This is a genomic window from Burkholderia territorii, from assembly GCF_902833055.1.
Lineage (GTDB): Bacteria > Pseudomonadota > Gammaproteobacteria > Burkholderiales > Burkholderiaceae > Burkholderia > Burkholderia territorii.
The window spans coordinates 57,672-113,560 of sequence record NZ_CADFEJ010000011.1; the positions used below are offsets into that span (position 1 = coordinate 57,672).

The 55,889-nt window shown below is 66.7% G+C and carries 56 protein-coding genes and 4 tRNA genes (2 of these 60 cut by a window edge); 18 read left to right on the top strand and 42 right to left on the bottom strand.

Annotated features, from left to right (window positions below):
- Nucleotides 1-1,860: the 3' portion of a phosphocholine-specific phospholipase C gene (locus HW466_RS19250; RefSeq protein WP_059771660.1), read on the top strand. Its footprint begins 285 nt before the window's first position; 1,860 of the gene's 2,145 nt are visible here — the last part of the coding sequence; its start codon lies beyond the left edge, outside the window; its stop codon occupies nt 1,858-1,860.
- A gap of 380 nt (nt 1,861-2,240) precedes the next feature.
- The gene (locus tag HW466_RS19255; RefSeq protein ID WP_059447659.1) at nt 2,241-3,389 is read left to right on the top strand and encodes a branched-chain amino acid ABC transporter substrate-binding protein; all 1,149 of its coding nucleotides are present in this window, start codon (nt 2,241-2,243) and stop codon (nt 3,387-3,389) included.
- 216 nt (nt 3,390-3,605) lie between these two features.
- Here HW466_RS19255 and HW466_RS19260 read toward each other — a convergent pair whose 3' ends face one another.
- A complete protein-coding gene (locus HW466_RS19260; protein ID WP_059502827.1) occupies nt 3,606-4,367 on the bottom strand; it encodes a FadR/GntR family transcriptional regulator in 762 nt (253 codons plus the stop codon).
- A 424-nt stretch (nt 4,368-4,791) separates the two neighbouring features.
- On the opposite strand from HW466_RS19260, the gene gudD reads away from it, so the two are divergent.
- The gene (gene gudD / locus HW466_RS19265; protein ID WP_151006241.1) at nt 4,792-6,144 is read left to right on the top strand and encodes a glucarate dehydratase; all 1,353 of its coding nucleotides are present in this window, start codon (nt 4,792-4,794) and stop codon (nt 6,142-6,144) included.
- Between the two features lie 55 nt (nt 6,145-6,199).
- Here the strand turns inward: gudD and HW466_RS19270 are convergent, their stop codons facing one another.
- From HW466_RS19270 to HW466_RS19280, 3 genes are all read right to left on the bottom strand, one after another.
- Nucleotides 6,200-6,664, bottom strand: coding sequence for a DUF2214 family protein (locus tag HW466_RS19270; protein WP_059447661.1), 465 nt, complete (start codon nt 6,662-6,664; stop codon nt 6,200-6,202).
- Nucleotides 6,665-6,702: 38 nt separating this feature from the next.
- Nucleotides 6,703-7,503, bottom strand: a complete 801-nt coding sequence (locus HW466_RS19275) for a hypothetical protein (RefSeq protein WP_174905852.1) — start codon at nt 7,501-7,503, stop codon at nt 6,703-6,705.
- Between the two features lie 236 nt (nt 7,504-7,739).
- Nucleotides 7,740-8,804: a glycosyltransferase family 4 protein gene (locus HW466_RS19280; RefSeq protein WP_044844742.1), complete on the bottom strand. Its 1,065-nt coding sequence runs from the start codon at nt 8,802-8,804 to the stop codon at nt 7,740-7,742.
- A 570-nt stretch (nt 8,805-9,374) separates the two neighbouring features.
- On the opposite strand from HW466_RS19280, the gene HW466_RS19285 reads away from it, so the two are divergent.
- Nucleotides 9,375-11,204, top strand: a complete 1,830-nt coding sequence (locus HW466_RS19285; RefSeq protein ID WP_059447663.1) for an ABC transporter ATP-binding protein — start codon at nt 9,375-9,377, stop codon at nt 11,202-11,204.
- A 96-nt stretch (nt 11,205-11,300) separates the two neighbouring features.
- Here HW466_RS19285 and otsA read toward each other — a convergent pair whose 3' ends face one another.
- Together otsA and otsB are read right to left on the bottom strand one after the other, a co-directional pair.
- Nucleotides 11,301-12,677 (bottom strand): alpha,alpha-trehalose-phosphate synthase (UDP-forming), encoded by a 1,377-nt coding sequence (gene otsA / locus HW466_RS19290; RefSeq protein WP_059447664.1) that lies wholly within the window; start codon nt 12,675-12,677, stop codon nt 11,301-11,303.
- Nucleotides 12,674-13,426 carry a trehalose-phosphatase gene (otsB, locus tag HW466_RS19295; RefSeq protein ID WP_059502836.1) on the bottom strand — a complete coding sequence of 251 codons (753 nt, stop codon included), beginning with the start codon at nt 13,424-13,426 and terminating at the stop codon, nt 12,674-12,676. Before otsB ends, otsA begins: the two co-directional genes overlap by 4 nt.
- 283 nt (nt 13,427-13,709) lie before the next feature.
- Between otsB and HW466_RS19300 the strand changes: the two genes are divergently transcribed.
- From HW466_RS19300 to HW466_RS19310, 3 genes are read left to right on the top strand one after another with little or no spacing between them, the layout of a single operon-like run.
- The gene (locus HW466_RS19300; protein WP_060329791.1) at nt 13,710-14,354 is read left to right on the top strand and encodes an SCO family protein; all 645 of its coding nucleotides are present in this window, start codon (nt 13,710-13,712) and stop codon (nt 14,352-14,354) included.
- 8 nt (nt 14,355-14,362) lie between these two features.
- Nucleotides 14,363-14,803 (top strand): copper chaperone PCu(A)C, encoded by a 441-nt coding sequence (locus HW466_RS19305; RefSeq protein WP_059447667.1) that lies wholly within the window; start codon nt 14,363-14,365, stop codon nt 14,801-14,803.
- A gap of 10 nt (nt 14,804-14,813) precedes the next feature.
- Nucleotides 14,814-15,686, top strand: coding sequence for a cytochrome c oxidase assembly protein (locus HW466_RS19310; RefSeq protein WP_060023052.1), 873 nt, complete (start codon nt 14,814-14,816; stop codon nt 15,684-15,686).
- 12 nt (nt 15,687-15,698) lie between these two features.
- Here the strand turns inward: HW466_RS19310 and HW466_RS19315 are convergent, their stop codons facing one another.
- On the bottom strand, nt 15,699-16,190 hold the full coding sequence (locus HW466_RS19315) for a GNAT family N-acetyltransferase (protein WP_059870757.1): 492 nt from the start codon (nt 16,188-16,190) through the stop codon (nt 15,699-15,701).
- A 126-nt stretch (nt 16,191-16,316) separates the two neighbouring features.
- Entirely contained in the window at nt 16,317-17,183 is an 867-nt protein-coding gene (locus tag HW466_RS19320; RefSeq protein WP_059771648.1) for a pirin family protein, read from the bottom strand.
- A 111-nt stretch (nt 17,184-17,294) separates the two neighbouring features.
- Here HW466_RS19320 and HW466_RS19325 point away from each other — a divergent pair, with 111 nt between their 5' ends.
- Nucleotides 17,295-18,212, top strand: coding sequence for a LysR family transcriptional regulator (locus HW466_RS19325; RefSeq protein WP_174905853.1), 918 nt, complete (start codon nt 17,295-17,297; stop codon nt 18,210-18,212).
- Nucleotides 18,213-18,324: 112 nt separating this feature from the next.
- The gene (locus tag HW466_RS19330; RefSeq protein WP_059502844.1) at nt 18,325-18,828 is read left to right on the top strand and encodes a GAF domain-containing protein; all 504 of its coding nucleotides are present in this window, start codon (nt 18,325-18,327) and stop codon (nt 18,826-18,828) included.
- Between the two features lie 123 nt (nt 18,829-18,951).
- On the opposite strand, the gene map is transcribed toward HW466_RS19330, so the two are convergent.
- On the bottom strand, nt 18,952-19,758 hold the full coding sequence (map, locus tag HW466_RS19335; protein ID WP_151005484.1) for a type I methionyl aminopeptidase: 807 nt from the start codon (nt 19,756-19,758) through the stop codon (nt 18,952-18,954).
- Entirely contained in the window at nt 19,758-19,994 is a 237-nt protein-coding gene (locus HW466_RS19340) for a ParD-like family protein (protein WP_059447674.1), read from the bottom strand. Before HW466_RS19340 ends, map begins: the two co-directional genes overlap by 1 nt.
- Nucleotides 19,995-20,152: 158 nt before the next feature.
- Here HW466_RS19340 and HW466_RS19345 point away from each other — a divergent pair, with 158 nt between their 5' ends.
- From HW466_RS19345 to HW466_RS19355, 3 genes are all read left to right on the top strand, one after another.
- Nucleotides 20,153-20,812, top strand: coding sequence for a helix-turn-helix domain-containing protein (locus tag HW466_RS19345; protein WP_151005482.1), 660 nt, complete (start codon nt 20,153-20,155; stop codon nt 20,810-20,812).
- A complete protein-coding gene (locus HW466_RS19350; protein WP_059502852.1) occupies nt 20,809-21,357 on the top strand; it encodes a GNAT family N-acetyltransferase in 549 nt (182 codons plus the stop codon). Before HW466_RS19345 ends, HW466_RS19350 begins: the two co-directional genes overlap by 4 nt.
- A gap of 271 nt (nt 21,358-21,628) precedes the next feature.
- Nucleotides 21,629-22,117, top strand: coding sequence for a hypothetical protein (locus HW466_RS19355; RefSeq protein ID WP_151005480.1), 489 nt, complete (start codon nt 21,629-21,631; stop codon nt 22,115-22,117).
- Between the two features lie 63 nt (nt 22,118-22,180).
- Here HW466_RS19355 and HW466_RS19360 read toward each other — a convergent pair.
- The 6 genes from HW466_RS19360 to uvrC all read right to left on the bottom strand — a co-directional run bounded on the left by HW466_RS19360 (nt 22,181) and on the right by uvrC (nt 25,552).
- Nucleotides 22,181-22,254 (bottom strand) — tRNA-Cys (locus HW466_RS19360).
- A gap of 102 nt (nt 22,255-22,356) precedes the next feature.
- Nucleotides 22,357-22,432, bottom strand: a tRNA-Gly gene (locus tag HW466_RS19365).
- Nucleotides 22,433-22,484: 52 nt separating this feature from the next.
- A tRNA-Gly gene (locus HW466_RS19370) sits at nt 22,485-22,560 on the bottom strand.
- Between the two features lie 53 nt (nt 22,561-22,613).
- Nucleotides 22,614-22,689, bottom strand: a tRNA-Gly gene (locus tag HW466_RS19375).
- A gap of 144 nt (nt 22,690-22,833) precedes the next feature.
- The gene (gene pgsA, locus HW466_RS19380) at nt 22,834-23,421 is read right to left on the bottom strand and encodes a CDP-diacylglycerol--glycerol-3-phosphate 3-phosphatidyltransferase (RefSeq protein ID WP_059447979.1); all 588 of its coding nucleotides are present in this window, start codon (nt 23,419-23,421) and stop codon (nt 22,834-22,836) included.
- Nucleotides 23,422-23,521: 100 nt separating this feature from the next.
- Complete coding sequence (uvrC, locus tag HW466_RS19385; RefSeq protein ID WP_060329785.1) at nt 23,522-25,552, bottom strand: excinuclease ABC subunit UvrC; 2,031 nt, start codon at nt 25,550-25,552, stop codon at nt 23,522-23,524.
- A gap of 76 nt (nt 25,553-25,628) precedes the next feature.
- Between uvrC and earP the strand changes: the two genes are divergently transcribed.
- From earP to HW466_RS19400, 3 genes are all read left to right on the top strand, one after another.
- Complete coding sequence (earP, locus tag HW466_RS19390; protein ID WP_174905762.1) at nt 25,629-26,816, top strand: elongation factor P maturation arginine rhamnosyltransferase EarP; 1,188 nt, start codon at nt 25,629-25,631, stop codon at nt 26,814-26,816.
- Between the two features lie 139 nt (nt 26,817-26,955).
- Nucleotides 26,956-27,513, top strand: a complete 558-nt coding sequence (gene efp / locus HW466_RS19395) for an elongation factor P (protein ID WP_034206788.1) — start codon at nt 26,956-26,958, stop codon at nt 27,511-27,513.
- A 277-nt stretch (nt 27,514-27,790) separates the two neighbouring features.
- Complete coding sequence (locus HW466_RS19400; protein ID WP_059447976.1) at nt 27,791-29,176, top strand: sigma-54-dependent transcriptional regulator; 1,386 nt, start codon at nt 27,791-27,793, stop codon at nt 29,174-29,176.
- 161 nt (nt 29,177-29,337) lie between these two features.
- Here the strand turns inward: HW466_RS19400 and nagZ are convergent, their stop codons facing one another.
- The 22 genes from nagZ to HW466_RS19510 form a co-directional block, all read right to left on the bottom strand.
- The gene (nagZ, locus tag HW466_RS19405; RefSeq protein ID WP_151005877.1) at nt 29,338-30,366 is read right to left on the bottom strand and encodes a beta-N-acetylhexosaminidase; all 1,029 of its coding nucleotides are present in this window, start codon (nt 30,364-30,366) and stop codon (nt 29,338-29,340) included.
- A gap of 16 nt (nt 30,367-30,382) precedes the next feature.
- Complete coding sequence (acpS, locus tag HW466_RS19410) at nt 30,383-30,823, bottom strand: holo-ACP synthase (protein WP_060347930.1); 441 nt, start codon at nt 30,821-30,823, stop codon at nt 30,383-30,385.
- A 69-nt stretch (nt 30,824-30,892) separates the two neighbouring features.
- Entirely contained in the window at nt 30,893-31,669 is a 777-nt protein-coding gene (gene pdxJ / locus HW466_RS19415; protein ID WP_151005875.1) for a pyridoxine 5'-phosphate synthase, read from the bottom strand.
- Nucleotides 31,666-32,505 (bottom strand): DNA repair protein RecO, encoded by an 840-nt coding sequence (gene recO, locus HW466_RS19420; protein WP_059447972.1) that lies wholly within the window; start codon nt 32,503-32,505, stop codon nt 31,666-31,668. The genes pdxJ and recO overlap by 4 nt, the downstream gene beginning before the upstream one ends.
- Entirely contained in the window at nt 32,492-33,391 is a 900-nt protein-coding gene (gene era, locus HW466_RS19425) for a GTPase Era (RefSeq protein ID WP_041490532.1), read from the bottom strand. Before era ends, recO begins: the two co-directional genes overlap by 14 nt.
- Before the next feature lie 60 nt (nt 33,392-33,451).
- On the bottom strand, nt 33,452-34,696 hold the full coding sequence (gene rnc / locus HW466_RS19430; protein WP_174905763.1) for a ribonuclease III: 1,245 nt from the start codon (nt 34,694-34,696) through the stop codon (nt 33,452-33,454).
- A 153-nt stretch (nt 34,697-34,849) separates the two neighbouring features.
- Entirely contained in the window at nt 34,850-35,743 is an 894-nt protein-coding gene (gene lepB / locus HW466_RS19435; RefSeq protein ID WP_151005831.1) for a signal peptidase I, read from the bottom strand.
- A 16-nt stretch (nt 35,744-35,759) separates the two neighbouring features.
- Nucleotides 35,760-37,553 (bottom strand): translation elongation factor 4, encoded by a 1,794-nt coding sequence (gene lepA, locus HW466_RS19440; protein ID WP_059447969.1) that lies wholly within the window; start codon nt 37,551-37,553, stop codon nt 35,760-35,762.
- 222 nt (nt 37,554-37,775) lie between these two features.
- Complete coding sequence (locus HW466_RS19445; protein WP_059447968.1) at nt 37,776-38,012, bottom strand: glutaredoxin family protein; 237 nt, start codon at nt 38,010-38,012, stop codon at nt 37,776-37,778.
- A gap of 7 nt (nt 38,013-38,019) precedes the next feature.
- Nucleotides 38,020-39,519 (bottom strand): DegQ family serine endoprotease, encoded by a 1,500-nt coding sequence (locus tag HW466_RS19450; RefSeq protein ID WP_059447967.1) that lies wholly within the window; start codon nt 39,517-39,519, stop codon nt 38,020-38,022.
- 16 nt (nt 39,520-39,535) lie between these two features.
- Complete coding sequence (locus tag HW466_RS19455; protein WP_151005833.1) at nt 39,536-40,588, bottom strand: MucB/RseB C-terminal domain-containing protein; 1,053 nt, start codon at nt 40,586-40,588, stop codon at nt 39,536-39,538.
- A gap of 5 nt (nt 40,589-40,593) precedes the next feature.
- Nucleotides 40,594-41,211, bottom strand: a complete 618-nt coding sequence (locus tag HW466_RS19460) for a sigma-E factor negative regulatory protein (RefSeq protein ID WP_059502868.1) — start codon at nt 41,209-41,211, stop codon at nt 40,594-40,596.
- Nucleotides 41,212-41,299: 88 nt separating this feature from the next.
- Entirely contained in the window at nt 41,300-41,899 is a 600-nt protein-coding gene (gene rpoE / locus HW466_RS19465) for an RNA polymerase sigma factor RpoE (protein ID WP_006752490.1), read from the bottom strand.
- 91 nt (nt 41,900-41,990) lie between these two features.
- Nucleotides 41,991-42,455, bottom strand: a complete 465-nt coding sequence (locus HW466_RS19470; RefSeq protein ID WP_059545204.1) for a protein YgfX — start codon at nt 42,453-42,455, stop codon at nt 41,991-41,993.
- 12 nt (nt 42,456-42,467) lie between these two features.
- Nucleotides 42,468-43,700 (bottom strand): beta-ketoacyl-ACP synthase II, encoded by a 1,233-nt coding sequence (fabF, locus tag HW466_RS19475; RefSeq protein WP_059447964.1) that lies wholly within the window; start codon nt 43,698-43,700, stop codon nt 42,468-42,470.
- 162 nt (nt 43,701-43,862) lie between these two features.
- On the bottom strand, nt 43,863-44,102 hold the full coding sequence (acpP, locus tag HW466_RS19480) for an acyl carrier protein (RefSeq protein WP_004197638.1): 240 nt from the start codon (nt 44,100-44,102) through the stop codon (nt 43,863-43,865).
- Between the two features lie 144 nt (nt 44,103-44,246).
- A complete protein-coding gene (fabG, locus tag HW466_RS19485; RefSeq protein ID WP_059447963.1) occupies nt 44,247-44,996 on the bottom strand; it encodes a 3-oxoacyl-ACP reductase FabG in 750 nt (249 codons plus the stop codon).
- Between the two features lie 36 nt (nt 44,997-45,032).
- Nucleotides 45,033-45,965, bottom strand: a complete 933-nt coding sequence (gene fabD, locus HW466_RS19490; RefSeq protein WP_059545202.1) for an ACP S-malonyltransferase — start codon at nt 45,963-45,965, stop codon at nt 45,033-45,035.
- 85 nt (nt 45,966-46,050) lie between these two features.
- Entirely contained in the window at nt 46,051-47,040 is a 990-nt protein-coding gene (locus HW466_RS19495) for a beta-ketoacyl-ACP synthase III (RefSeq protein ID WP_059447961.1), read from the bottom strand.
- On the bottom strand, nt 47,041-48,147 hold the full coding sequence (plsX, locus tag HW466_RS19500; protein ID WP_059447960.1) for a phosphate acyltransferase PlsX: 1,107 nt from the start codon (nt 48,145-48,147) through the stop codon (nt 47,041-47,043). It lies immediately after the preceding gene.
- A gap of 129 nt (nt 48,148-48,276) precedes the next feature.
- Nucleotides 48,277-48,456: a 50S ribosomal protein L32 gene (rpmF, locus tag HW466_RS19505; protein WP_006051932.1), complete on the bottom strand. Its 180-nt coding sequence runs from the start codon at nt 48,454-48,456 to the stop codon at nt 48,277-48,279.
- A gap of 98 nt (nt 48,457-48,554) precedes the next feature.
- On the bottom strand, nt 48,555-49,190 hold the full coding sequence (locus tag HW466_RS19510) for a YceD family protein (protein ID WP_059447959.1): 636 nt from the start codon (nt 49,188-49,190) through the stop codon (nt 48,555-48,557).
- Between the two features lie 253 nt (nt 49,191-49,443).
- On the opposite strand from HW466_RS19510, the gene HW466_RS19515 reads away from it, so the two are divergent.
- Both HW466_RS19515 and HW466_RS19520 read left to right on the top strand, forming a co-directional pair.
- On the top strand, nt 49,444-50,073 hold the full coding sequence (locus HW466_RS19515; RefSeq protein ID WP_059502876.1) for a Maf-like protein: 630 nt from the start codon (nt 49,444-49,446) through the stop codon (nt 50,071-50,073).
- Nucleotides 50,070-50,792, top strand: coding sequence for an SAM-dependent methyltransferase (locus HW466_RS19520; RefSeq protein ID WP_059447957.1), 723 nt, complete (start codon nt 50,070-50,072; stop codon nt 50,790-50,792). Before HW466_RS19515 ends, HW466_RS19520 begins: the two co-directional genes overlap by 4 nt.
- Nucleotides 50,793-50,865: 73 nt before the next feature.
- Here HW466_RS19520 and HW466_RS19525 read toward each other — a convergent pair whose 3' ends face one another.
- The 4 genes from HW466_RS19525 to HW466_RS19540 are packed head-to-tail and all read right to left on the bottom strand — an operon-like array spanning nt 50,866 to nt 53,947.
- Nucleotides 50,866-51,858, bottom strand: a complete 993-nt coding sequence (locus HW466_RS19525; protein WP_059545196.1) for a S49 family peptidase — start codon at nt 51,856-51,858, stop codon at nt 50,866-50,868.
- 12 nt (nt 51,859-51,870) lie between these two features.
- Nucleotides 51,871-52,281 carry a Rieske (2Fe-2S) protein gene (locus HW466_RS19530; RefSeq protein ID WP_059502881.1) on the bottom strand — a complete coding sequence of 137 codons (411 nt, stop codon included), beginning with the start codon at nt 52,279-52,281 and terminating at the stop codon, nt 51,871-51,873.
- Entirely contained in the window at nt 52,278-52,937 is a 660-nt protein-coding gene (locus HW466_RS19535) for an HAD-IA family hydrolase (protein WP_059502883.1), read from the bottom strand. The genes HW466_RS19530 and HW466_RS19535 overlap by 4 nt, the downstream gene beginning before the upstream one ends.
- Before the next feature lie 5 nt (nt 52,938-52,942).
- A complete protein-coding gene (locus HW466_RS19540) occupies nt 52,943-53,947 on the bottom strand; it encodes an RluA family pseudouridine synthase (protein ID WP_059447953.1) in 1,005 nt (334 codons plus the stop codon).
- 724 nt (nt 53,948-54,671) lie between these two features.
- Here HW466_RS19540 and HW466_RS19545 point away from each other — a divergent pair.
- Nucleotides 54,672-55,889: the beginning of an Rne/Rng family ribonuclease gene (locus tag HW466_RS19545; RefSeq protein WP_174905764.1), read on the top strand. It continues 1,920 nt past the right edge of the window; 1,218 of the gene's 3,138 nt are visible here — the first part of the coding sequence; it begins with the start codon at nt 54,672-54,674; the stop codon falls past the right edge of the window.

The window sequence follows — 55,889 nt, forward strand, 5'->3', positions numbered from 1 at the left end:
GAGCTGCTGCCATTCCACCCGGGCGCCGACAAGCTCGGCCTGCAGTTCCTGCAGGACCTCCCGCACGGCTGGCAGGACATGCACGCCGCATGGAACAAGGGCCGCTACGATCAGTGGGTGCCGAACAAGGGCACCACGACGATGGCGTACCTGAAGCGCGACGACATCCCGTTCCACTACCAGCTCGCCGACGCATTCACGATCTGCGACGCGTACCACTGCGCAATCCCGAGCTCGACCGACCCGAACCGCTACTACATGTGGACCGGCTACGTCGGCAACGACGGCACGGGCGGCGGCCCCGTGCTCGGCAACGAGGAAAAGGGCTACGGCTGGACGACCTATCCGGAAGTGCTCGAGCAGGCCGGCGTGTCGTGGAAGATCTACCAGGACGTCGGCACGGGGCTCGACGCGAACGGCTCCTGGGGCTGGACGCAGAACCCGTACATCGGCAACTACGGCGACAACGCGCTGCTCTACTTCAACCAGTACCGCACCGCGCTGCCCGGCACGCCGCTGTACGACAAGGCGCGCACCGGCACCAACATCAGCGCCGGCGGCACGCTGTTCGACATCCTGCAGCAGGACGTGAAGAACGGCACGCTGCCGCAGGTGTCGTGGATCTGCGCGCCGGAAGCGTACTCGGAACACCCGAACTGGCCGGCGAACTACGGCGCGTGGTACATCGAGCAGGTGCTGAAGGCGCTCGTGTCGAATCCCGACGTGTGGAGCAAGACCGCGCTGTTCATCACCTACGACGAGAACGACGGCTTCTTCGACCACGTGCAGCCGCCGTTCGCGCCGCAGTCGCGCGACAACGGGCTGTCGACGGTCGCGACGACCAACGAGGTATTCGCCGGCGACGCGTCTCACATGGCCGGCCCGTACGGGCTCGGGCCGCGTGTGCCGATGCTGGTGGTGTCGCCGTGGACCAAGGGCGGCTGGGTTTGCTCGCAGACCTTCGATCACACGTCACTGCTGCAATTCATCGAAGCGCGCTTCGGCGGGCAATACGCGGTCACCGCGGCGAACGTGTCGCCGTGGCGCCGCGCGGTGTGCGGCAACCTGACGTCCGCGTTCGACTTCGCGAGCCCCGACGCAAGCTGGCCGCAGCTCCCGGACACGAGCGGCTACGCGCCGCCCGACCGCAACCGTCACCCCGACTACATCCCGGTACCGCCGGTCGTCCAGCACCTGCCGAAGCAGGAGGCCGGCCTGCGTCCGGCGCGCGCGCTGCCGTACGAACTGTTCGTGCATGGCCGGATCGACAACGCGAGCGGCCAGTTCCGGCTGACCTTCGCGAACACCGGCACCGCGGGTGCGGCGTTCCAGGTTCAGGCGCGCAATCGCGTCGACGGCCCGTGGACCTACACGGTCGAGGCCGGCAAGCGGCTCTCGGACACGTGGAGCCCGGCGCCGTCGCTCGGCCTGTACGACCTCGACGTGTACGGCCCGAACGGCTTCTATTGCCACTTCCGCAGCCCCGCTGCGTCGGCGGTCGGCCCCGCGAGCGTCAATCCCGAGGTGATCTACGGCTACGACGTCGCGAACGGCAACATCACGCTGCGCCTGATGAACCGCGGCCACAAGACCGTGCGGCTCAAGGTGACGAACGCATACGGCCACGGTCATGCGCGTGAGTTCGAGCTCAAGCCGGGAACGCACGTCGACGACTACTGGGACCTGCGCGGCAGCAACGGCTGGTACGACCTGACCGTCACCGACGGCAAGCCGCTCGGCTTCCAGCGCCGCTTCGCGGGCCACGTCGAAACCGGCCGCCCCAGCACCAGCGACCCGCTGATCCGCACGACCGCGGCACACGACGACGCCGAAGCCGCATCGGACGCGCTGTCCGACTGACGGCCCTCATGACGCGGCGCGGCCCCGGCGGGCCGCGCCGTGCCCGTACCCCGCACCGCCGCCGTTGTCCCGCCTGCCTGCCCGCCGCGCCCGCGACGGGAAACTCCCGATACCGGCCGCCCGCGCTCGCGTGGAAGCTATGCGCAAATCCGCATCGAATGCGCGGCAAATCGCCAAGACCCGCACATATCGGCGACCTATATATCGAGGCGATCGGGGCTCCTCGCAGAGCCTGACGGGAGATTCTTCCGGGAAGCACCAACATGCCGACCTCCCCGCCCGATTCCGAGAAGCGGTCGAACCGCCCGCCCGTCGCACGCATCCGGCCCGCCGGCTGCGTGCGGTACCCACCCGCTGGTGTAAGAACAAGAGGAACGAAGATGAAATTCCGTCATTCCCTGTTGTCGGTATCGGTCGTATCCGCGGTAGCTCTCCTCTCGCAACAGGTCGCCCAGGCGGCCGACTCGACCGACGTCAAGATCGGCTTCGCCGCGCCGCTCACCGGCGTGAACGCGGGTTACGGCAAGGATCTCCAGAACGGCGTGCAGCTCGCGCTCGACGACGCGGCCGCGCAGAAGATCCAGATCGCCGGCAAGCCCGCGCACTTCAACCTCGTCGTGCAGGACGACCAGGCCGACCCGCGTATCGGCGTGCAGGCCGCGCAGGCGCTCGTCGACCAGAACGTGTCGGTGGTGGTCGGCCACTTCAACTCGGGCACGACGATCCCGGCGTCGGTGGTCTACGACAAGGCCGGCATTCCGGTGATCGATCCGGCCGCCACCAACCCGACGCTCACGTCGCGCGGGCTCGCGAACATGTTCATGGTGATCGCGACCGACGGCCAGAACGCCGGCAACGCCGGCAAATACGCCGTGGACGTCACCAAGGCGAAGCGCATCGCGATCATCGACGATCGCACCGCGTTCGGGCAGGGCGAGGCCGACGAGTTCGAGAAGGCGGTGAAGGCAGCCGGCGGCAACATCATCGGCCGCGAGTTCACCAGCAACCAGGCGGTCGACTTCCGCGCGCAGATCACGAGCCTGAAGGGCAAGAACCCCGACCTGATCTTCTTCGGCGGGCTCGACTCGCTCGCCGCGAACTTCATCAAGCAGATGCGCCAGCTCGGATTGAATGCGCAGTTCGTCGGCGGCGGCGGCGTGAAGGACAACGAGTTCATCAAGATCGCGGGCCCGGCCGCGGAAGGCGCGATGGCATGGGAATACGGACGGCCGCTCGACGAGCTGCCGCAGGGCAAGGATTTCGAGCAGCGGTTCAAGAAGCGCTTCGGTGTCGACGTGCTGTCGTATGCGCAGTTCGGCTACGACGCGGCGTGGGCGGCGATCAAGGCGATGCAGGCGGCCAACTCGACCGATCCGAAGGTCTATCGCCCGGCGTTGAAGAAAATCGACTTCGAAGGTGTCACCGGCCGCATCTCGTTCGCGAATGATGGCTCGCTGAAGAGCGGGATGTCGACGCTGTATCAGGTGAAGAACGGTGCGTGGAAGACCATCGTGACGAAGGGGGGCTGATCGGGCGGAGTGGCGGCCTGGATAGCCGGGCCGCCCCGCGCGCGCGACGGCGCGGATACGGCCTCGCCCTCTCTGGCGAGATGCGCGTACCTGGGGATGCGCAGCCGGTAATAAAACGATCGGCGCAGTCAGCGCCGATCTCATACGACGACTGATGTTTTAACGATATTCACGGCAACCCGCGGCGATGCGCGGGCCGCGCGGGGGAGCGTCTCGTCAGCCCGCCTGCGTGTCGCGCTCCGCCTCGGCCGCCTCGTGCGCACGGCGCAGCCGTTCGCGGCTGTTGGTCAGGTGCGTGCGCATCGCGGCGCGCGCGGCTTCCGGGTCGTGACGCGCGATCGCTTCGTAAATGTCTTCGTGCTCGTGATTGAGCCGGCCGACATAGCGCTCGAGGTCGTCGCCGGCAAAACGCGCGGAATTCACGCGCGTGCGCGGAATGATCGACGCGCCCAGCTGCGTCATGATGTCGACGAAGTAGCGGTTGCCGGTGGACTGCGCGATCTGCAGATGGAACTGGAAATCGAGCTGCGCGGTGTCGCGGCCGCCGCCCGCCCCCGACGCGATCGCATCGAGCGCACGCCGCAGCGCGGCCAGGTCGGTATCGTTCGCGCGCTGCGCGGCGAGGCTCGCGCATTCGCTTTCGAGGCTGATACGCAGTTCGAGCACGGCAAGCACGTCGCGCAGCGTCGTGATGGTCGCCGGATCGATGCCAAGCGTCTGACGGCGCGTCGGTTCGAGCACGAAGCTGCCGATGCCATGGCGCGTCTCGATGAGGCCGCTCGCCTGCATCCGCGAGATCGCTTCGCGCACGACCGTGCGGCTGACGCCCTGCGCCGCCATGACTTCGGTTTCGGTCGGCAGCTTGTCGCCGGGACGCAGCGTGCCGTTTTCGATCTGCGCGGTCAGCGCGTCGACGACATCTTGTGCGAGGCTGCGTGCGCGACGGCGCGGCGCTGCGGGAAGCGTGGGCACGGACATGAGGCCGGTTCCTTTTTGAATGATCGTGATGTGAGCCGAGGGTTTACGCGGGGTTTGAGCGAACGCCGATGATTCATTATACTGCGTCACAAGTCATCCGACGACTGATGATCGAGACACGGATCTCCTGTCGACCGAGGCCGGCGCACGAGCGCCTGCCGGGTCCCGTGGTTCGCGATCGGCCGGCATTCGCGCTTGCGCGCGGCTGCCGGCGCCCGGTTTCACGGTCGGCCGAAGCATGCATCCGCGCTTGCTCCAGTCTGCCGCGACGCCGGCATCGAGCGGGTCGCCCTCACCCTGTCGGGTTGCTGTCGACATGCGGGCTTGCGCGCCGCGCACGTCGGTTGTCGAATGATCGCACCTCCCGCCGCGCGCGGCAAAGCTTTTGCCGCACGGCATCGCCCACTCTTTCGCCATCGCCGCCATGAACGCCGTCACTGCCTCGCCTACCCACGACACGCCACGCATCGTCGAGCTGCAAGCCATACCGGTCGCCGGCCACGACAGCATGCTGCTCAACCTGAGCGGCGCGCATGGCCCGTTCTTCACCCGCAACCTCGTGATCCTGAAGGATAGCGCGGGCCGCACCGGCGTCGGCGAGGTGCCGGGCGGCGAAAGCATCCGCCGCACGCTCGACGATGCACGCGCGCTCGTCGTCGGCCAGCCGGTCGGCAACTACCATGCGGTGCTCAACGACGTGCGGCGTACCTTTGCCGACCGCGACGCGAGCGGCCGCGGGCTGCAGACCTTCGACCTGCGCACCACGATCCACGCGGTCACCGCGCTCGAAGCCGCGCTGCTCGACCTGCTCGGCCAGCATCTCGGCGTGCCCGTGGCCGCCCTGCTCGGCGAGGGACAGCAGCGCGAGCGCGTCGAAATGCTCGGTTACCTGTTCTACGTCGGCGACCGCAAGCAAACCGCGCTGCCCTATCGCGACGGGCGCGACGCGACCGACGACTGGACACGCGTACGCGACGAGGCCGCGCTCACGCCCGAGGCGGTCGTGCGCCTCGCCGAAGCCGCGCATGCGCGCTACGGGTTCAACGATTTCAAGCTGAAGGGCGGCGTGTTCGAAGGCGCACGCGAGGTCGAAGCCGTGACGGCGCTCGCCGAGCGCTTCCCCGACGCGCGCGTGACGCTCGATCCGAACGGCGCATGGTCGCTCGACGAGGCCGTGCGGCTGTGCCGCGACCTGCATCACGTGCTCGCGTATGCGGAAGATCCGTGCGGTGCGGAAAACGGCTACTCGGGCCGCGAGGTGATGGCCGAATTCCGCCGCGCGACCGGGCTGCCGACGGCGACCAACATGATCGCGACCGACTGGCGGCAGATGGGCCACGCGGTGCAGTTGCAGGCGGTCGACATCCCGCTGGCCGATCCGCACTTCTGGACGATGCAGGGCTCGGTGCGCGTCGCGCAGATGTGCCGCGACTGGGGCCTCACGTGGGGTTCGCATTCGAACAATCACTTCGACGTGTCGCTCGCGATGTTCACGCACGTCGCGGCCGCCGCGCCCGGCCAGGTCACCGCGATCGACACGCACTGGATCTGGCAGGACGGCGAACGGCTGGCGCGCGAGCCGCTGAAGATCGAGAACGGGCTCGTGGAAGTGCCGAAGCGTCCGGGCCTCGGCGTCGACATCGACATGGATGCGGTCGCGCGCGCACACGAGCTGTACAAGCAACATGCGCTCGGCGCGCGCGACGATGCAGCCGCGATGCAGTATCTGATTCCGGGATGGACGTTCAACAACAAGCGCCCGTGCCTCGTGCGCTGAGCGCGGGACGCGCCGGGCGGCGGCCCGCCCGGTCGAAAGTCCTGGCCGGCTGAGCCTATCCGGCCAGCCCGATCCCCCGCGCCATTCCCGACGCGGCGAACACGATGACCATCACGAGCATGGCCTGCCAGTGGCCGATCCGCACGTAGGTTCGTGCGCGGCCCAGATCGGGCATTTGCCGTTGCCGCGCGGCGATGCGCCAGCGGATCAGCCCGAGCATCGGCACGATCTCGAGCAGCAGGATCAACACGAGCGCGGTCATCTTGACGTGAAAGAGCGGCTCGTGAAGGTAATATGCGGCGCCCTTCTCGAAGCCGCCGAACGCGCGTGTGAGCCCGGTGGCGATCAGCACCAGCGCGGACAATCCCCAGGCCGCGTCGGCCTTGAACACGCCGGGCAGGTCGGCGGCCTGCGCCGATGCGATGACCCGGCGCAGCGCGCGGTTGCGCCCCGCTATCGCGGCGAACGCGACGCCGAACGCCATCAGGTGAACGGCTGCCAGCAACCAGCGAACGATCATTCGTGCCTCCGTGTCGCCCGCGCGCCGCGCAGGCCTTGTCAGACGATCTGTTTGAGGGCAGCGTCGAGCGCGAGCACCGCGACGCGGTCGCCTTCGGTCGCGAGCGGTGCGCGCATCACGATCTGCCGGTTATGGCCGACGGCCGCCGGCGAATCCCACAGCAGTTCCACCTGCGGCCGCCGAAACAGGCTGCCGCGAGGCGGCGGCACGGCAGCCGCCGGCGCCGCCTGCTCGACCGCGCCGGCCGCGCCGCGGCCCGGCCAGCGTACCGACAGTTCGCGCGCGTCGTACTGGCCGACCTTGCGGCTCTCCATCCACACGATCGCGGTGCGCGTGAGCGTATCGAGCGAGATGGCGTAGCGGCCGACCGCGAAGCGGCGCGCGGCAACATTGGTGCGCCACAGCGGCCGCGGGCGGCACATCCACACGATCGCCGCATACAGCGCCGGCGCCGCGAGGAGCCAGCCGTTGGTCGCCGTCACCGCGTGCAGCGCACGGCGCCAGCCGGCCGCCCATGCGAACGCGCCGATCGACCACACGGCAAACAGGAAACCGATCAGCGCGAAAACGCGCAGCGCCTGACGCAGCCATTGCGGCAGCGGATGGAACGGCCGCTCGGCGCGCGCAGCAGCGCCCGGCAGCGCGAGCAGCAGGAAGATCAGCACGAGATAGACGAACGCCCAGGGCGACGACACCATCGCCGACAGCGACGCGCGATAGCCCATCTGGGACATCGAGAACAGCCAGCGCGCGAGCAGCACGAGACCGATCGCGCGCAACGCGAAGATCACGCCGGCGCCGGGGGCCGGCGCTGCGCGCGTGGTTTTCGATCTCGCCAAGACTGCTCTCCTCTCGATGTTCGTGCGGGGCCGGATTTCACGGCACGGCCATTATAGGGACATTACCGTCTGGACAGACGCCCGGATGGCGTGCCGTCCCGCTTCCGGGGCCGTTCGCGGCGCCGGGCGCGGCGAGAATACAACAGATCCGCGCCGCAGATGTGACAACGCCCCGCCGGGGACCCGGACGGGGCGTCGATGACGGCTTCAGCCGCTGCGCGGCCGGCGCGCCGGCATCAGCCTGCGTTGACTTCGCGCAGCACCGTGCGGCGCTTCTGGCGCAGCAGTTCCTCGTAGCCCTTCACGTAGTTCTGCGCCATCACCTTCGACGAGAAGCGTGCCTCGAACGCGGCGCGCACCTTCTCGCGCGGCAGCGTATCGAGACGCTTGAGCGCCGCGACGGCCGACAGTTCGTCTTCGACGACGAAGCCCGACACGCCGTTCTCGATCACTTCCGGCACCGAACCGCGCTTGAACGCGATCACCGGCGTGCCGCACGCCATCGCCTCGATCATCACGAGGCCGAACGGCTCCGGCCAGTCGATCGGGAACAGCAGCGCGTGCGCGTTGCCCAGGAATTCGGTCTTTTCCGACTCGCTGATTTCGCCGATGTACTCGACGTGCGGCAGCGCGAACAGCGGCTTGATCTTCTCTTCGTAGTACGCGCGGTCGGCCTTGTCGAGCTTCGCGGCGATCTTGATCGGCAGGCCGGCCTGCTCGGCGATGCGAATCGCGGTGTCGACGCGCTTCTCCGGCGAGATGCGGCCGAGGAATGCGAGGTAGCTCGGCTTCACGTTCGGGATCGGCGTCAGCAGGTTTTCCGGCAGGCCGTGGTACACGGTCGACAGCCAGTTCGCCTGCGGCAGCGGAATACGCTGGTTGTCGGAGATCGACACGACCGGCACGTCGCTGAACGCGTTGAAGATCGGCTGGAGTTCCGGCAGGTCGAGACGGCCGTGCATCGTCGTCAGATGCGGGACCGGCTGGCGCGAGAACAGCGAGAACGGGTAGTAGTCGATATGGCAGTGCAGGACGTCGAACTCTTCCGCACGGCGGCGCACCTGCTCGAGCAGCAGCATGTGCGGGGCCATCACGTCGCGGATCGTCGGATCGAGGCGCAGCGCCTGCGGCCAGCACGCTTCGAGCTTCGCCGACGTTTGCGAATCGCCGCTCGCGAAGAGCGTGACGTCATGGCCCATCTCGACGAGCGCTTCGGTGAGATAGGACACCACTCGCTCGGTACCACCGTACAGTTTCGGGGGCACCGCTTCGTGCAACGGAGCGATTTGGGCGATTCGCATGCGTAACTCCTAAAAAATCGGCTAAAAACCAGGTATGGGTCGGCAACCTGCCGGCGGTCCGGGCTGGATGCATTTCGTCCGAAGATCGGACGAATCAGCCTGCCGGGGGCGTCGAACCCGCGCTGCACAAGGAGCGTCGGCGACGCGACAGGCATAGAACGTTTGAAACGAAGACCCGTTGACAGGGGTTCGTAAAAACCTGGACTCGAACCCGGAGCCGATTATCTAGGGTTAATCCCGATACGGCGGACAACATTTCAAACACTTTACTTTGTTACAAAGGCGCAACACTTTGCAACCCGCGGACTTGGGCGTCCGTTCTAGAGTGGAAGGCCCTTTTGGCGTTCCGGGTCCTCCCGTCGCTGCCGGCGTCGCAATTCCGGCGCCTGCGGCAGGCAGGATGAGGATGCCGGATTTTATCTCAAAATTGGCCGCGCGCCCCTGGCCAGCGCAAGAATTCGCGCAGCGCAATGCACGGCCTTGTTTACAATGCCGGATTATTCAGTCCGAGCGCCCCGTGGGCTGCGATCCAGCCGAACCGCTCAATCACCGAATCACCGCACGCATATTTTGGAATCTCTCACCCCTGCCCAGCGCAACGCCCACAACGCGAAGCTGTCGAGCTACGCGCATCGGCCGATCGCGTTCCTGTTCCGCTACATCCGCCTGCATCCCGTCGCGCACCTGATCGTGCTCTGCAGTGTGCTGGCCGCCGTCGGCTGCGCGCTCGGCTCGCAATATGCGATCAAGCACCTGATCGACGTGCTCGCGACCGGGCGCCATCATCCGGGCCCGCTGTGGAGCGCATTCGCGCTGCTCGTCGGGCTGATCGCGGCCGACAACCTGCTGTGGCGCGTCGGCGGCTGGGTCGCCGCGCACACGTTCGTCGCGGTCACCGGCGACCTGCGGCGCGACCTGTTCCAGTACCTGATCGGCCATTCGCCGACGTATTACTCGGAAAAGCAGCCGGGCACGCTCGCGAGCCGCATCACGGCCACGTCGAACGCCGTCTACACGTCCGAGAACACGATGGCCTGGAACGTGCTGCCGCCGTGCATCGCAGTGATGGGCGCGATCCTGATGATCATCGTCGTGAACCCGCTGATGGCTGCCGGCCTGCTCGGCTGTTCGGCCGTGCTCTCGGTCGTGCTGTTCAAGCTCGCCGGGCGCGGCTCCGCGCGCCATCACGCGTTCGCGGCGAAAGCCGCCGCGGTCGACGGCGAGCTCGTCGACGTGATCGGCAACATGGGCCTCGTGCGTGCGTTCGGGATGACGCTGCGCGAACAGAAGCGCTTCAGCGCGACGGTGAAGGCCGAGATGGACGCGCGCCAGCAAAGCCTGCTGTATCTCGAGAAACTGCGGCTGCTGCACGCGGTGATCACCGCGATGCTGTCCGCCGGCCTGCTGGGCTGGGCGCTGTGGCTGTGGGACCAGGGCCGCGCGACCTCCGGCGACATCGTGCTCGTCAGCTCGCTCGGCTTCACGATCCTGCACGGCACGCGCGATCTGGCGGTCGCGCTCGTCGACGTCACGCAGCACGTCGCACGCCTGTCAGAAGCCGTGAAGACGCTGCTCGAGCCGCACGGAATGCCCGATCGCTCCGACGCGCAGCCGCTGTCGGCCAAGGGCGGGCGCGTCGATTTCGAGCGCGTGACGTTCGCTTATCCGCACCGCCGCGCGATTCTCGATCACTTCGATCTCCATATCGAGCCGGGCCAGCGCGTCGGCCTGATCGGCAAGTCGGGCGCCGGCAAGTCGACCGTGCTCGCGCTGCTGCAGCGCTTCTACGATACGCAGGACGGCGCCGTGAAGGTCGACGGTCAGGACGTGAAGACCATCACGCAGGACAGCCTGCGCCACGCGATCGCGCTCGTGCCGCAGGACATCTCGCTGCTGCACCGGACCATCTACGACAACATCGCGTACGGCCGCCCCGATGCGACCCGCGAGGAAGTGCTCGCGGCCGCGCGCGATGCCCGCTGCGCGGAGTTCATCGAAGCGATGCCGGAAGGCTATGACACCATCGTCGGCGACCGTGGCGTGAAGCTGTCGGGCGGCCAGCGCCAGCGCATCGCGATCGCGCGCGCAATCCTGAAGGACGCGCCGATCCTGCTGCTCGACGAGGCGACCTCCGCACTCGACAGCGCATCCGAGGAAGCGATCCAGAGCGCACTCGACCGCCTGATGGTCGGCCGCACGGTGATCGCGATCGCGCACCGCCTGTCGACGCTGCGCAACTTCGACCGGATCATCGTGATGAGCAACGGCAAGGTGATCGACGACGGCAGCCCCGACGTGCTGCGCAACCGCCCGGGCCTGTACCGCGACCTGCTTGCGAAGCAGCACGGCCGCCATCACGTGCCCGACGGCACCACACCGACCGGCGCACGCGTGGCCTGACGCCGCGCCGCGCAGCCGACAAAAAAAGCCGCCGTGCACCAGGCACGGCGGCTTTTTTTCATGGCGTCACGCGAGCGCCGCCGCGCGGCGCGCGCGTTACACGCGCTGCAGGTCGCGCAGGAAGTTGTCGCGCCACACCGACACGTTGTTCTCGCGCAGCTGCGCGATCATGTCCGCATAACGCGCGCGCCGCTCGGCAAGCGGCATCGTCAGCGCCTGCGACAGCGCATCGGCCATCCCGTCGATGTCGATCGGATTGACGATCAGCGCGCCCGTGAGTTCGCGCGCGGCACCCGCGAAACGCGACAGCACGAGCACGCCCGGGTCCTCCGGATTCTGCGCGGACACGTACTCCTTCGCGACGAGGTTCATCCCGTCGCGCAGCGGCGTCACGAAGCCCACGCGCGCGAGGCGATACAGCGCGGCCAGCACCTGCCGGTCGTACTGGCGGTGAATGTAGAGGATCGGCGCCCAGTCGAGCTCCGCGTAGCGGCCATTGATGCGCCCCGACTCCGCCTCGAGCTGCAGGCGGATGTCCTGGTACGCGCGCAGGTCGGCCCGCGTCGACGGCGCGATCTGCAGGAACGACACGCGGTTGCGGATCGACGCCTGATGCTCCAGCAGCTTCTCGAATGCGCGGAACCGCTCGACGAGCCCTTTCGAATAGTCGAGCCGGTCGACGCTCATGATCAACTGGCGCCCGCGCAGCGACGTGGCCATGCGCGCGGCCTTGCCGTGCTCGCCGGCCTGCGCGAGCGACGCGATCTCGTCCGGATACACGCCGATCGGATACGCGGCCGCACGCAGCGTGTTGCCGAACGCGCTGACGCGCATCGTGCGCCCTTCGCGCGCCACTTCGCCGCCGGCCTCGAATTCGATGTAGTCGCAGAACGCGCGCAGGTCCGGCTCGGTCTGGAAGCCGAGCAGGTCGAACGCGCACAGCGACTCGACGAGCTCGCGATGCGGCGGCACGTTGACGAGCACCTGCGCGGCCGGAAACGGGATGTGCAGGAAAAAGCCGATGCGGTTCTTCACGCCGGCCGCGCGCAGCGCACGTGCGAACGGGATCAGGTGATAGTCGTGCACCCAGATCACGTCGTCGTCCTGCAGCAGCGGCACGAGCTGCTGCGCGAGCCATACGTTCACGCGGCCGTAGCCTTCGAACTCGTGGCGATCGTACTGGATCAGGTCCGCCCGGTAATGAAACGCGGGCCACAGCGTCGCGTTCGAGAAACCGCGGTAGTACTGGTCGTAATCGCGGCGCGACAGCCCGACGGTCGCGAACGTCACGGGGCCGCGCTCCTCGATGTGGATCTGCGGCGCACCGGACGCGACCACCTCGCCGCTCCAGCCGAACCACATGCCGCCCGTCTCCTTCAGCGCGTCGTACACACCGATCGCGAGACCACCCGCCGCCGGCTCGCCTTCCGAAATCGGGGCGACGCGGTTCGAAACGATGATGAGTCGACTCATGCGCCTTGCTGCTCCGCGTGAAGCCAGCGGGCGATCTGCTCGTGCAATGCGTCGACCGAGTCGAGCCGCGTGCGGGCCGACGTCTCGCCCGCGCCGACCTTGATCGACAGGCCGCCGCGCGCATTGACCACCGCGAAGCCCTTCTCGTCGGTCAGGTCGTCGCCCGCGAACAGCGGCATGCGGCCCGCGAACGGCGGCTCGTCGAGAAACGCGGCCAGCGCGCGCCCCTTGTCGACGCCCTTCGGCTTGATCTCGAATACCATCTTGCCGGGTTGCAGCACGTACGCATCCGCGTATTCGGCGACGAGGCGCTCGGCCGCTTCGCGCGCGACCGGCTCGCGCTCGGGCGCGTTGCGGTAGTGCAGCGCGACGGCCGCGCCCTTGATCTCGAGCAGCATGCCCGGATGACGGTCGACGATGGCCGCGAGTTCGCGCTCGATGCGCAGCAGCCGTTCGTCGTTGAAGCCGATACGCTGCGTGTCGCCGTTCGCATCGCGACGTTCGGCGCCGTGCAGGCCCGCGATCGGCAGATCGGGCATTTTCAGGAACGTGTCGAGATTGTCGATGCCGCGACCCGACACGACAGCGACCGCACCGTGCGTGCGGCGCCGCAGTTCGTCGAGCAGCGTCAGCAGCGACGGCGGCACGTGAATGCTGTCCGGCGTCGGCGCCAGCTCGACGAGCGTGCCGTCGAAGTCGAAAAAGAACGCGGTATCGGTCAGGGACAGGGAAGCCGGAACGGATTGCATCGATTCGATGGTCTGAGGAGCGGCCGGCAAACGCGCGGCCGCCGCTTCGAGAATGGAATTGTGCGCATCTTACCGCGCCTGCGTATCGAGATGGGCGAAACCGGCGGAGGGCGGGCCGCGCGCGGCCACGCGCGTCGACTGCGACATATTGCCCCGTTCGCCCGTGCCGTACGGGTTTCGAAAGGACGCAGGCGCGGGAATTGCGCTACAGTCGGCAACCGCCGGCCGCGCGACGCATGGCGCCGCGCCGGCCGACGACCGTTCCGTCCGATCGAGCCCCAGGATGTCGTCTGCCCGTCCCGCGCCGCACCGGCGCCTCTTCAGCCTGACCCGCTTCGTCCGCACCGCCGCGGCGCTGAGCGCCGCCGTCGCGCTCGCCGCATGCACGCACGACGAGCCGAGCTGGCACCTGACCAACGTCACCGGCCACCTGCCCGACCTGTCGTTCACACTCACCGGCGGCGACGGCCATCCGGTCGACGCGAACGCGTTTCGCGGCCACGTCGCGCTCGTCTACTTCGGCTATACGCACTGCCCGGACGTCTGCCCCGAAACGATGGCCCGGCTGATGGAGGTGCTCGCGAAGCTCGGCCCGCAGGCGAACGACGCGCGCATCCTGTTCGTGTCGGTCGATCCGGCGCGCGACACGCCGCAGGCGATGCAGTCGTACGTCGCCGCGTTCGATGCCGTGCATGCGCGCGGCCTGACCGGCACCGACGGGCAGATCGAATCGCTCGCGAAGCGCTATCGCGTCGCGTACCAGATGGAAAAACGCGATCCGTCCGGCGGCTACGAGGTGACGCACAGCTCGGCCGTCTACATCTTCGATGCGAACGGTCGCGCGCGCCTGCTCGCCACCGACCGCGATTCACCCGACGCCATCGCCGCCGACGTGCGCCGCATCATCGACACTGCCTCCCCCACCTGAACTCCGACATGAAGACGACCCTCAAGACATTCGCCCTCCTCGCCGCGCTGTGCACCGGCGCGCACGCGTATGCCGCCGGCGCGATCACCGCGCAGAATGCATGGGTGCGCTGGCTGCCGAACAAGCTGCCCGCGGGCGGCTACGTGACGCTCGTCAACACGAGCGACAAGCCGGTCGATCTCGTCGACGTCGACAGCCCCGACTACGGAATGGCGATGCTGCACCAGACCGTGTCGAACGGCTCGACGCAGAAGATGGAGATGGTCGACAAGCTGACGATTCCCGCGCGCGGCAAGGTCGATATCGCGCCGGGCGGCTATCACTTCATGCTCGAGGAGCCGAAGCACGCGATCAAGCCCGGCGACACCGTGCGCCTGCGCCTGAAGTTCTCCGACGGCGAGACGGTCGACACGCCGTTCGCCGTGAAGTCGCCGGCCCAGGCGAAGTGATGCGCGCGCGATGAACGTCCTGTACTGGCTCGATCCGTGGGAACCGTCGCCGACCGTCGTCATCGCGGTGCTGGCGGCCGCCGTGCTGTTCGCGCGCGGCGTGAAGAAGGCGAAGGTGTCGCCGCTGCGACAGTTCTCGTTCTGGCTCGGGCTGACGGCGCTCTACATCGCGCTGCATACGCGGCTCGACTACTTCTTCGAACACGAGTTCTTCATGCACCGCGCGCAGCACCTCGTGCTGCATCACCTCGGGCCGTTCTTCATCGCGCTGGCCTATCCGGGTGCGGCAATCCGCGCGGGCATACCGTTTCGCTGGCGGCAGCGCTTCGTGCGCCCCGCGCTCGCGTGGGCGCCCGTGCGCGCGACGCTGGACGTGGTGTTCCATCCGGTCGTCGCGGTCGTGCTGTTCGTCGGGCTGATCTATTTCTGGCTGCTGTCGCCGATCCACTTCATCGCGATGCTCGACTGGCGCCTGTATCGCGTGATGAACTGGAGCATGGTGATCGACGGGTTGCTGTTCTGGTGGCTCGTCGTCGATCCGCGCCCCGCGCCGCCGGCGCGGCTCTCACCGGGGCGCCGGATCCTGATCGTCGTCGCGGCGATCCCGCCGCAGATCGCGCTCGGCGCGCTGATCTTCTTCACGCCGCACGAGCTGTATCCGATCTACTCGATCTGCGGGCGCGCATTCACGTGGCTCAGCCCGCTGCGCGACCAGCAGATCGGCGGCCTGCTGCTGTGGATTCCCGGTTCGATGATGAGCGTGATCGGCGCGCTGATCGCGCTGCGGCATTGGCTGCGGCTGTCGGCGCGCGGCCGTCTGATCGACGAACGGGCGGCCGCCCGGCGTGCGCAAAACCCGCCGGCGACGCGCGCCGCCCACTGACCGCGCGGCGCGTCAGCCGCGCGTGCCGGTCATCCACACGTGCGGGATCCCGTCCTCGTCGTGCACGTCCGAGCTCGGCGTGAAACCGAACGCCCCGTAGAAGCGCTGCAGATGGGCCTGCGCATGCAGGCTCACCTGCGCGTCCGGCCACTGCGCGCGGATATGCTCGAGCGCGCGCGACAGCAGCGCGTTGCCGAGGCCCGCGCCGCGAAACGGCGCGGTCGTCAGCACGCGGCCGATGCGCACGTCCGTGTGCTGCGCATCCGGCAGCAGCACGCGCAGATAGCCGGCGAGGCGGCCCTCCGGATCGTACGCGGCCAGGTGCCACGCGTCGTGATCCGCGCCATCGATGTCGCGATACACGCAGTTCTGCTCGACGACGAACACGGCGCTGCGCGCGTCGAGGATCGAATAGAGTTCACGCGCGGTCAGCGCGTCGAAGAATTTCCAGCGCCAGTCGAGATCGTCGGCGCGCACGGAGGCGGCAGGTACGGAAGCGTTCATGGTCGGTCCTGATTCGAGCGCGCCGGCCGGCGCGCGGCAACCGCCGATTATGCCTCGAAGCGCACGCGGCACGCGTGCCGTCGCTCCGTACACGAAAAAAAGCCCCGCATTGCGCGGGGCCTTCCGTTACGCCGGCATCCGGCCGAAGCGGCCGCCGTTGAAATCGTCGATCGCGGTGCGGATCTCCTCTTGCGAGTTCATCACGAACGGCCCGTAACCGACCACCGGCTCATCGATCGGCTCGCCGCTCAAAATCAGCAGCTTCGCGTCGCCGTTCGCTTCGATCTCGACGTCGCGGCCGTCGCGGCTCAGTTGCACGAACTGCGCTTCGCGGGCCACCGTCTCGCCGTTCACGAGCAACGTCCCGCTCAGCACGACCACCGCGAGCGTCCGGCCTTCGGCGATCGGGAACCGCGCACGGCCGCCTGCCGCAAGCCGCACGTCCCACACGTCGATCGGCGTGTGCGTGCGGGCCGGCCCGCGCCGCCCGTCGAACTCGCCCGCGATGATCCGCGCGCGGCCTGCGCCGTCCGGCAGTTCGACCACCGGGATGTCCGCGTCCAGCAGCGTCTGGTAACCGGGCGCGCCCATCTTGTCGGCGGCGGGCAGGTTCACCCACAGCTGCACCATCTCGAGCGGACCGCCGCGCTTCGTGAACGCTTCCGAGTGGAATTCCTCGTGCAGGATCCCGCTGGCGGCCGTCATCCATTGCACGTCGCCCGGGCCGATCACGCCGCCCGCGCCGGTCGAGTCGCGGTGTGCGACCTCGCCTTCATAGACGATCGTCACCGTTTCGAAGCCGCGGTGCGGGTGCTGCCCCACCCCGCGCGGCGTCGAAGCCGGCTCGAAGTTCACGGGACCGGCGTAGTCGAGCAGCAGGAACGGGCTCAGGTGCGTGCCATGAGACTGATAGCTGAACATCGAACGCACCGGGAAACCGTCGCCGACCCAATGGCCGCGCGGCGCACTGTACACACCCTGGATCTTCTTCATTTTGCCTTCTCCGAATTGCGGCGAAACACGTGTTTCGCATCCTGAGGAGGAATATAGAGGTGGAACGATCAATCCGGTAGACTGCCAAAATCGCACTCAGCGTTCTATTTCATGAACGATAACGACCGGGATCTGAACGATCTCTACTACTTCGTGCAGGTGGTCGAGCACGGAGGCTTCGCGCCGGCCGGCCGCGCGCTCAACATGCCGAAATCGAAGCTGAGCCGCCGCATCGCGCTGCTCGAAGCGCGGCTCGGCATGCGGCTGATCCAGCGCTCGACACGCCGCTTCACGGTCACGGACGTCGGCCAGACCTATTACGCGCATTGCCGCGCGATGCTCGTCGAAGCGGACGCCGCCGACGAGGCGATCGCGCTGCTGCACGAGGAGCCGCGCGGCATCGTGCGGGTCAGTTGCCCGGTCGTGCTGCTCGATTCATTGGTCGGCGCGATGATCGCCGCGTTCATGGTCGCGTGCCCGCGTGTCGAGATTCATCTGGAAGCGACCAACCGGCGCGTCGACGTGGTGGGCGAAGGCATCGACGTCGCGATCCGCGTACGGCCGCCACCGCTCGAGGACAGCGATCTCGCGCTGCGCGTGCTGGCTGAGCGCGGGCAGTGTCTCGTCGCCAGCCCCGCGTTGCTGCGCGAGCATGGTGTGCCGGCCGTGCCCGCCGACCTCATACGCTTGCCGAGCCTCGATCACGGCGTGCCGCAAGCCGCGCACGTGTGGCGGCTGCGCGGCCCCGACGGCGCGCAGGCGGAAATCCACCACCAGCCCCGGCTCGTGACGGGCGGCATGCTCGCGCTGCGCGCGGCGGCTGTCGCGGGCGTGGGCATCGTGCAGTTGCCGACGATGATGGTGCGCGATGAAGTCGCGCGCGGCGAACTGGCGACCGTGCTGCCGGACTGGGCGCCGCGCCGCGAAATCGTGCATGCGGTGTTCGCATCGCGGCGCGGGTTGCTGCCCGCGGTACGCGCGCTGCTCGATTTCCTGGCCGAGCGGTTCGCCGAACTGGAGCCCGATTGAGCGACGGCGCGCGCGCCACGCGCTGCAAACGCGCCGCGCGTGCCGTAGACTGCGGGACGCGCATCGCGCTTTTCACAACCTCGCCCTTCACAACCCTTTTCGCATTTCAGCCATGTTCACGCTGTCCACCGACCCTCACGCCTCCAAGGCCGAACTCTATGCGACGCTCGTCGAGCAAGCACGCGCGCTCGTCGAATCGGAACGCGACCTGATCGCGAACGCCGCGAACTTCTCGGCGCTCGTCTATCATTCGCTCGACCGCCTGAACTGGGCCGGCTTCTATTTCTTCGACGGGACGGAACTCGTGGTCGGGCCATTCCAGGGCAAGCCCGCGTGCGTGCGGATCGCGCTCGGCAAGGGCGTGTGCGGCACGGCGGCGCAGACTCGCGAGACGCAGGTCGTGCGCGACGTGCACGCATTCCCCGGCCATATCGCCTGCGATGCCGCGTCGGAATCGGAAATCGTCGTACCGCTGGTAGCCGCCGACGGCACGCTGATCGGCGTGTGGGACGTCGACAGCCCCGTGGCCGCCCGCTTCGATGACGAAGACCGCAACGGGATGGAAGCGCTGTGCCGCGTATTCGTCGAACATGCGTGGCAGAAGGCGCGCGGTTGAGCCGCGATTGAACCGTGATCGGGCCGCGTGACGTCGCGGGTCGGCCGCGCGACTCCGGATGAAAAAGGCGCCATGACGGCGCCTTTTCATTTCATTGCGCCGCCTTGGGCGGCACGCCGCCTGTCAGGCCGCGTGCGTGCCGGACAGCGGCGCGCACGCCGGCGGCTTCACGTCGTCCGACAGGATCTCGACGCCCTGCTCCGTCACGACGACCATGTGCTCCCATTGCGCCGACAACGAATGATCCTTCGTGACGACCGTCCAGCCGTCGGCCAGCACGCGCGTATCGCGCTTGCCCGCATTCAGCATCGGCTCGATCGTGAAGATCATCCCCGGTCGCAGCGGCACGCCGGTGCCCGGGCGGCCGTAGTGCAGCACCTGCGGCTCGTCGTGATAGACGTCGCCGATCCCGTGCCCGCAGTACTCGCGGACCACGCTGAACCCCTCGCGGTGCGCGACCTGCTGGATCGCATAGCCGACGTCGCCGAGCGTCGCGCCCGGACGAACCGCGCGGATGCCCGCGTGCATCGCCTCGTAGGTCGTCGCGACGAGGCGCCGCGCCAGTTCGCCCGGCTCGCCGACGAAGTACATGCGGCTCGTGTCGCCGAACCAGCCGTCCTTGATCACCGCGATGTCGAGATTCACGATATCGCCGTCGCGCATCGGGCGCGACGACGGAATGCCGTGACAGACCACGTGGTTGACCGACGTGCACAGCGTTTTCGGATAACCGTGGTAGCCGATGTTCGCCGGAATGGCGCCGAGTTCGTCGACGATGTATTCGCGGCAGCGCGCGTCCAGCTCGTCCGTCGTGACGCCCGGCTTCACGTGCTCGGCGATCATCGTCAGGACCTGGGACGCGAGCTTCGCGGCTTCGCGCGACCGGGCGATTTCCGCGGCACCGCGGATCGGGATTTCGCGTCTTGCCATCACGCCACCTGCTCGATGCCGTGGGCGACCGACTCCGTCGGACCGGCATCGCTGCCCCGCGCTTCAGTCTCGATCAGCATCCGGCAGATATCGCCGTAGGACAGCGACGGATTGAGCTCCGCCAGCATCCCGACGCGCAGCCAGTGCTCCGCCTGCGCGTTGATCGAACGGCTCAGCGCGGTACTGGTAGAGCGCAGCCGTTCGTGCATGTGCTCGGATATCTTGATGATTCCCATATGTCTCTAATTAAACGAAATGTAGTCGTTTCGTATATTACGCTCGCACGGAGCGCTGGGCAAGCATCTGACCGTGCTCGGAATCATCGAGCCGGGACCGCGACAGGACGGTTTCCCCGTTGACATCGAATTCCAGCTTGCTGGACAATGAATCCATCATGCAAGAATCAGGTCGCGCGCCCGCCGACGATACCGGCATCAATGAACGCATCGCCCGGCGCGTGCGCGATCTGCGCATGCTGCGAGGCTACACGCTCGATGCGCTCGCCGCGCGTTCCGGCGTCAGCCGTTCGATGATCTCGCTCATCGAGCGTGCGTCGGCAAGCCCGACCGCCGTCGTGCTCGACAAGCTCGCGGCCGGTCTCGGTGTATCGCTGGCCGCGCTGTTCGCCGGCGATCGCGACGACGCGCCCGCCCAGCCGCTGGTGCGGCGTGCGCAGCAGGCGGAATGGCGCGATCCGGCGTCCGGGTACGTGCGGCGCAATCTGTCGCCGCCCGGCTGGCCGTCGCCGATCCAGCTCGTCGAGGTCGATTTCCCGGCCGGCGCGCGCGTCGCATACGACTCCGGCGGGCGCGAAAGCGCGCTGCATCAACAGGTTTGGGTCGTCAGCGGGCGCGTCGACATCACGTTCGGCGAGCAACGTCACGAACTGCACGAAGGCGACTGTCTGGCCATGCGCGTCGATCAGCCGCTTGTTTTCAGCAACCCTTCGTCGCACGCCGCGCGCTATGTCGTCGCGATCTGCGACGCCCCCGCCGCCGTCGGCGCGCGAGGTGTGTCATCCGTTCAAGGCCGACAGGCGCAGGAGCCCGTATGAATCCCCCGACACCGCGCGACGACGTGCGCCTGATCGATTGCAGCGAGGCCGAACATGCGGCGGCCATCCTCGAGATCCTGAACGACGCGATCGTGAATTCGACCGCGCTGTACGACTACCGGCCGCGGCCGCCGGAAGCGATGGTCACGTGGTTCGCGACGAAGCGCGCCAACGGGTTTCCGGTCGTCGGCGCGGTCGACGAATCGGGCACGCTGGTCGGCTTCGCGAGCTGGGGCACGTTCCGCGCGTTCCCGGCGTTCAAGTACACGGTCGAACACAGCGTCTACGTCCATCGCGACCATCGCGGCCGCGGCCTCGGCGAGTTGCTGCTGCGCGAGTTGATCCGGCGTGCGCGCGAAGCTGGCGTGCACGTGCTGGTCGGCTGCATCGACGCGACCAACGGCGGCAGTGTCGCGCTGCATACGCGGCTCGGCTTCGTGCACTCGGGCACAATCACCGAGGCGGGCTTCAAGTTCGGCCGCTGGCTCGATGCGGCGTTCTATCAGTTGACGCTCGACACGCCGTCGCAGCCGGTCGACGGCTGACCGGCGTTGCCGGATGTTCGGCACGCTCATCCTGACGCGGATCGCATGGAACGGCCCGCAGCACGTCCATCGCCTCCCCGTGACGACGCGTGCCGCCCACCACACCGCGTCGGCACCTTCTCCGCATGCTCCCGGGCCACGCCCCGTTCCTTTTGCCCCGTGACCGCGCGTGTGACGTTCGCCGCATTCTTGCGCGAGAACGGTAGCGATACGGTATTCCCCAGCGGCCGCAGCACGGCCGCGCACCGATTCATCACCCGGAGAATGCCGTATGAAAACGTCCCATGTCCTGCCGCACCACCCCGGATCGCGACGCGATACCGGCCTCGCGCGCCGCGCGGCCCGACGCGTTGCATGGTCGCTTGCCGCTCTCCCGCTTTTCTGCGGGCAAGCGTTTGCAGTCGACGCGTGCCCGACGCCGTTTGCGTTGAGCGGCAACACCGATCTGCCATGGAAGGAAGTGACCACCAACCAGTGGCGCAACATGCTGCCGCGCGGCTGGACCGACAACGGTTTTCATTTCTACAGCCGGGTGCGCAGCCGCGGCCCGGAGAACGGCATCAATACGCCGTCGGATCTCGAATCGGAAATCCGCAAACAGGTGTCGGACGAACCCGCCGGTGGCGGCAACCCAAATCGGCGGATGATCACGCTGCCGATCGTGAACGGCAAGGGCCAGCATCTGCTCGCGATTTACGACTACGACGGCAGGAGCACGGCGAAGTGCGAGTTGGTGACGCTGACGTATCCGGCGCAATAGATGCGTGAATGTGGCGCGCAAAAAAGAAAAGCCCCGCCGAAGCGGGGCTTTTCTTTTCCTACCTGGAGGCGCGAGCCGGAGTCGAACCGGCCTAAACGGCTTTGCAGGCCGCTGCATAACCGCTTTGCTATCGCGCCAAAAGCGGACTGTCCGGATGCCACGGAGGCAAGTGACAGATTCGTTTATTCGAGGACCGTCGGCCCATCAAATAAAAAGGGAAGCGCGGCTTCCCCATGACTTGGAGCGGGAGACGAGTCTCGAACTCGCGACCTCAACCTTGGCAAGGTTGCGCTCTACCAACTGAGCTACTCCCGCATCGTCCTGCATCTGCAGCGCTTTTGCCATACAACACGCTGCCAGAAAAATCTGGAGCGGGAGACGAGTCTCGAACTCGCGACCTCAACCTTGGCAAGGTTGCGCTCTACCAACTGAGCTACTCCCGCATATGTCCTGCATCTGCAGCGCTTTGCCGTACAACACGCTGCCAGAAAAAATCTGGAGCGGGAGACGAGTCTCGAACTCGCGACCTCAACCTTGGCAAGGTTGCGCTCTACCAACTGAGCTACTCCCGCGTATTGCTACGCTACTGCTTCCCCGTCACACACTTACTTCGTCGTGCAGCGGAGAAGCGAGATTATGTCGAAGGCACATTCGTATGTCAAGGGCTTTTCCAGCCCTTTTTCCAAAAACCTGCGCTGCCCACCGTGCCGGGGCGGTCACGCGCCGCCACGCTCGCGAATCTGCGGCCACGCGAGCTTCATGTAGTACAGCATCGACCAGATCGTCAGCACCGCCGCGAGATACATCAGCCACTCGCCCCACACGCGCGTGTCGATCGTCGCGATGCCGAGCGGCAGCGGGCCGTAGTACAGCAGCATCGGGATCGCGACCATCTGGCACGCGGTCTTGAACTTGCCGAGCTGGTTCACCGCGACACTCTTCGACGCACCGATCTGCGCCATCCATTCGCGCAGCGCCGAGATCGCGATCTCGCGGCCGACGATCACAAGCGCGATCGCCGCATCGACCCGCGCGATCTGCACGAGGATCAGCAACGCGGCGGTCACCATCAGCTTGTCCGCGACCGGATCGAGGAACGCGCCGAACGACGACGTCTGGTTCCACTTGCGGGCGAGAAACCCGTCGAACCAGTCGGTGAGCGCCGCGAGAATGAAGATCGCCGCCGCCGCGAGGTTGCGGTGCGCGCCGCCCATCACCGTGTCCGGCAGATAGAACACGCCGACGACGAGCGGAATCAGCACGATCCGTACCCACGTCAGGAAAATCGGGAAATTGAACGGCATGGCATGCGGGTCAGTAAAGGATTCGCAATTGTGCCGTGTCGACCGGCCTGCCACAAGAACGCGAGAACCGCGCGCATGAGCCACCGGCCGCACGGCCGCTTCAGTGCAGCTGCTTGTAGATCTGCTCGGCGAGTGCGTGCGAGATGCCCTCGACGCTCGCCAGTTCCTCCACGCTCGCGGCAACCACGCCGCGCAGCCCGCCGAACCGCGCGAGCAATCGCTGCCGACGTTTCGCACCGACCCCTTCGAGTTCCTCGAGCCGCGAGGTCTGGCGCGCCTTCGCCCGCTTCGCGCGCATTCCGGTGATCGCGAAACGGTGCGCCTCGTCGCGGATCTGCGCGACGAGCATCAGCGCGGCACTCTCCTTGCCGAGTTCGAGCGGCGCGCGGCCGTCCGCGAACACGAGCGTCTCGAGGCCGACCTTGCGCCCCTCGCCCTTCGCGACGCCGACCAGCATCGACGTGTCGAGCCCGAGTTCGGTGAACACCTGCCGCGCGATCTCGACCTGCCCCTTGCCGCCGTCGATCAGCACGATGTTCGGCAGCAGGTTCGATGCTTCGGCCTTGCGCGTGGATTCGCCGTCGATGCCGGCCGCGTCGTCGGCGGCCGCCGCCTGCGCGGCCTGCTCGACCATCTTCTCATAGCGACGCGTCAGCACCTGCCGCATGGCCGCGTAATCGTCGCCCGGCGTGATGCCCGTGATGTTGTAGCGACGATATTCGCCCGACTGCATCTTGTGATGGTGATAGACGACGCACGACGCTTGCGTCGCTTCGCCCATCGTGTGGCTGATGTCGAAACATTCGATCCGCAGCGTTGCAAGGTCGTCGCCTTCGAAGCCGAGCGTCTCCGCGAGCGCGCGCGTGCGCGCCTGCTGCGAGCCCTGCTCGGACAGCAGCCGCGCAAGCGCGATCCGTGCATTCTGCTCGGCCATCGACAGCCACGCGCGCCGCTGCCCCTGCGGCTGCCGTACCAGCGACACCTTGTGACCGGCCTGCTCGGACAGCAATTCGAGCAGGTCGCGGCTCGCGGGCGCATGGCTCACGACCAGCACGGGCGGCACGCGATTGCCGAGATAGTGCTGCGCGATGAACGCATCGAGCACCTCGGCCTCCACCGACGCCCCCGCATCGCGCGCGGCGGCAGCGTCCTCCGCCGGCCGATCGGGCAAGGCCGCGGCGGCTTCGTCGGCAACGTCCTGCACATCGGCTTCGTCGCCGAGCCCGCCTTCCGCAAGCGTCAGCGCACTTTCGACGTGCGTCGGGAAATAGGCCTTGTCGCCGAGATGGCGGCCGCCGCGCACCATCGCCAGGTTCACGCACACGCGTCCGCCCTGCGCGACGACCGCCAGGATGTCGACGTCGCTGTCGCTGCCGACCTCGATCGCCTGCTGATGCAGCACCGTCGCGAGCGAGCTCATCTGGTTGCGCACGGCGGCCGCCTGCTCGAACTTCAGCTCGGCCGCGAACGCGTGCATCTTCTGCTCGAGCTCCTTCATCACCTCCGACTGCCGGCCGAGCAGAAACCGCGCCGCATTCGACACGTCGATCGCGTAGTCGTCCTCGGAAATCGCGCCGACGCACGGCGCCGTGCAGCGCCCGATCTGATGCAACAGGCAGGGCCGCGTGCGGTTGTTGAACACCGAATCCTCGCAGGTGCGCAGCTGGAACACGCGCTGCAGGATCTGGATGCTCTCGCGCACGGCCCATGCGCTCGGGAATGGCCCGAAGTACTGGTTCTGCTTGTCGACCGAGCCGCGGTAATACGCCATGCGCGGAAAACGGTGCGCGGTAAGTTTCAGGTACGGATACGACTTGTCGTCGCGAAACAGGATGTTGTAGCGCGGCGCGAGCGCCTTGATCAGATTGTTCTCGAGCAGCAGCGCCTCGGCCTCCGAGCGCGTGACGGTGGTCTCGATGCGTGCGATGCGCGTGACCATCATCGCGATGCGCGGCGACAACTGCGTCTTCGTGAAATAGCTCGATACGCGCTTCTTGAGGTCGCGCGCCTTGCCGACGTAAAGCACGGCGCCCGCCGCGTCGTAGTAGCGGTAGACGCCCGGCATGTGCGGCAATTGCGCGAGGATCTTCTTGGGTTCGAACGGGATGTCGGCGGCTTCTGGGGATGTCATGCGTGATCCGGGTGCCTTGTGGCGCGGAACGGGTCCATTAGAATCGTCAGTTTAGAGCATTCACCGGCCCGCTTCGATGCCCCGCACTGCCCCCGCCTCCCCTGCACCGCTCGCCCCCGACGAACCGATCGCGTGCGACCTCTTCTGCACCGTGATCGACAACTTCGGCGACATCGGCGTGTGCTGGCGCCTCGCGCGCCAGCTTTCGCACGAGCACGGCTGGCAGGTACGCCTTTTCATCGACGACCTGCGCACGTTCGCGCGACTGTTGCCGGCGGTCGATCCCGGTGCCGCGCGGCAGACGCTCGACGGCATCGTGATCGAACACTGGCACGCGGAAGTCGGCGATGCGCTGGAGATTGCCGACGTCGTGATCGAGGCGTTCGCGTGCGAGCTGCCGGGCGCGTATCTCGCGGCGATGGCGCGCCGCGCGCGCCGCCCCGTGTGGATCAATCTCGAATATCTGAGCGCCGAGGACTGGGTCGCCGATTTCCATTTGCGACCGTCGCCGCATCCGCGCTACCCGCTGCTGAAGACGTTCTTCTTCCCCGGGCTGTCGGCCGGCACCGGCGGCGTGCTGAAGGAACGCGACCTCGACGCGCGCCGCACGGCCTTCGAAACCGACGCGACCGCGCGCGCCGCCTGGTGGCGGCAGGCGACGGCCGATGCGCCGCCGGCGCCGGGCACGACCGTCGTCAGTCTCTTCGCTTATGAAAATCCGGCCGTCGAAGCGCTGCTCGCGCAGTGGCGCGACGGCCCGTCGCCTGTCGTCGCGCTCGTACCTGCCGGCCGCGTATCGCCGGCCGTCGCCCGTTTCTTCGGGGTCGAAGCGTTCGGCGCCGGCGCGCGCGCGCGCGCCGGCAACCTGACCGCTTACGGGCTCGCGTTCGTCCCGCAGGCCGAATATGACCCGCTGCTGTGGGTGGCCGACGTCAACTTCGTGCGCGGCGAGGATTCGTTCGTCCGCGCGCAATGGGCGCGCAAGCCATTCGTGTGGCACATCTATCCGCAGGCCGACGATGCCCACCTGCCGAAGCTCGACGCCGCGCTCGCGCACCTGTCGGCCGGCCTCGCCGACGCGCCGCGGGCGGCGCTCGCGCGCTTCTGGCACGCATGGAACGGCCGCGGCACGCCCGACTGGGCAGATTTGCTGCAACACCGTGCCGCGCTGGACGCCAACGCGGCATGCTGGGCCGACGCGCTGGCGGGCGTCGGCGATCTCGCCGGAAAGCTGGCGGAATACGCAAAATCTCAGTTAAAATAAGCGGTTATCCGACGGCTGACCACGCAAGCGCTCGCGTTCAGGGCACCTGGCACCCACCGGAACGCCCCCGCGCTTGCGCCGTCAGCCGTTGTGCAACGCTCAGGCACCTATTTATTTGATTGGATCAGGACAGTTTTTTATGAAGACCGCACAGGAACTCCGCGTAGGCAACGTCGTGCAGATCGGCAGCGACGCATGGGTCATCGCAAAGACGGAATACAACAAGTCGGGCCGTAACGCCGCCGTCGTCAAGATGAAGATGAAGAACCTGCTGACGAACGCAGGCCAGGAATCGGTCTACAAGGCTGACGACAAGTTCGACGTCGTCGTGCTCGACCGCAAGGAAGTGACGTACTCGTACTTCGCAGATCCGATGTACGTGTTCATGGATGCCGACTACAACCAGTACGAAGTCGAAGCGGAAATGATGGGCGAAGCGCTGAACTACCTCGAAGACGGCATGGCTTGCGAAGTCGTGTTCTACAACGAGAAGGCGATCTCGGTCGAACTGCCGACGATCCTGGTTCGCGAGATCACCTACACGGAACCGGCCGTCAAGGGCGACACGTCGTCGGGCAAGGTCCTGAAGAACGCCAAGCTCGCAACGGGCTTCGAACTGCAAGTGCCGCTGTTCTGCAATACCGGCGACAAGATCGAAATCGATACGCGTACGAACGAATATCGCAGCCGCGCGTAATCGCCTGCGATTTGCGGATCGAACAAAGCGCCCTTCGGGGCGCTTTTTGTTTGCCTGCGGCCAACAGCGCCGGTGTGCCGCCACCATGAACAACACAAAATCCAGCACTAAAGGTATTCAATTTGTATCATCGGTAACTGTTTTATATCGGCAGAGAAATAATGCACGTCAGGCGTTCGGCGGGGCATAAAATCAGTTTTTAATCTGACACTGACATGCGGCTGCGGCGGGCTCGATGGCCGACAGCCCGCCTCTCCTGACTCGACTCGCGTCCACCATGCCACACGCCCTGATTGTCGAAGACGATCCCAACAGTCTGTCCGGCCTGACCGCCCTGCTCGCCGCGGACGGCTTCTCGGTCGACACGGCCACGTCGCTCGCCGAAGCGCGCACGGCGCTCGGCCGCTCGATTCCCGATGTCGTCCTGGTCGACCTGAACCTGCCGGACGGCAGTGGATTCGACCTGCTCCAGCATCTGCCGCAGCAGCAGCCGAACGGCTCGCTGCCGGTGATCGTGTTGACGGGCAACGCGACGGTCGAAAGCGCGATCGAAGGCCTGCGTCACGGCATCTGGGACTACCTGCTGAAGCCGATCAACATCCCGCGCCTGCGCAGCCTGCTGGCCCGGATTCCACGTCCTTACGAACTGATCGATCAAGTGCGGACGCTGCGCGCGTCGCTGCGCCAACTGGGCCGTTTCGGCGCACTGGTGGGCCGCAGCGAGGCGATGCAGCACGTGTACGACATGATCGAGCACAATGCCGGCACCGAGACGGCCGTCCTGTTCACCGGCGAAGCCGGCACCGGCAAGAAACTCGCCGCGCGCACGCTGCACGACCTGAGCCGGCGCCGCAAGGGGCCGTTCGTGTCGTTCGACTGCCGCACGATCGCGCATGCCGGGCGCCACGGCGCGTCGCTCGACAGCGTGCTGTTCGGCCATGAACGCGGCGCGTTCGACGGCGCCGAGCGGCGCGAATCGGGCCTGTTCGAACAGGCCGGCGGCGGCACGCTGTTCCTCGACGAGATCACCGCGCTGCCGCTCGTGCTGCAGGAGGCACTGCTGCATGCGCTCGATTCGCAGAACTTCATGCGCATCGGCGGTACGAGCTCGATTGCGAGCGACTTCCGGCTGATCGCGACCACGCGCCGCCCGGCCCGCGAGGCCGTCGCGAACGGCACGCTGCGCGAGGATCTGTGGCTGCGCCTCGATGCGGCATCGATCACGATGCCGCCGCTGCGCGAGCGCGACGGCGACGCGCTCGCCATCGCGGACGCGCTCATTGACGAACTCAACCGCGAAGCGCGCGCCACCGGCCGCAGCACGACCGACAAGCGGGCGGCACCGGGCTTCGTGCGCGAATGCCTGTCCTACGAATGGCCCGGCAACGTGCGCGAATTGCAGGAGCGCGTGCGTTTCGCCTACGACGCGTCAGGCGATTTCGTCGAAACGCTGCGCGCGGGCGAAGCGAGCTTCGCGGCCGGCGCCGCGTTGAACGGCAGCAGCGTGCAGATCAAGGTCGGCACGCCGCTGTCCGACGTCGAGGACCTCCTGATCCGCGCGACGCTCGACGCAGTCGGCGGCACGCGCCATCGAGCCGCGACGCTGCTCGGCATCAGCCCCAAGACGCTGTACAACAAACTGCAGCGGATGAAGGTGAACTGACCGCCGCAGTTGTTCGGGGCATCGGCGAGATTTGACGGTTAGTTGCGTAAAGTCACGTCGCGTCGCTCCGCACTGCACCGATGAAAAAACAAAAAGCCGCGCAGAAGCGCGGCTTCTTGTTTAAGGCCCCGGGAACGGCGACATCGAGCCGCCCTTCTCCCTCAAGCCAGTGCGCTGCGCAGCAGTGCCTGCGCCTGCAGATACTCGGGTTGCACGATCAGCTTGTCCCACTTGAGCGGCTTGCCGCGCGCCCGCATCCGCTTGATGCGCCGCACCGAATCGGCCGACGCCTGTGCCTTCAACCCGTTCAGCACGACCTCGGCGGCGTCCGGCTGGTTGCACACCAGGACCATGTCGCAGCCGGCGGCGAGTGCTGCGTCGGCCGCTTGCGTGAGCGTGCCGCCTTCGCGCGCCGCCTCCATCGACAGATCGTCGCTGAAGATCGCGCCGGTGAAGCCGAGCCGTCCGCGCAGGATGTCCTGCAGCCACACGCGCGAGAAGCCCGCGGGCCGCTTGTCGACCTGCGTGTAGATCACGTGCGCGGGGATCACCGCGGACAGCGACAGGCCAAGCCAGTCATACGGCGCGACGTCCTGTTCGAGGATCGCGTCGAGCGGCCGGTCGTCGGTCGGCAGTGCGACGTGCGAATCGGCTTCCGCGAAGCCATGCCCGGGAAAATGCTTGCCGCAGTTCGCCATGCCTGCGAGCGACAGCCCGTGGTTCAGGCTTTTCGCGAGCAGCGTGACGACGCGCGGGTCGCGGTGAAACGCGCGATCGCCGATCACCTTCGAGTGCCCGTAGTCGAGATCGAGCACCGGCGTGAAGCTCATGTCGATCCCGCATGCGCGCAACTCGGCGGCCAGGATGTAGCCGACAGCAGTCGCGACTTTCGTCGCGAGCAGCACGTCGCGGTCCCACAGCTCGCCGAGACGGCGCATCGCCGGCAGCACGGTGAAGCCGTCGGTGCGGAAGCGCTGCACGCGGCCGCCTTCATGATCGACGGCGATCAGGATGTCGTCGCGCACCGCGCGGATCGAATCGGTCAGCGCGGTCAGTTGCGCGCGGTTCTGGAAATGCCGCGCGAACAGGATCACGCCGCCGGTATTCGGATGCGCGAGGCGGCGCGCGTCATCGCGCGACAGGGCCGTGCCGACGACGTCGAGCATGACCGGGCCGGGAGTCGTTTTCATCGAATCGGGAAGTCCGTCAGGGAGTGGTTCGGGAAACAGCTGCGGGTGCAGGCGGCGGCGCGGCATCGGTCTCGGCGACCACGAACGACACCGCGTAGTCGCGTTCGTCGCTGACCGTCACGCGCGCCGTGATGCCGCGCGCGGAAAGCCAGTCGGCCAGCTCGCCCGACGCGACGACGTACGGTTCGCCGCTGCGCTGGTTGAGCGTCTGCAGCGCGCGCCATGTCATCGGCCAGTGCATGCCGAGCCCGATCGCCTTCGAGAACGCTTCCTTCGCGGAAAAGCGCGTCGCGAGAAACGCGATGCCGCGCGCCTCCGAGCGCGCACGGCGCGCATGGAACACGCGCAGTTCGTCGGGGCCGAGCACCTTTTCGGCGAACCGGCCGCCCGTGCGTTCGAGCACGGCCGCGATGCGGCTCACCTGCACGATGTCGGTGCCGATGCCGTAGATCGCCATTTCACCGCCCGCCGTGATGCGCGAACGGTGCCGGGCAGCAAGCGACGCACGCGCGCATGCCACGCATCGTCAACGCGCGCCGCCGTGCAGCGCGGCGACGCGTGCGGCGACCATGATCGCCTTCATCTCGCGCACCGCGTTGTCCCAGCCGGCGAAGATCGCGTGCGCGACGATCGCATGGCCGATGTTCAGCTCGACGATGCCGTCGATCGCGGCGATCTGCTGCACGTTCGTGTAATGCAGGCCGTGGCCGGCGTTGACCTTCAGGCCCAGTTGCGCACCCGCCTGCACGCCCGCGACGATGCGCTCGTATTCGCGCTGCTGCTCGGCCCCGTCGTGCGCATCGGCATAGCGTCCGGTGTGCAGTTCGACCACCGGCGCGCCGGCTTCGTGCGCGGCGCGGATCTGCGTCTCGTCCGGATCGATGAACAGCGACACGCGCACGCCGGCGTCGGCGAGTTGCCTGCATGCCGCGCGCACGGCCTCGAAGCGGCCGGCCACGTCGAGACCGCCTTCGGTCGTCAGCTCCTCGCGCTTCTCGGGCACGAGGCACGCGTCGTGCGGGCGCACTTCGCATGCGATGTCGAGCATCTCGGCCGTCACCGCGCATTCGAGGTTCATCCGCGTCTTCAGCAGCGGACGCAGCTTGCGCACGTCGGCGTCGACGATGTGGCGGCGGTCTTCGCGCAGATGCAGCGTGATCGCATCCGCGCCGGCCTCTTCTGCGGCGAGCGCCGCGCGGATCGGATCGGGATAGGTCGTGCCGCGCGCATTGCGCAGCGTCGCGACGTGGTCGATGTTCACGCCAAGATCGATGGCGGTGGGCGTTGTCAGGAAGAAACTCATAGGTTTTGCAGGTCGATCAGGATCTGACGCGTGGCAAGCGGCGTACCGCCGAGATAGGTGTTCAGCAGGAAGCGCATCAGCGTCTTGCTTTGCGCGACCGTCTGGGCTCGATGGTAATCGTCCTGCTCCATGTCGAGCAACGTTTGTCCGGTAATCACCGGCCAGTGCGACGGTACGTCGTCGTCCGCATTGCGCACGCCGCGCTCGGGATCGAACACGTAATGGCGATCCGGCTCGACCGCACGGCGCGCGACCGTGCGGTTCAGCGCCATCGCATAGCCGGTCTCGCGCAGCAGCACACGCTCGAACGAACGCAGCACCTGCACCGCGGGTTCGCCGTGCGCAAGGCGCGTGAGCGTCAGCACGTAATGATTGAAGAGCGGCGGCTGCGGATCCTCGCGCGCGCAGAATTTCACGAGCAGCTCGTTCGCGTAGAAGCCGCATAGAAGCCCATCGCCGCCGAGCGGGAGCATCCCGCCGACCCATTCGGCACCCGTCAGCGTGCGTACTTCGGATTTGCCCGACCAGGACAGCAGCAGCGGCTGGAACGTCTGCAGCACGCCGCGCAGCGCGGAGTGCGGGCGTTTCGCCCCCTTCGCGACGAGCGCAAGGCGGCCGTGATCGCGCGTGAGCACGTCGATGATCAGGCTCGTTTCCCGATACGGATAGCTGTGCAGCACGAACGCCGGCTGCTCGGAGACGCGGAAATCGGACGTGCGAGACGTTGCGCGCCGCGCCTTGCGACGCGGCGGTTCGGGCGGTGCCGGCAACGGCGCGTCGTTCGCGCCGGCGGTCACCGCGTCTTCGGTCGACGTCAGTGCGTCATTCGTACCCATAGGCGCGCAGCCCTGCCTCGTTGTCGGCCCAGCCGCTCTTCACCTTCACGAAGGTTTCGAGGTACACGGGGCCGTCGAACAGCTTCTCCATGTCCATCCGCGCCTCGGTGCTGATCTGCTTGAGCTTCTCGCCCTTCTTGCCGATCACCATCGCCTTGTGCGAATCGCGCTCGACGAGGATCGTCGCGAAGATACGCTTCAGACGCCCTTCCTCCTCGAACTTGTCGATCAGCACGGTGCTCGTGTACGGCAGCTCGTCGCCGGTCCAGCGGAACACTTTCTCGCGCAGGATTTCGGCCGCGAGGAAACGCGAGCTGCGATCGGTCAGTTCGTCTTCGCCGTAGATCGGCTCGCCTTCCGGCAGGTACGGCTTGATCGTGTCCAGCAGGCGCTTGATGTCTTCCGGCCGCTGTGCCGACAACGGCACGAGCTCGGTGAATTCGCGCAACCCGCTCATCTGCTGCATGAACGGGAACAGCGTCGCCTTGTCGGCGACGCGATCGATCTTGTTCGCGATCAGCAGCGTCGGCATGCCGGGCGGGATCAGGTCGAGCACCTTCTGGTCGTCGGGCCCGAAGCGGCCGGCCTCGATCACGAACAGGATCACGTCGACCGACGTGAGCGTCGACGTGACCGCGCGGTTCAGCGAGCGGTTCAGCGCGGTGCTGTGACGAGTCTGGAACCCGGGCGTGTCGACGAACACGAATTGCGCGTCGTCGAACGTGTTGATGCCGGTGATGCGATGGCGGGTCGTTTGCGCCTTGCGCGACGTGATGCTGATCTTCTGGCCGACGAGTGCGTTCATCAACGTCGACTTGCCGACGTTCGGACGGCCCACGATCGCGATCATGCCGCAACGGAAACCGGTAGGAGCGGGAGTGTTCATATCGTTTGGGAGACAGGTTCGGAAACGGCCGCGCAGCGCGCGGCACGATCGATGGGCAATTCAGTGATCGGCATCGGCCACGCGCGCCTGCGCGGCAGTGAGGCTCGCGCCGCCCTGCGGCGCGTCGGCGCCGGGCGCCGCTGTGTCGCGCGCGCGCGATGTCGCGCGTGAAGCGGCGTCGGAACCGGCGGCAGGCTTGTCGGCGGACGCGGCAGGATCGACCGCCTGGCCCGCCTGCTTGTCGGCTGCACGGGGCGTGGCTTCCGCGGGCTTGTCGGCGCGGTCGCCCGGCTTGTCCGCCGCGCGCGAGCCGGCTTCGTTGCGATCCGATGGCTTCTCTGGCGCCTTCTCGGCCGTCGGCTTCGCGGGCCGGTCGGCCTTGTCCGCGCCCGTTTCCACATGCGCCGCGCGAATCGCGGCCATCGGCGCCTGCGTCACCCGCTCGCCCGCGTTCGCACCGGCGTCGGCCGCGGCCGTCGCCTTCGCGTCACGCGCCGCGGCGCGCTCCTTCCGTTCCGGCGAACGCAGATCGAGCGCTTCCTGCACGCCCTTCACGCCCGGCACGATTTCGGGCTCGGCGTGCTTCGACCCGCGTGCGTTCTTCGAACGCTTCGGCTTCGCGGCCAGCATCGGGGCGGCCGCCAGCACCTCGTCGAGCGCCTTCTTCGCGGCAGCCTGCTCGGCCGCGCGCCGGCTCGCGCCGGAGCCCGACACCTTCACGTCGAGCTTCGGCACCGTGCATTCGACTTCGAACTGCTGATTGTGCGCCGCACCATGCGTCGCGACGACCGTGTAGGTCGGCAGCGCGATCTTGTGCCCCTGCAGGTACTCCTGCAGCAGCGTCTTCGCATCCTTGCCGAGCGTGCGCGGGTCGATGTGGTCGAGAATCGGGATATAGAGGCGCTTGATGACCCCTTGGGCGGCTTCGAAGCCGCCATCGAGGAATACCGCCCCGATGATGGCTTCGAACGCGTCCGCGAGGATCGACGGGCGACGGAAGCCGCCGCTGCGCAATTCGCCCTCGCCCAGCCGCAATCCTTCCGAAATATTGAGGGCCTGAGCGATTTCGTAGAGCGACTGCTGCTTGACGAGATTGGCGCGCACGCGCGACAGGTCGCCTTCGTCCAGCTTGCTGAAACGCTGGAACAAAAGGGCAGCCACCGCGCAATTCAGAACGGAATCGCCGAGAAACTCGAGCCGTTCATTATGCGTGGCACTGTGACTGCGATGGGTCAAAGCCTGGCGCAACAATTCCGCATTGCGAAATTCGTAGCGCAGCCGGCTTTCCAACTGGGATAGGGGCATGTGCAGGAGTATAACGCGGGCGCCGGTCGGGCCGAAACGGCACGGCCGGACGCGAAAAGGCGTGACGAGGCGGTGTTACCGCCGGTTCTTAAAGTAGTTCTGCAATACGCGACGCGGCCCGTGCGTCGCGTATTGCGTGCGAGTCGAACGCGATCAGTTGAAGGAACCGATGCGCTTCAGGTCGCCGAAGTTCATCCAGATGAAGAACGCGCGGCCGACGATGTTGTTGTCCGGCACGAAACCCCAGTAGCGGCTGTCCGCGCTGTTGTCGCGGTTGTCGCCCATCATGAAGTAGTGGCCCGGCGGCACCTTGCAGATCACGCCGCGGCTGTTGTACGTGCAGTTGTCGCGATACGGATAATCGTAGGCGCCCATCACGAACGGCGGCACGGCCGGATTGTTGAGGATCGCGTTCTTCTTCGTGCCGATCGTCTCCTCGAACTGCTTCGCGTAGTTCTGGCGCTCGTCGTCGAAGAAATCCGGCAGCGGCGTTTCGGGCACCGGTTGGCCGTTGATCGTCAGTTGCTTGTCCTGGTAGGCGACCGTGTCGCCCGGCAGGCCGATCACGCGCTTGATGTAGTCGACCGACTCGTCCTTCGGATAGCGGAACACGACGACGTCGCCGCGCGACAGCGGGCTGCCCTGCGTGATCTTCGTGTTCGTGACCGGCATGCGCAGGCCGTACTCGAACTTGTTGACGAGGATGAAGTCGCCGACCAGCAGCGTCGGCACCATCGAGCCCGACGGGATCTTGAACGGCTCGACGACGAACGAACGCACGACGAACACGGCCAGGATCACCGGGAAGAAGCTCGCGGTGTACTCGAGCCACCACGGCTGGCGCAGCTTCTCGTCGCGCAGCTTCGAACGCGTCTGCCCTGCGTTTTCGTCCGCGAAACGCTTGTCGATACGCGACTGCTGGCGGTCGAACTCCTCGATCGCCGCGTCGGCCGCCTTGCGTCGCCGCGGCAGGAACACCAGTTTGTCCAACACCCACGCTACGCCCGTCACGACGACGAGCACAAAAAGAATCAGCGCAAAATTCATAAAAGGATCAGTCCTGTTATTTGTCTTCGACGCGCAAGATCGCGAGGAACGCTTCCTGCGGGATCTCGACCGAACCCACCTGCTTCATGCGTTTCTTACCTTCTTTCTGCTTCTCGAGCAGTTTCTTCTTTCGCGTGATGTCGCCGCCGTAGCACTTCGCGAGCACGTTCTTGCGCAGTGCCTTGATGTTCTCGCGCGCGACGATGTGCGCGCCGATCGCGGCCTGGATCGCCACGTCGTACATCTGGCGCGGAATGATCTCGCGCATCTTCGCGGCGACTTCGCGGCCGCGATACTGCGACTGCGAGCGGTGCACGATGATCGACAGCGCATCGACCTTGTCGCCGTTGATCAGCATGTCGACCTTCACCACGTCCGACGTGCGGTATTCCTTGAACTCGTAATCCATCGACGCATAACCGCGCGACACCGACTTCAGGCGATCGAAGAAGTCGAGCACGATTTCGGCCATCGGGATTTCGTACGTGAGCTGCACTTGCCGACCGTGATACTGCATGTTGATCTGCGAGCCGCGCTTCTGCTCGCACAGCGTGATCACGGAGCCGACGTAGTCCTGCGGCATGTACAGGTTCACGGTGACGATCGGCTCGCGGATCTCGGCGATGCGCGCGGGCTCCGGCATCTTCGCCGGGTTCTCGACCATGATCGTCGAACCGTCGCTCTGCACCACCTCATAGACGACCGTGGGTGCGGTCGTGATGAGATCCATGTCGAACTCGCGCTCGAGCCGCTCCTGCACGATTTCCATGTGCAGCAGCCCGAGGAAGCCGCAGCGGAAACCGAAGCCGAGCGCCTGCGACACTTCCGGCTCGTACTGCAGCGATGCGTCGTTCAGCTTGAGCTTCTCGAGCGACTCGCGCAGCGCGTCGTACTGGTTCGCCTCGACCGGATAGAGGCCCGCGAACACCTGCGGCTTCACTTCCTTGAAGCCAGGCAGCGGCTCGGTGGCGGCCTTGGTCGCGTGCGTGACGGTATCGCCGACCTTCGCGGCCGTCAGTTCCTTGATGCCGGCGATGATGAAGCCCACCTGCCCGGCCGACAGCGATTCGAGATTGCGCGACTTCGGCGTAAACACGCCGATATGCTCGACCGGGTATTGCGCGCCCGTCGCCATCAGCTTGATCTTGTCCTTCGGGCGCAGCGTGCCGTTGACGATTCGCACGAGCATCACGACGCCGACGTAGTTGTCGAACCACGAGTCGATGATCAACGCCTGCAGCGGCGCGGCCGGATCGCCCTTCGGCGGCGGCACCTTCGCGATCAACGCTTCGAGCACGTCCTCGACGCCGAGACCCGTCTTCGCGCTGCAGCGCGTCGCGTCGGTCGCGTCGATGCCGATCACGTCCTCGATCTCCTCGATCGCGTTCTCGGGGTTCGCGGCCGGCAGGTCGATCTTGTTCAGCACCGGCACGACCTCGACGCCGAGCTCGATCGCCGTGTAGCAGTTCGCGACCGTCTGCGCCTCGACGCCCTGGCTCGCGTCGACCACGAGCAGCGCGCCTTCGCACGCGGACAGCGAGCGGCTGACTTCGTACGAGAAGTCGACGTGCCCCGGCGTATCGATCAGGTTGAGGTTGTAGACCTTGCCGTCGCGGGCGCGATAGGACAGTGCTGCCGTCTGCGCCTTGATCGTGATGCCGCGTTCGCGCTCGATATCCATCGAATCGAGCACCTGCGCTTCCATTTCACGGTCGGCGAGGCCGCCGCATACCTGGATGATGCGATCCGCGAGCGTCGACTTGCCATGGTCGATGTGCGCGATGATCGAGAAATTGCGAATATGATCCATTCAGTGCCGATCAAGCGAAAAAGGCGCGCTCGACGACTGCGGAGCACGCCTTGTAAGTCGGTGAAAAAACGGCTTATTTTAGCCGAAAAGGCCTTTGCCGGGCGGTAATTTGGGGCGCCTGGTCGAGCACGCCCGGTCAGGGCGCCGTGCCGCCGACCTCGGCGGGCAGGCTCGTCACCGCAACCGGTCGCCCGGACGGCGCGGCCGGCCACGGGGCCAGGTTCAGCGGCGCGCCGTCAGCGCACCGCGCACCCTCGTCTCGTCGAACCGGTGGCGGCACACTTCCGTGCCGTCCAGCAGCAGAACCGGCACGTCCTCGTCGTAACGGGCAACGAGCGCCGGATCGGCATCGATGTCGACGTAGTCGACGGCAATGCCGAATTCGGCCGCCACCGGTGCCAGCGCGTCGCGCATGTCGTCGCACAGGTGGCACCAGCCGCGGCCGTAGAGCGTGAACATCGGCGCGTTACTTCTGGACCGGGCGCGGGCGCACCGGCACGAACTGCGTGTTGTCGCCGCGCCGCACGAGCACCGCGACCGCCTTCTGCGGATCGAGCTGCGCGGTCACGTCGGCGAACTGCTTCGCGCTCGTGATGTCGGTGTCGCCAACGCGCAGCACGATGTCGCCGCGCTGCAGGCCGGCGCGGGCCGCCGGACCGTCGACGCCGTCGATCTGCACGCCGTTCTTCAGCTTCAGCGACTTCATCTGGTCGGCCGAAAGGTCACTGACCGTCAAGCCGAGTGAATTGGCCTGGCGCGGCTTCTGCGGCACATTCTTGCGCTGCTCGGCCTTCGCCGTCGTCTCCGCCGGCGTCTCGGCGATCGTGATCGGCACCTCGCGCGCCTGGCCCTTGCGCCACACGCTGACGGTCGCCTTCGTCCCCGGCTTGGTGTCGCCCACCATGCGCGGCAGGTCCGACGCCGCATCGACCGGCCGGCCGTTGAACTTCAGGATGATGTCGCCCGGCTGGATGCCCGCCTTGTCGGCCGGACCGCCCGGCTCGACGCTGCTGACGAGCGCGCCTTCCGCCTTCGGCAGCCCGATCGAGTCGGCCACGTCCTTCGTCACCTCGCCGATTGCCACCGCGATGCGGCCGCGCGTGACCTTGCCGGTCGCCTTCAGCTGGTCTGCCACGCGCATCGCCTCGTCGATCGGGATCGCGAACGAAATGCCCATGAAACCGCCGGTGCGGCTGTAGATCTGCGAGTTGATGCCGATCACCTCGCCCTGCATGTTGATCAGCGGGCCGCCCGAGTTGCCGGGGTTGACCGCGACGTCGGTCTGGATGAACGGCAGGTAATCGCCCGTGTTGCGGCTCTTCGAGCTCACGATGCCGGCCGTCACGGTGTTGTCGAGGCCGAACGGCGAACCGATCGCGACGACCCACTCGCCGACGCGCACCTTGTTCGAATCGCCGATCGCGACGACCGGCAGATTCGATGCCTGGATCTTGACGACCGCGACGTCCGTGCGGTCATCCACGCCGACCAGCTTGGCCTTGAATTCCCGCTTGTCGGTCAGCGTCACGTAGATGGTGTCCGCGTCGTCGACGACGTGCGCGTTGGTCATCACGTAGCCGTCCGCCGAAACGATGAAGCCCGAACCGACGCCGCGGTTCTGCTCGGTGTCGGGCGGGTTGTCCGGCGCCGGCGCGTTCTTCGGGTTGCCGTTGCCGCCACCGTTGCCGGGCGCCTGCGGCAGCGGAATGCCGAAGAAGCGGCGGAAGAATTCCGACATGTCGCCGTTGTCGAAGCCCGGCGGCAGCACGCCGCGCGGCCCGGGCGTCGGCACGTTCGCGGTGGTCCGGATGTTCACGACGGCCGGCCCGACCTTCTCGACCAGATCGGCGAAGTCGGGCAGGCTGGCAGCGGGAGGCGTGACAGCCGCCGCGGGTTGCGGGACGAGCGGCAGGCAGGCACACAGCGCCGCCGCCGCGAGCACTTTGCGCAGCGTGAGTTTCGTCATGTCGGAAGCCGTAGCGTTACTTGGAAGCCTTGTATTCTATGGCAGACGCGAACTGCCGCAACGTGGCCGGCGGCACTTCGCCGAGCACGGTGATCCAGTAGTCGCCGCGACGCTTCACGAGAACGTGGGTCGCGCCCGTGCTGCCCGCGCCTTCCTTGCGCGTGTTCTTTTCGGCCGGCTCGATGAAGACGGAGATCGTCGCGAGGCCGTCGGTGAACACCGCCTGATCGACCGGAATCGGCGGATCGCCCGCGTCGCGCGCGGCCATCGGCCGGCGCACCTCGCGAATCTTCCGGAACCCGGCGATGGTCGGTGCGATCTGCCAGCCCTGCGCTTCCATGTCGACCGCCGCGACCGGCGGGCGAACGACCGTCCAGCCGTTCAGGTTGCGCATGCCGGCCGCGATCGCCGATTTGTCGCCTGCCGTGCCGCCCGTCTGGATTTGCGAAAACGCGACCTGCTCGAGCACGTGATCGCTCGCATCGAGCGTCTGCGAACGCAGCAGCAGCCCGGTGCGGGTATCGGCCCACAGCTTGTACGTGAACCGGTACGCATCCTTCGGCACGAGCTCGACCACTTGCGCGTCGACCCCGGCCACGCGGTCCTTGCCGAGCAGCTTCGCGTCATAAACGGACATCACCTGCTCGCCGCCCGCGCCGAGCAACGCAGGGAACGAATCGCGCGTCTGGCGGCGCTCGACCACGCACAACTTGCGCTCCGGAACGAACGTGTACAACTCGTCGTTGTGCCGCAGAACCTTGCGCGGCTTGCCGTCGAGCGACTCGATCCGCTCGAACTCGCCGTCGCGGGACGCCACGTGCGCGATACGCGACGACTGGACATAGCCGCCGCGCTGGTAAACGAACGTACCCTCGTAGCTCTGCTGCTGGGCCGCCTGCTGGATGCGATCGAGCCAGTCCGCCGCACCCTTGCGGGTCGCGACGGGATCGTCCGGTTGCTGCGCGCTGGCTGGGAGGGATTGAACGGACAACAGGGCGGCTGCGCAAAGCAGGAGGGCCGGCAGCCGCTTCCATCCGGAGATGGCGTGATTCAACTGCAATGTCCGCATCGGGTTTATTGGCCTGGCGTGGTGGTCACGGCAGCGCGGATCAGCGGCATCGAGCCCGTGACGACGGGCTGCTGCGCGAATTGCTGGTGCGCTTCAAGGTATTGGTCGAGACTTGCGTCGCGGATGATGTTGACGTCCTGCAGGCCCGGCTGCGCCGATGCCTGCGCAACCGTCACGCGCTGCAGGTTGCCGCTCTGCGGTGCGCCTGTCGATGCGACCTGGACGGCGCCCGGCGCACCCGCCGTCTGCATCTGCGGAACGACGATCCACGTCAGCGTGGCGGCCGCGGCGGCCACCGCGAACGCGGGCACGACCCGCCGGCGCAGCGACAGCAGCTTGCGCGCGACCGGCGCGGCGGCCGGCGCGAGCAGGTGCGGCTCGCTTTCGAGCGCGGCCGACATGCGCGCGGTGAACGCGGCACTCAGTGCGGGCGACAGCGCGAGCTCGTCCGAGCGCAGCGCATCGCCGATCAGGTGGTAATGGGCCCACGCAGCGCGATCCGCGCGGTCGAGCTCAGCCAGAAACTGCCCGTGATCCGGGCCGTCGAACAGTTCACCGTCGACCAGAGCGGAAAGGCGCTCGCCGCGCGAGCACGCTTGCGACTGCGTATTGACCGACCCCATGATGCTCCCCATCTTGCACACACCCCGTCGTGACTTCACGACTCTATCCGTAACTAGACCCCGACCCGCGTCGTTGCACCCGTCGCGCTTACCAGCGCTTGCCTTCGGGTGTATCGAGCAGCGGACGCAATTTTGCAGCGATTGCCTCGCGTGCCCGGAAGATCCGCGACCGGACCGTCCCGATCGGGCAATCCATCATTTCCGCGATCTCTTCGTAGCTCAGGCCCTCGATCTCGCGCAGCGTGATCGCCTGGCGCAGCTCTTCGGGCAGCACGGCCATTGCAGCGTTGACCGTCTCGGCAATCTGCTTGCTCATCAACATCGACTCAGGCGTGTTGATATCCCTTAGTTGGTCTGCGTCGGAGAAAGTTTCCGCTTCCTCGGCATCGGCCTCGGTGGAGGTCGGTGCCCGGCGGCCCTGCGTCGCAAGGTAGTTCTTCGCCGTATTGACGGCAATCCGGTACAACCACGTGTAGAACGCGGACTCGCCGCGAAATTGCGGCAGCGCACGATACGCCTTGATGAACGCGTCCTGGGCCACATCCTCGACCTCGGCGGGATCCCGCACGAGGCGCGAGATCAGCCGAATGATCTTGCGGTGGTATTTGGAGACCAGGAGTTCGAACGCTGCCTTGTCGCCCTTCTGTACGCGCTCGACCAGAGCCTGATCGATTTCTTTTTCACTCACCTGACAAATCCGTTAACTAGGGATGCAACGCGGAGCGTTATTGTAGCGTTCCGGCGCCGGCCGCTGGTTACGGTCGGTAACCGTGTCGCCGTCATGCCCGCGCCGCCGCGCCCGCGGTACGCGCCAGCACGGACAGCGCGCTGAACGACGCGGCGTCGAGCGCGTCGGCCGGAATCAGCAGCGGCCGCGCACGCCGGGCGCCCTGCCCGACCGACAGCACGAGCAGCACGCTGCTCCAGTGTGCATGGCCGGTCACGCGGCCCCGGGCCAGCAAGCGCCCGGTGCGGCCAAACGCCGCAATCTCCCCGAATGCATCGATCTGCAGCTCGGCCGGCAGCCGGCGGGCACACGCCCGTGCGGCACACACGGCAAGCAGCGCAGCCGTCACCGCGGACACGCATGCGCCGGCGGCGGCACCGGCCCGCGGCGCCCAGAACAGGTACGCGGACGCGGCGGCCGCCGCGACGAACACGGCCAGCACGACATACGACACGGCCGAGGCCCGCAACGCAAAACGCTGCGGACGCCCGGCCGGAGCATCGAATGGACTCGTCAAGCGATTTCAGCGTCAGACGCGCTTGAACACCAGCGTGCCGTTGGTACCGCCGAAGCCGAAGTTGTTCTTCACGGCAACGTCGATCTTCATGTCACGCGCGGTGTTTGCGCAGTAATCGAGATCGCACTCGGGGTCCTGGTTGAAGATGTTGATGGTCGGCGGCGACACGTTGTTGTGCAGCGCGAGCACCGTGAACACCGACTCGAGACCGCCCGCGCCACCGAGCAGGTGGCCCGTCATCGACTTCGTCGAGTTCACGACCATCTTGTACGCGTGCTCGCCGAAGGCCGCCTTCACCGCATCGGACTCGTTCTTGTCGCCGAGCGGCGTCGACGTGCCGTGCGCGTTCAGGTACTGGACCTCGTCCGGATTCACGCCGGCATCGCGCAGTGCCGCGACCATGCAGCGGCGCGGGCCGTCCATGTTCGGCGCGGTCATGTGATACGCGTCGCCCGTCATGCCAAAGCCCGAGACTTCCGCATAGATCTTCGCGCCGCGCGCCTTCGCCGCTTCGTACTCCTCGAGCACCATCACGCCCGCGCCTTCGCCCAGCACGAAGCCGTCGCGGTCCTTGTCCCACGGACGGGACGCGGTGGCCGGATCGTCATTGCGGGTCGACAGCGCACGCGCTGCCGCGAAACCGCCGATGCCCAACGGAGACACCGTCGACTCCGCGCCGCCGGCGACCATCACGTCGGCGTCGCCGGCCTGGATCAGGCGCGCCGCGAGGCCGATGCTGTGCAGACCGGTCGTGCAGGCCGTCACGGCCGCGAGGTTCGGGCCCTTCAGGCCGAACATGATGCTCAGGTGGCCCGAGATCATGTTGATGATCGAACCCGGCACGAAGAACGGCGAAATGCGACGTGCGCCGCGATCGACGTAGGTCTGGTGCGTGTCTTCGATCATCGGCAGGCCGCCGATGCCGGAGCCGACCAGCACGCCGATGCGTTCAGCATTGGCTTCGTTCACTTCGAGGCCGCTGTCCCGCATCGCCTGGACGCCGGCTGCGATGCCGTAATGGATGAACGTATCCATGTTCCGGGCTTCCTTCGCCGGGATGTACTCCTCGGCGTTGAAACCCTTCACTTCGCCCGCGAAATGGCACGCGAGGTTCGACGCATCGAACTTGGTGACGGTGGCGATGCCGGACTTGCCGGCGACGAGATTGGCCCAGCCGTCGGCAACATTATTGCCAACAGGCGAAATCAGCCCCAGGCCTGTAACGACAACACGACGGCGGCTCACGGTAACCTCTTTTCCATTGGATGACAAAAGCAAAAGCCACAGTGGCCACAGGAACCAGCCCTGCGAGCCCTGTGGCTGTTAGTCCGTCCGGCGCGGTTGCCGGCAGGATGGCGCGTCAAACGCGAAGATCGCGGCGACGTGGCAGACAAGCGCGAAAGGCGCTTACGCCTTGACGTTTGCGCGAGCGTAGTCGATCGCTTGCTGAACGGTCGTGATCTTCTCTGCTTCTTCGTCCGGGATTTCCATGCCGAACTCGTCTTCGAGCGCCATCACCAGTTCAACCGTGTCGAGCGAGTCCGCGCCCAGATCGTTCACGAACGATGCTTCGTTCTTGATCTCGGCTTCTGCGACGCCCAGTTGCTCAGCGACGATCTTCTTGACACGTTGTTCGATGTTATCCATTACCCCTCCGAGGGAAAGTTCAGATTTACAAGTGCGCGCATTTTATCAGGTTTGCTGACGCCAAAACGCGCGTTGGCTTGATGGTCGATCAAGCGCCGATCCGCCTGAAAAACGGGATACGGCGCGGATGGTAAACGAAAACCGTTACGACATGTACATGCCGCCGTTCACGTGCAGCGTCGTGCCGGTGATGTAACCGGCCTGCGGCGATGCGAGGAACGCGACGGCATGGGCGATGTCTTCCGGGCTGCCGAGGCGGCCGAGCGGAATCTGGGTCTTGAGCGCGGCCTGCTGTTCTTCCGGCAGCGTCTTCGTCATGTCGGTATCGATGAAGCCCGGCGCCACACAGTTCACCGTGATGCCGCGGCTGCCGATCTCGCGCGCGAGCGCGCGCGTCATGCCCGCGACGCCGGCCTTCGCGGCCGCGTAGTTGGCCTGCCCCGGGTTGCCGGCCGAGCCGACCACCGACGTGATGTTGATGATGCGCCCGCCACGGGCCTTCATCATCGGACGCAGCACTGCGCGCGACAGGCGGAACACCGACTTCAGGTTGGTGTCGATCACCGCGTCCCAGTCCTCGTCCTTCATCCGCATCGCGAGCTGGTCCTGCGTGATCCCGGCGTTGTTGACGAGCACGTGCAGCGCGCCGAATTCCTTCACGGTCGCGTCGATCAGCGCTTCGGCTGCCGCCGCGTCGTTGACGTTCAGCACCGCGCCGCGCCCGGTCACGCCTGCTTGCTCGAACCCCGCGGTAATCGCGGCGGCGCCCGATTCGCTCGTCGCCGTGCCGATCACCGTCGCGCCCAGGCGCGCGAGTTCGAGCGCGATCGCCCGGCCGATGCCGCGCGACGCGCCGGTCACGATCGCGACCTGTTTATCGAGAGTCTTTTCCATGAATCGAATATCCGTCTCTTGAGGAAAGGCGCCGCTTCAGGCGGCCGCCAGCTTCAGTGCTTCGTCGAGCGAAGCCGGATCGAACACCGATGCGCCGACCAGGTTGCCGTCGATGCGCTTGGTCAGGCCCGCCAGCACCTTGCCCGGACCGCACTCGATCACGTGCGTGACGCCCGTGCCCGCGATGTGCTGCACGCACTCGACCCAGCGCACCGGGCCCGCGGCCTGGCGCACCAACGCGTCCTTGATCGCGGCCGGATCGCTGACCACCGCGACGTCGATGTTGTTGACCACCGGAATCTGCGGCGCCTTCACGTCGACGCTCGCGAGATAGTCGCGCAGCTGGTCCGACGCCGGCTTGAGCAGCGACGAATGGAACGGAGCCGACACGGGCAGCGGCAGCGCGCGCTTCGCGCCCTTTGCCTTCGCGATCTCGCAGGCCTTCTCGACGGCCGCCTTCGCGCCCGCGATCACGACCTGCGCCGGCGCGTTGAAGTTCACGGCTTCGACGACGCCCGCCTGCGCGGCTTCGGCACACACCGCGCGCACCGTGTCGTCGTCGAGACCCAGGATCGCGGCCATGCCGCCCTCGCCGACCGGCACGGCCGTCTGCATCGCCTGCGCGCGAAAGCGCACGAGCGGCACCGCGTCCTTGAACGCGATCGCGCCCGCGGCGACGAGCGCCGTGTATTCGCCGAGGCTGTGACCCGCGACGATCGACGGTGCCGGGCCGCCGGCCTGCTGCCATGCGCGATAGCACGCGTAGGCAGCCGTCAGCATCACGGGCTGCGTGTTCGTGGTCAGATTCAGTTCTTCGGCCGGACCTTCGGCGATCAGTTTGCCGAGATCCTGATTGAGTGCATCGGATGCTTCCTGGAGCGTCTCGCGCACGACAGCCAGATCGGCGAATGCGTTGAGCATGCCGACCGATTGCGAGCCCTGCCCCGGAAAAACGAATGCAAATTTCATATCGTCCCCAATTGAATCGATTCGGACGGCGCGCGCGAACGGCGCGCCGGTTCGGGATCCGCGCGCAGCAAGTGCGCGCCGCGGATCAGTAGCGGAAGACGGATGCGCCCCACGTGAAGCCGCCGCCGACGCCCTCGATCAGCACGTGCTGACCGCGCTGGATGCGGCCGTCGCGCACCGCGGCGTCGAGCGCGAGCGGGATCGATGCAGCCGACGTGTTGCCGTGCTGATCGACCGTCACGACCATGCGCTCCTGCGGCAGGCCGAGCTTGCGGCAGGTGCTGGTCATGATGCGGATGTTGGCCTGGTGCGGAATCAGCCAGTCGATCTGCTCGGGCGCGAGATTCGCCTTGGCGAGCGCCTCGATCGCGACCTTTTCGAGCACGTTCACCGCGAGCTTGAACACGGCCTGCCCGTCCATGTGCAGGAACGCGCTGCCGTCGATCACGCCGCGATTGACGTTGCCCGGCGTGCAGAGGATGTTCGAATAGCTGCCGTCAGCATGCAGCGCGCTGCCGAGCACGCCCGGCTCTTCCGACGCCGACAGGATCACCGCGCCCGCGCCGTCGCCGAACAGCACGCAGGTCGTGCGGTCCTTGAAATCGAGAATGCGCGAGAACGTCTCGGCGCCGACGATGAGCGCCGTGCGATGCTGGCCGCTGCGAATGAAGCTGTCGGCCGTCGCCATCGCATACGCGAAGCCCGAGCACACAGCCTGCACGTCGAATGCCGCGCCGCCGTTCTTGATGCCGAGCTTGTTCTGCAGCAGGCACGCCGTGCTGGGGAACACGAAATCGGGGGTCGAAGTCGCGACGATGATCAGGTCGATCGACTGCGGATCGATGTCGGCCGCCTCGATCGCTCGACGCGACGCTTCGAGCGCGAGATCGCTCGTCGTGACGTCCGGTGCGGCGAAGTGACGCGCATGGATGCCCGTGCGCGCAACGATCCACTCGTCGCTCGTCTCGATGCCTTCCTTCGCGAGACGATCGGCGAGCTGCTGGTTCGTGACGCGGTCGGGCGGCAGGTAGCTGCCCGTGCCGAGCACGCGGGAATAGAGAGTCGATTGGGCCATTTATGCTTTAGAGGATTGCGCAGCGGAAGGTTCGGCGTGATGGCCTGCGGCCGGGCTCGTCTGGCCCGCGCCGCCCGCGTCGTGTTCGCCGTCGCCGAGCGACGCCGAATTGTCTGCCATCGCGCGCGTGAGGCGCTCCAGCACGCCGTTTTTGACGGCATCATACCCGCGTTTGATCGCCCACTCAAACGCGTACGCGTCGGCCGAACCGTGGCTTTTGATCACCAGGCTCTTCAGTCCCAGCAGCGCCGCGCCGTTGTACTGGCGGTGATCGACGCGCTTCTTGAAGCGCATCAGCACCGGCAGTGCGAGCAGCGCCATCAGCTTCGACATCAGCGAGCGGCCGAACTCTTCGCGGATGATGTCGGACAGCATCTGCGCGAGCCCTTCGGACGTCTTCAGCGCGACGTTGCCGACGAAGCCGTCGCAGACGATCACGTCGACGGTGCCCTTGTAGATGTCGTTGCCTTCCACGTTGCCGCGGAAATTCAGCGTGCTGGCGCGCAGCAGTTCACCCGCGCGCTTGATCGTCTCGTTGCCCTTGATGACCTCTTCGCCGATGTTCAGCAGGCCGATCGTCGGACGCTCCTTGCCCTCGAGCGCGGCGACGAGCGCATGGCCCATCTCCGCGAACTGCAGCAGGTGCTGCGGCTCGCAGTCGACGTTCGCGCCGAGGTCCAGCATCATCGTGTAGCCGGTCGGGTTCGGCAGCGCGAACGCGATCGCGGGCCGCTCGATGCCGGGCAGCGTCTTGAGCACATAACGGGAAACGGCCATCAGCGCGCCGGTGTTGCCGGCGGAGATACAGGCCTGGGCCGCGCCTTCCTTGACGTGGTTGAGCGCGACACGCATCGAAGAATCCTTCTTCTTGCGCAGCGCCACTTCGACAGGGTCGTCCATCGCCACGACTTCGGTGGCGGGCACGATGGTCAGCGCGGGATCGTCGAGGGCTTTCAGCTTTTTCAGCTGAGCGCGGATCGCGCTGTCGATGCCGACGAGCATCAGGTGCGCATCGGAATGTGCGCGAACGAACTTGACTGCCGCGGGAACGGTCACGGACGGGCCGTGGTCGCCTCCCATGCAATCGATTGTGAGCTTTACGGTCATGGAATGCGACGAATTTCAGGCACAAAAAAGCGGCAGTTGAATGCCGCCTTTTTGTTGAGCCAGGAAAGTGTCAAGCGAACCAGTTGTCACGCGAACGGCGATCGTAGCGCGCAACGCGTGACTTGACGCTTAGTCGTTCTTCGTCTTGACGACTTTCTTGCCGCGATAGTAGCCGTTCGGGCTGACGTGGTGACGCAGGTGCACTTCACCCGTGCTCGGCTCGACTGCCAGCGGCGCTGCCGTCAGGAAATCGTGCGAACGATGCATGCCGCGCTTCGACGGCGACTTCTTGTTTTGCTGGACTGCCATGACTAACTCCTAAATAATTTTCCGGATTCTAACACAGCCCGATCCGGCGCTTAACTACCCTGGCCCAAAGCCCTTACGCCTTCCCGCGCCACAACTGCTTAGTGTTTCTTGCCGCCGTCCCCGTCCTTCTTCAGCGCTTGCAGCGCCGCGAACGGATTCGGCCGTTTGCCTTCGTCCTCGTCTTCGGCGGACTCGTCGTCCGCGTCTTCCGAAGGACCGCTCGCACCCGACACGAGGCTTTCGTGAACTGCCGGGCAAACCTCGTGCTTGGGCACGAGCGGCAACGAAAGCAGCAACTCCTCTTCGATCAAGTCGACGAGATCGAACTGGCGCGAGCCCACGATCACATCGGCTTCATCGTCGTCGAGCGGAAATTCTTCAGCTTCTTCTTCGGTCGTAACGACCCGGTACGTCATGTCGACGTCGAACGTCTGGTCGTACGGGGTCATGCAGCGCTGGCACGTGAGCCACGCATGGCCGTGCACCGCGAGACGCAGATACGGCTGCTGCCCATCGGCGCCGTCGTCCTGCAACTCCTTCTGGGTGAACCCTTCGGCCTGCCACGTGAAGACCGTGTCGCGATCGGGCGCGTCAGCCGGCACTTCGTTCAGCATGCGCGGCAGCTGCGACAGGCGCACGGCACCGGCTGCCTGCCGCCCGCTGCGGGCGAATTCGAACAGGTCGACTGCGTGCGGATCAAGCGATGCCGCAGGTTTGCCAGAAGAAGTGTTCATGTTGCGCTCCTGCCTACAGGCTGACTGCGGGATCCGGCTTGTGGCGCCGCACTTTCGGCGCCGCGCACGTGCGCGATCTACGCCGCGTACGATTACGTACTTTACTTCCGAAGACCCGGCAGGCGCCACCGCAGTGAAAGCCTGCCGACGAAAAGCGGGAAAGCATACCTGTTTTACCTTTTGCGGTCAATCACTTATGCTTGCGCCCTCGCAACACCGCGCCACACCTGACGACTCATCGACCCAACCGACCATGCCGGATACCGTTTGCCGCCCGCCGCGGCTGATTCTCGCCTCCAGTTCCCGCTACCGCCGCGCGCTCCTCGAGCGCCTCGGCCTGCCGTTCGACGTCATGTCGCCCGACCTCGACGAAACCCCGCTCGCAGGCGAAACGCCGGCCGCGACCGCGCTGCGTCTCGCCGGCGCGAAGGCGCGCGCGGTCGCCGCGACGATCGATGCGCCGGACGGCGTGCTCGTGATCGGGTCGGACCAGGTCGCGACGTTCGACGGCCGCCAGATCGGCAAGCCCGGCACGCACGAGCGCGCGCTCGCACAGCTCCTGTCGATGCAGGGTCGCGACGTCGAATTCCACAGCGCGCTCAGCCTGTATGACAGCCGCACGGGCGAAAGCTGGAGCGAGGACGTCGTCACGCACGTGCGCTTCCGCTCGCTGCCCGAAGCCGAACTCGACGCGTACTTGCGCGCGGAAACGCCGTACGACGTCGCCGGCAGCGCGAAGTCCGAAGGGCTTGGCATCGCGCTGCTGGATGCCATCGACTCGAACGACCCGACGGCGCTCGTCGGCCTGCCGCTGATCGCGCTCACGCGGATGCTGCGCGACGCGGGCTATCCGCTCTTTGCCACCCACGGAGACCGCGCATGACCGCCGGCACGCTCTACCTTGTCCCGAACACGCTCGGCGAAGGCGATGCATCGATGCTCGCCGCCGTGCTGCCCGCCGCCGTGCAGGCGCGCGCCGGCACGCTCGGCTATTACATCGGCGAAAACGCGAAAACGACCCGCGCGTTCCTGAAGAAGATCGGCACGACGCGGCCGATCCAGGAAATCGAGATCCGGGAACTGAACGTCAATACGCCGGCCGGCGAGATCGACCGGCTGCTCGCACCGGTGCTCGCAGGCGCGGACGCCGGGCTCGTGTCCGAGGCGGGCTGCCCCGCCGTTGCCGATCCTGGCGCGCTGCTGGTCCGCCGCGCGCACGAGCGCGGCGTGAAGGTCGTGCCGCTCGTCGGGCCGAGCTCGATCCTGCTCGCGCTGATGGCCTCGGGCCTGAACGGCCAGAGTTTCGCGTTCAACGGCTATCTGCCGGTCGATGCGGCCGCGCGCGCGAAACGCCTGCGCGAACTCGAGCAATTGTCGCGCAAGGCACGCCAGACGCAGATATTCATCGAGACGCCGTACCGGAATCACGCGATGCTCGATACGCTCGTCGCCACCTGTGCGCCGTCGACGCAGATCTGCGTCGCGGCCGATCTGACCCTCGAGACCGAGACCATCGCCAGCCGCTCGGTGGCCGACTGGAAAAAGGCGCCTGCGCCGAATCTGCACAAGCGCCCCGCCATCTTCCTGCTGCTCGCGAACTGAGCTCCGCACCGAACGCAGCGCTGGCGGCACGGGGCGCCGTGCCCCGATCGCCGCGGTGGCGGCCGGCCGCCGCTCAGCGCAGGCCGAACGAGGCGCCGCCTGCGGTCAGCGCCTTCATCGCGGCACCGCCGACCGCCGCGCCGAACTTGCGCGCAACGCGATTCGTCAGGCTTTCCTTCACCGTGTAGTCGACGAGATCCGGCGCCTTCAGCACGTCGCGGGCAACCGTGTCGGTCGTGCCATAGCCGTCGGCGAGCCCGAGTTCGACGCTCTTCTCGCCCGTCCAGAACAGGCCCGAGAACATGTCGGGCGTCTCGTGCAGCCGCTTGCCGCGGCCATCCTTCACCGCCTTGATGAACTGCGCATGAACCTGGTCGAGCAGCGCCTGCGCATGGGCATCCATCTTCGGCGTCTCGGGCGAGAACGGGTCGTAGAAGCCCTTGTTTTCGCCCGACGTGTGCAGGCGGCGATCGATGCCCAGCTTGCCCATCAGGCCCGTGAAGCCGAACCCGTCCATCAGCACGCCGATCGAGCCGACGATACTCGCCTTGTCGACGAAGATCTTGTCGGCGGCGGACGCAATGTAATAGCCGCCCGATGCGCACATGTCCGTTACGACGACGTATAACGGCTTGTCCGGATACTTCTTGCGCAGCCGGCGGATCTCGTCATAGACCATTCCCGCCTGCACCGGGCTGCCGCCCGGGCTGTTGATCCGCAGCACGACGCCGGCCGTGCCGCTGTCGTCGAAAGCGGCGTCCAGCGCCGTATTGATGTCGTCGGCGTTCGCGTTGGTGCCCGCCGCGATCTCGCCGTCGATCGTCACCAGCGCCGTATGGCGCCCGCTCGACGCGAATTTCGAGTCGCTCGAGAAATCGATCAGCGCGAACGCGAGCAGCACGAATACGCCGAGGAACGCAAAGCGGAAGAAGATCTTCCACCGTCGCGCGGCGCGCTGTTCCTTGACGGCCGCCAGCGCGATCCGCTCGAGCGCTGCACGCTCCCAGTTCGGTTCGCGGCTGTCGGGACGGGACGAGGAATCGGGGATGTTCGGTTGGTCGGCCATGCAGTAATGTCTTCAGTCGGTCGTGGCGGAAGGGGGCGCAGCGGCAGGCCCCAGGTCGGCATCCGGTACCCAGAATACCGCACGCCCGTCCGGCGTGTCGCGCTCGTCGACCTCGACCGGCCGCAGGCGGCCGCCGCGGCACGGGCCGCCGACACACTTTCCGGTATCAGGCGCGTAGATCGCGCCGTGCGTCGCGCACATCAGGTACAGGCCCGACGACTCGAAGAACTGCCCTTCTGCCCAGTCGAGCTCCATCGGCACGTGCGCGCAGCGGTTCAGGTAACCGTACGCACGACCCTCGTAGCGCACGAAGAACACGACCGCCTGCTCGCCGCGCAACGACGCGTCGACACGCACGCCGGCGCCGCCGTCGGCCAGCGCGTCCGATGCGCACACACGCACCGCTTCCCGCGCCGTGCTCATGCGTGCTCCCGCAGCCACGCCGCCAGCGCGCCGACGTCCGGCGCGACGAAGCGCGGCGTCAGCGCGGCCAGCGCATCGGCCGTGTGCGCGCCGTACGACACGCCGATGCCGGCGGCCCCGGCGCTGGCGGCCATCTGCAGGTCGTGCGTGGTGTCGCCGATCATCACGGTACGCGCAAGATCCTGCCCCAATTCGCGGGACAGTTCATGCAGCATCGCCGGGTGCGGCTTCGAGAACGTCTCGTCCGCGCAGCGCGTCGCATCGAACAGGCTCGTCAGCTTCGACTGGTCGAGCACGCGGTTCAGCCCGACCCGGCCCTTGCCGGTCGCGACCGCGAGCAGATAACCCGTGTCGCGCAATTCCGCGAGCAGTTCGCGCACGCCGGCGAACAGCTCGATGCGCTGATCGTCCAGCAAATAGTGATAGCGGTAGCGTTCGGCAAGCCGCGAATAATCGGAAGGATCGAGGGTCGGTGCCGTAATCTGCAACGCATCGCGCAGGCCGAGGCCGATCACGTAGCGGGACGCCTCGTCCGACGGCGCGGGCAGACCGAGATCGCGGCACGCGGCCTGGATGCTGTGCGCGATGTGCGCAGTCGAATCCATCAGCGTGCCGTCCCAGTCGAAGACGATCAGGTCAAATTGCTGTCGGGCCATGCGAGTCAGGCGGTATCGCGCAGAGCGCGGAGTTGATCGAGGAAGCGCCGGCATTCGTCCGGCAGCGGCGCGTCGAACTGCAGCGCCTCGCCGGTCAGCGGATGCGCGAGCTTCAGCCGGTACGCATGCAGGAACATCCGTTTGAGCGACGGCTGTGCGTTCGCGCGCGCCAGCGCCTTGTTCAGTGCGAAGTCGCCGTACTTGGCGTCGCCGGCGATCGGCAGGCCGAGATGCGCGAGATGCACACGAATCTGATGGGTCCGACCCGTCTTGAGTTCCGCCTCGACCAGCGCATAGTCCGGCCAGCGCTCGATCAGGTTGAACACCGTATGCGACGGCAGGCCGTCGTCCTGCACGCGCACGCGCCGCTCGCCTTCCGGGGTCGAATACTTGAACAGCGGCGCCTTCACCGCACGCCGACGCCCCCAGTCGGGCTGCCATTCGCCATGCCCGCACGCGAAGTAGCGCTTGTCCATCCGGTTCTCGCGGATCTGCTCGTGCAGGCCGACGAGCGCCGAGCGCTTCTTGGCGAGCATCAGGATCCCGGAGGTCTCGCGGTCGAGCCGATGCACGAGTTCGAGGAATTTCGCGCGCGGACGCGCCTGGCGCATCTGCTCGATCACGCCGAACGCGACACCGCTGCCGCCGTGCACCGCGACGCCGGCCGGCTTGTTGATGACGAGCATCGCATCGTCTTCGTACAGCACGTCGAACTGCGCGGGCGGCACGACCGGCGTGTCGGCACGCGCGAGATCGGCCGCCGCCACGCGCACGGGCGGCACGCGCACGACGTCGCCGAACGCGAGGCGATACTGGGCGTCGACCCGACCCTTGTTTACGCGCACTTCCCCGCTGCGCAGGATCCGGTAAATATGGCTTTTGGGCACGCCTTTACAGACGCGCAACAGGAAGTTGTCGATCCGCTGACCGGCCGAGTTTTCGTCGATCTGGATCATCGATACCTGGCCGCTTGCGACTGAATTCTGGGATATTTTGCCTAACTCATTCATACTGAATATAATTTTGCCCAGCCTGACGTTGAGGGTGGCCTGACAGGCCGGCCCCGACGGAATCGGGCAAGGCGCAAGCGCAAACTGCTATTTTACTTGCGCCGGGGGTCCGCTGCTCGCCCCTAATCAAAGAGATGCAGCAAGTTGCACGCACGGCGCCGCCCGTCGGCAAGGATCGCGCCCACAGGCGGATTCGGTCGGCAAGGCGCCGCGGTAACGGAAAGTTGGTTGAAAAGAATTTGATCGGCAGCCCGGCGGCGTGAAGTACGTCCGCAGGCTGCCGGTTGCGAAAATTACGGCGTTGCGCCCGATTTGGCCCCGCGAAGCGTGCGGGGCTTGGCGACGTCAAACCAGGGAAGTACACCCCAGGCGGGAAAGTCGGGCTGGATTCGATACTCCCCGCTGCGGCCCAAGCCGCAGCATCTGCCGCCCGTCGGCGCGCGCGACGCATTGCGCGCGCCCCGTGGCAGTGCCCCGGTCTCAGGCTTAGCGCGCTTTCGCAGCGTGCGGTGTGTGGACGCCGTGCTTTGAAGCCGTGTTCGCAAGTGCCCTATGGCCGCCGGCCCCGTGTTTCGGGCCCAAGCGCCTCTTCAGGCAATTCTCCCCGCCATCCTTCCCGCTCCAGCGTGCTCGTGACAACACAACAAGGCGCGGCCTGCCGTCGTTCCCGCCCTCGCGACTGACAACCGCGAGGCGCCGGCAGCAGAGCCGCCTGGAGTCGTTCATGAAACGCATGCTGTTCAATGCGACGCAGCAGGAGGAGCTGCGCGTCGCCATCGTCGATGGGCAAAAGCTCATCGACATCGACATCGAAACAGCCGGGCGCGAACAGCGCAAAGGCAATATCTACAAAGGTGTCGTGACCCGCATCGAGCCGTCGCTCGAAGCGTGCTTCGTCAACTACGGCGAAGACCGCCACGGCTTCCTGCCGTTCAAGGAAGTCGCCCGTCAATACTTCAAGGAAGGCATCGACATGCGCTCCGCGCGCATCCAGGATGCCCTGCGCGAAGGCCAGGAGCTGATCGTCCAGGTCGAGAAGGAAGAGCGCGGCAACAAGGGCGCCGCCCTCACGACCTTCATCTCGCTCGCCGGCCGCTACCTCGTGCTGATGCCGAACAACCCGCGCGGCGGCGGCGTGTCGCGCCGGATCGAAGGCGACGAGCGTCAGGAACTGCGCGAAACCATGGCGCAGCTGCAGATTCCGGACGGCATGAGCATGATCGCCCGCACCGCGGGCATCGGCCGCAGCGCCGAGGAACTGCAGTGGGACCTGAACTACCTGCTGCAGCTGTGGCGCGCGATCGAAGCGGCATCGCAAAGCGGCAACGCTGGCCAGCCGATGCTGATCTATCTGGAATCGAGCCTCGTGATCCGCGCGATCCGGGACTATTTCCAGCCCGATATCGGCGAAATCCTGATCGACACGACCGAGATCTACGATCAGGCCCGTGCGTTCATGGACATCGTGATGCCGGACAACGTGTCGAAGGTGAAGCGCTACCACGACGACGTGCCGCTCTTCTCGCGCTTCCAGATCGAGCACCAGATCGAGACCGCATATTCCCGCACGGTGCCGCTGCCGTCGGGCGGCGCGATCGTGATCGACCACACCGAAGCGCTCGTCGCGATCGACGTGAACTCGGCGCGTGCGACCAAGGGCGCGGACATCGAGGAAACGGCGACCCGCACGAACCTCGAAGCGGCGGACGAAGTGGCCCGCCAGCTGCGCCTGCGCGACCTCGGCGGCCTGATCGTGATCGACTTCATCGACATGGAGTCGGCAAAGAGCCAGCGCGAAGTCGAGCAACGCCTGAAGGACGCGCTCAAGCACGACCGTGCGCGCGTGCAGATGGGCAAGATCTCCCGCTTCGGCCTGATGGAACTGTCGCGCCAGCGCCTGCGCCCGGCCCTGTCGGAAGGCAGCCACGTGACGTGCCCGCGC

Bases quoted from the DNA above. Each gene is read 5' to 3' on its own strand.
- HW466_RS19255 (WP_059447659.1), top strand. From the start codon at position 2,241: ATGAAATTCCGTCATTCCCTGTTGTCGGTATCGGTCGTATCCGCGGTA.
- HW466_RS19260 (WP_059502827.1), bottom strand. From the start codon at position 4,367: ATGTCCGTGCCCACGCTTCCCGCAGCGCCGCGCCGTCGCGCACGCAGC.
- gudD (WP_151006241.1), top strand. From the start codon at position 4,792: ATGAACGCCGTCACTGCCTCGCCTACCCACGACACGCCACGCATCGTC.
- HW466_RS19270 (WP_059447661.1), bottom strand. From the start codon at position 6,664: ATGATCGTTCGCTGGTTGCTGGCAGCCGTTCACCTGATGGCGTTCGGC.
- HW466_RS19280 (WP_044844742.1), bottom strand. From the start codon at position 8,804: ATGCGAATCGCCCAAATCGCTCCGTTGCACGAAGCGGTGCCCCCGAAA.
- otsA (WP_059447664.1), bottom strand. From the start codon at position 12,677: ATGAGTCGACTCATCATCGTTTCGAACCGCGTCGCCCCGATTTCGGAA.
- otsB (WP_059502836.1), bottom strand. From the start codon at position 13,426: ATGCAATCCGTTCCGGCTTCCCTGTCCCTGACCGATACCGCGTTCTTT.
- HW466_RS19300 (WP_060329791.1), top strand. From the start codon at position 13,710: ATGTCGTCTGCCCGTCCCGCGCCGCACCGGCGCCTCTTCAGCCTGACC.
- HW466_RS19305 (WP_059447667.1), top strand. From the start codon at position 14,363: ATGAAGACGACCCTCAAGACATTCGCCCTCCTCGCCGCGCTGTGCACC.
- HW466_RS19310 (WP_060023052.1), top strand. From the start codon at position 14,814: ATGAACGTCCTGTACTGGCTCGATCCGTGGGAACCGTCGCCGACCGTC.
- HW466_RS19315 (WP_059870757.1), bottom strand. From the start codon at position 16,190: ATGAACGCTTCCGTACCTGCCGCCTCCGTGCGCGCCGACGATCTCGAC.
- HW466_RS19320 (WP_059771648.1), bottom strand. From the start codon at position 17,183: ATGAAGAAGATCCAGGGTGTGTACAGTGCGCCGCGCGGCCATTGGGTC.
- HW466_RS19325 (WP_174905853.1), top strand. From the start codon at position 17,295: ATGAACGATAACGACCGGGATCTGAACGATCTCTACTACTTCGTGCAG.
- HW466_RS19330 (WP_059502844.1), top strand. From the start codon at position 18,325: ATGTTCACGCTGTCCACCGACCCTCACGCCTCCAAGGCCGAACTCTAT.
- map (WP_151005484.1), bottom strand. From the start codon at position 19,758: ATGGCAAGACGCGAAATCCCGATCCGCGGTGCCGCGGAAATCGCCCGG.
- HW466_RS19340 (WP_059447674.1), bottom strand. From the start codon at position 19,994: ATGGGAATCATCAAGATATCCGAGCACATGCACGAACGGCTGCGCTCT.
- HW466_RS19345 (WP_151005482.1), top strand. From the start codon at position 20,153: ATGCAAGAATCAGGTCGCGCGCCCGCCGACGATACCGGCATCAATGAA.
- HW466_RS19350 (WP_059502852.1), top strand. From the start codon at position 20,809: ATGAATCCCCCGACACCGCGCGACGACGTGCGCCTGATCGATTGCAGC.
- HW466_RS19355 (WP_151005480.1), top strand. From the start codon at position 21,629: ATGAAAACGTCCCATGTCCTGCCGCACCACCCCGGATCGCGACGCGAT.
- pgsA (WP_059447979.1), bottom strand. From the start codon at position 23,421: ATGCCGTTCAATTTCCCGATTTTCCTGACGTGGGTACGGATCGTGCTG.
- uvrC (WP_060329785.1), bottom strand. From the start codon at position 25,552: ATGACATCCCCAGAAGCCGCCGACATCCCGTTCGAACCCAAGAAGATC.
- earP (WP_174905762.1), top strand. From the start codon at position 25,629: ATGCCCCGCACTGCCCCCGCCTCCCCTGCACCGCTCGCCCCCGACGAA.
- efp (WP_034206788.1), top strand. From the start codon at position 26,956: ATGAAGACCGCACAGGAACTCCGCGTAGGCAACGTCGTGCAGATCGGC.
- HW466_RS19400 (WP_059447976.1), top strand. From the start codon at position 27,791: ATGCCACACGCCCTGATTGTCGAAGACGATCCCAACAGTCTGTCCGGC.
- nagZ (WP_151005877.1), bottom strand. From the start codon at position 30,366: ATGAAAACGACTCCCGGCCCGGTCATGCTCGACGTCGTCGGCACGGCC.
- acpS (WP_060347930.1), bottom strand. From the start codon at position 30,823: ATGGCGATCTACGGCATCGGCACCGACATCGTGCAGGTGAGCCGCATC.
- pdxJ (WP_151005875.1), bottom strand. From the start codon at position 31,669: ATGAGTTTCTTCCTGACAACGCCCACCGCCATCGATCTTGGCGTGAAC.
- recO (WP_059447972.1), bottom strand. From the start codon at position 32,505: ATGGGTACGAATGACGCACTGACGTCGACCGAAGACGCGGTGACCGCC.
- era (WP_041490532.1), bottom strand. From the start codon at position 33,391: ATGAACACTCCCGCTCCTACCGGTTTCCGTTGCGGCATGATCGCGATC.
- rnc (WP_174905763.1), bottom strand. From the start codon at position 34,696: ATGCCCCTATCCCAGTTGGAAAGCCGGCTGCGCTACGAATTTCGCAAT.
- lepB (WP_151005831.1), bottom strand. From the start codon at position 35,743: ATGAATTTTGCGCTGATTCTTTTTGTGCTCGTCGTCGTGACGGGCGTA.
- lepA (WP_059447969.1), bottom strand. From the start codon at position 37,553: ATGGATCATATTCGCAATTTCTCGATCATCGCGCACATCGACCATGGC.
- HW466_RS19445 (WP_059447968.1), bottom strand. From the start codon at position 38,012: ATGTTCACGCTCTACGGCCGCGGCTGGTGCCACCTGTGCGACGACATG.
- HW466_RS19450 (WP_059447967.1), bottom strand. From the start codon at position 39,519: ATGACGAAACTCACGCTGCGCAAAGTGCTCGCGGCGGCGGCGCTGTGT.
- HW466_RS19455 (WP_151005833.1), bottom strand. From the start codon at position 40,588: ATGCGGACATTGCAGTTGAATCACGCCATCTCCGGATGGAAGCGGCTG.
- HW466_RS19460 (WP_059502868.1), bottom strand. From the start codon at position 41,211: ATGGGGTCGGTCAATACGCAGTCGCAAGCGTGCTCGCGCGGCGAGCGC.
- acpP (WP_004197638.1), bottom strand. From the start codon at position 44,102: ATGGATAACATCGAACAACGTGTCAAGAAGATCGTCGCTGAGCAACTG.
- fabG (WP_059447963.1), bottom strand. From the start codon at position 44,996: ATGGAAAAGACTCTCGATAAACAGGTCGCGATCGTGACCGGCGCGTCG.
- fabD (WP_059545202.1), bottom strand. From the start codon at position 45,965: ATGAAATTTGCATTCGTTTTTCCGGGGCAGGGCTCGCAATCGGTCGGC.
- HW466_RS19495 (WP_059447961.1), bottom strand. From the start codon at position 47,040: ATGGCCCAATCGACTCTCTATTCCCGCGTGCTCGGCACGGGCAGCTAC.
- plsX (WP_059447960.1), bottom strand. From the start codon at position 48,147: ATGACCGTAAAGCTCACAATCGATTGCATGGGAGGCGACCACGGCCCG.
- rpmF (WP_006051932.1), bottom strand. From the start codon at position 48,456: ATGGCAGTCCAGCAAAACAAGAAGTCGCCGTCGAAGCGCGGCATGCAT.
- HW466_RS19510 (WP_059447959.1), bottom strand. From the start codon at position 49,190: ATGAACACTTCTTCTGGCAAACCTGCGGCATCGCTTGATCCGCACGCA.
- HW466_RS19515 (WP_059502876.1), top strand. From the start codon at position 49,444: ATGCCGGATACCGTTTGCCGCCCGCCGCGGCTGATTCTCGCCTCCAGT.
- HW466_RS19520 (WP_059447957.1), top strand. From the start codon at position 50,070: ATGACCGCCGGCACGCTCTACCTTGTCCCGAACACGCTCGGCGAAGGC.
- HW466_RS19525 (WP_059545196.1), bottom strand. From the start codon at position 51,858: ATGGCCGACCAACCGAACATCCCCGATTCCTCGTCCCGTCCCGACAGC.
- HW466_RS19530 (WP_059502881.1), bottom strand. From the start codon at position 52,281: ATGAGCACGGCGCGGGAAGCGGTGCGTGTGTGCGCATCGGACGCGCTG.
- HW466_RS19535 (WP_059502883.1), bottom strand. From the start codon at position 52,937: ATGGCCCGACAGCAATTTGACCTGATCGTCTTCGACTGGGACGGCACG.
- HW466_RS19540 (WP_059447953.1), bottom strand. From the start codon at position 53,947: ATGAATGAGTTAGGCAAAATATCCCAGAATTCAGTCGCAAGCGGCCAG.